This window comes from Chryseobacterium salipaludis (assembly GCF_022968825.1).
Lineage (GTDB): Bacteria > Bacteroidota > Bacteroidia > Flavobacteriales > Weeksellaceae > Kaistella > Kaistella salipaludis.
The window spans coordinates 1-57,671 of record NZ_JALHKS010000003.1 but is presented as its reverse complement, the minus strand read 5'-3'; the positions used below and the strand labels follow the sequence as shown (position 1 = coordinate 57,671).

Sequence of the window (57,671 nt, the reverse complement as noted above, 5' to 3'; positions counted from 1 at the left end):
GGTTGAGGGTGAAGACTCCAACCTGTACGACGTATTGCGCTCCGGCGAATCTCCGAGCCCGGACAAAGATCTGATGCTGGAATCTCTGCAAATTGAAATCGAAAGAGCATTGCAGACACTGACGCCGCGGGAAGCTGATCTGGTTCGCCTGTATTTTGGTCTGAACGGAAAACATCCGATGACACTGGAAGAAATCGGCGAAACTTTTGACCTGACGCGTGAACGTGTGCGCCAGATTAAGGAGAAAGCGATTAAGCGATTGAAGCATAATACCAGAAGTAAGATTCTGAAATCCTATTTAGGGAAATAAAGTAAAAGCAAGCCGATTGGCTTGCTTTTTTAATCTTAAGAGGGCACAAAGTTCTTGCGCGCCAGTTCTTTCCGAACCCTGCTCAGACTTTCTGGTGTGATTCCCAAATAGGAAGCTACCATCCAGAGCGGAACCCTTTGCAGCAGTTGCGGATACATTTTAATGAAATCCAGATAACGCTGTTCGGCCGTATCTGCCAGCAGGGAATTCACGCGGTTCTGCAAAGCGCGGATATGCTTCTGCAAAATCAGGTCATTATTGCCGGCAGCACTCGGGAAGTTCTGAACCATTCCGGTGAAAAAAGCTGTATCCAGCAAGAGAATTTCGGAATCTTCCACGGCATCAATATAATAATTCGACTTTTCATTAAAATATAAAGAACTGCGGTCGGAGATCAACCAGCGTTCCGGCGCAAACTGGATAATGTGCTCCCGTCCGTTTTTATCTACGGAATACATGCGCAGGAGTCCTTTTTCCACAAAAAATGTATCCTGACAAACATCGCCGGGCTGCAGCAGAATTTCGCTCCGCGTCACTTTGCGGTGCGGATATCTTTTCCCGCACGCTGCTACCATTTCCACCGGCATCTCCAGCATTTCTGCCAGATAAAAAGTTATATTTTCGTAATTTGTCATGGAATCAGGCTTACACTGATACTCTGGTGCGAGGCATCTGCCACGGGCTTCCCGTCTTTCAGTACGATGACCTGCGGGCTTTGATGCGTTACATTAAAATCCTCGGCAATTTTATTACTCAGCGCGCGGTGTTTAATCAGATCAAGATAATAAAACGCTGCATCGACCGGATTGTTTTCCACTTCTTTTTCAAAATTTTGCAACACGGTTTTACTGATAAAGCACCGCACGGAATGCTTAAAAATAACCGTTGGTTTTGCGAAGGAGGTTTCCATGGCTTTAACCAAATCATTTTCTGATTCCAGCGGCAGCCAGAATTTCTTACCGTCCTTTCCGGAATAGCTTTCGCCGAATAGTTTATCTAATATACTCATTGTTCTATTTTTTAAAATTAAAATTTACCACCCTTTTTCTTTTTTCAGATTTTCGATGTGCGCAAAATGATGCTCGCAGTGCCAGGCACAGTAGGACAGGCATTCGCGCAGGGAGACCGCTCTTTCACGCAGCGGATGGTAATAGGTGCTCTCAAACTCCTTATTGGTGAGGGAATTCAGTTCATACGCCCAGCGTTCATGCACACCCTTCAGAATCTGAAGTGCAGGCTCAATGCCAATGCTGAAACTGTCTTGCAGTTCCGCCCACATTTGCTGATCAAATGGATTAATGGTGGGATTATCTTCCGTGAGTGCGCGCTTAAAACGGAGATACGCCGCCATACTGATATCCGACAGATGGTTGATGACCTGCCGCACTTTCCAGCCGCTTTCGCGGTATTGCGTATCCAGCTGTTCATCATTCCAGTCTTCCACCAGGTGCGCCAGCTTGTCCGGGAAATCACGTATTGCCCGAATGAAGTGATCCAGATCCTGGTCTGTGATTTCCGCGGGCAGTTCGAACTGACCAAGCGGGTACTGTTTATTTATTGTATTGTCCATGTCTATTTTTAATGTGGTCGATTTGTCGCAATCCGGCTTTTGGCGGCAGTTTTGCGTAATAGTTTCGTAAATTTATTAAATATATCCGTGGTTTTCGCCACGACCTAAACTTTATCACGTATGAAAAAAGCGCTCATCATTGTAGACGTACAAAATGATTTTTGTGAAGGTGGAGCATTGGCTGTGCCAAACGCTCACGAAATCATTCCTTATATTAATTTATTAACACAGGAAAATGAATATGAAGAAATTATCCTGACTCAGGACTGGCATCCGGCCAACCATAAAAGCTTTGCGTCCAATAACGGAAAGCAGGTTGGCGAAACGATTATCCTGAACGAAGTTCCGCAGTTTATGTGGCCTGATCACTGCGTTCAGAACACCAGCGGTGCTGAATTTCATCCCGACCTTGACACATCTAAAGTCACTAAAATTATTCAGAAAGGAACCAATGTGGAAGTGGACAGCTACAGCGGATTTCAGGATAATAACCATTTTATGAAAACCGGCCTGGATGATTATTTAAAATCAAAAGGAATTCAAATGCTGGAAATTGTGGGCCTCGCGCTGGATTATTGCGTGAAGTACACCGCGCTTGATGCCGCAAATCTGGGTTATGTAACCTGCGTTCACTTTAACGGTACCCGCGCAGTGAATGTGAAACCGGACAATGGTAAAAACGCCTTCTACGAAATGCTGGAAAACAAAGTAACCCTACTAGGCTAGTTTTAGAAATATTCTTACTTTCAGGAGTTGAAACATAAAATCAGAAACTCTTGAAAAACTTTTACTGGCTGGCAGGACTTATACTTTTGACATCGTGCGTTAATGTACCAAAGTACAATGCACGGCTGGAAAAGCCGGTAGCAGCAGCCCAACTTCGTGCGGATGTAAACTTCACAGTCAAAAAACTGGAGCAGATTCATCCGCATTTGTATGATTATATTTCTAAGGATGAATTCCACCGAAAGGCAGACAGTCTGAAGAGCACTATTAATTCCGCGCTCACACCTTTTGAGTTTTACAAAAAGCTGGCTCCACTCGTGGCAGAAATCAGACAGGGACATTTGACTTTGCCGCCACCGCAAAAACGTTTTACCAAAGAAGAAAAAAAGTACTTTTCCGAAAGATCACCGTTATTTACGCAGTTCGAATACAGAGTTAAAGACCATCAGCTTTTTATCTCGGAGAATAAGGACAGTATTAAAAAGTTCCCGGCTGGCACAGAAATCATTGCAATCGATGATATTCCTGTTAGTATCATGCTGACGAAGTATGAAAAGTACTATGCCAGCGACGGTTATAACACCACCTTCATACCTTATATCAGTGCGAAGCGCTGGAGTGGCTATTTCACCGCGGAATATGGTTTGAAAGACAGTGCGCAAATGACCGTTCGAACGGATGAGAATACACAAACAGTCTGGCTGAAAAGAAAAATAATTGCGCAGGATGATAAAAAAGAAAACAGCCTCCGGATAAAAGAAATCAAAAAATCGGACAGCGGCCGTGTCGCTGATTATAACGCAAGTAGCAAAAGTTTTAACCGCGAACTTAGCTTTTTGACCACAGATTCCACTGTCGCTAAAATAACGGTCAAAACATTTTCACGAACGTATTCTTCGAAATTTTACAAGGAAACTTTCGAAAAATTAAAAAAGTCCCCTGCCCGATATTTAATTTTAGATATCAGGAATAACACAGGTGGCGCACTCTCCGAAGTTAATAATCTGTATTCCTATTTAGTCAATGAAGATTTTCAATTCATTAATGACATTGAAATTACCGATAGCGGATCCCTTCTCCGCGCAGATTACCTGAAAAACATGAACTGGAAACTGAAGAGTTGGGCCGTACTTACCTATCCTATCTATTTTGCCGGTTCTTTGCTCGCCACGAAAAAAGTGAATGGAAAGACATATATGCGCAACAATAATAAAATTGCGGCCATCCGGCATCCCAAAGACAATGCTTTTAAGGGTAAATTATATGTGTTAATCAACGGCAGTAGTTTTTCAGCCTCTTCGATCCTGTCTGCGAAACTGAAAGATGCACGCCGTGCCACTTTGGTTGGCGAAGAAACCGGCGGCGCCAATGATGGAACGGTTGCCGGCCGGTACGTAACGGTGCAATTACCTAATTCCAAACTGAGATTACCGATTGGAATGATGCTTATTCAACCGGCTATTGATTTCACTAAAACACAGAAAGGAGTGGAACCGCACATAGAGATTATCCCAACACTGGAACAGGAATTATCCGGGCAGGATGTACAACTCGATTATATTTTAAATGAAATAGCTGCTGAAAAAGACTCGGCAGCTATCAATTTATTTTAATTTAATAAACTGTCTTCCACCTCATTCGGGAGTGTAACCCGGAGTTGTGATTCTGCTTCCATCGCGCGTTTAATGGCAAATACGGCGCCTTCATTTCGTGCCCAGCTGCGGCGTGAAATACCGTTGTTCACATCCCAGAAAAGCATTGATTTCAGGCGTTTTTCTGCTTCGGCCGATCCGTCGAGCAGCATGCCGAAGCCACCGTTGATTACTTCTCCCCAACCGACACCGCCGCCATTGTGAATGGAAACCCATGTGGCCCCGCGGAAACTGTCACCTATGACATTCTGGATCGCCATGTCTGCAGTAAAACGTGAACCGTCATAAATATTGGATGTTTCGCGATACGGCGAATCCGTACCGGACACATCATGATGGTCACGACCAAGCACAACCGGCCCGATTTCTCCCGCAGCAATCGCCCGGTTAAAAGCATCTGCGATTTTAATTCTGCCCTCCGCATCCGCGTACAAAATACGCGCTTGTGAACCCACCACTAAATTGTTTTGCTGCGCACCACGGATCCAAGTAATATTATCCTGCATCTGCTGTCGGATTTCCTGCGGTGCGGTTTCCATTATTTTTTCTAAAACCTCACAGGCGATAGAATCTGTTTTTGCCAGATCTTCCGGTTTGCCGCTGGTACACACCCAACGGAAGGGACCGAAGCCATAATCAAAACACATCGGGCCCATGATATCCTGCACATAACTCGGATATTTAAATTCTCTTCCAAGGGAAGGGTTTTCCGAAAGAACATCGGCACCGGCCCGGCTTGCCTCCAGCAAAAAGGCATTGCCGTAGTCAAAGAAGTACGTGCCTTTTTCGGTATGGCGGTTGATGGCAGCCGCCTGCCGGCGCAGGCTTTCCTGTACTTTTTCTTTAAATTGTTCCGGATCGTCCGCCATCATTTTATTGGATTCTTCGAAAGACAATCCCGCCGGATAATACCCGCCGGCCCACGGGTTGTGCAGCGAAGTCTGATCCGAGCCAATATCAATATGCAAATGCTGCCGGTCAAATTCTTCCCACACGTCCACCACATTGCCGAGATATGCCAGGGAAACGGTTTCTTTGTGTTCCTGAGCTTTTTTTACACGACCGACCAACTGGCTGAGGTCTTCATAAATTTCATCAACCCATTTCTGATCATGACGGATCTTTGTAATCTTCGGATTCACTTCGGCGCAAACGGTAATGCATCCGGCAATATTTCCGGCCTTTGGCTGTGCACCGCTCATGCCGCCCAGACCTGAGGTGACAAACAAACCGCCCTTCGGATCTTTTTTAATTTTTCTGAATGCATTAAGAACCGTAATAGTTGTCCCATGCACAATTCCCTGCGGACCGATGTACATATAGCTGCCGGCGGTCATCTGCCCATACTGCGAAACACCGAGCGCATTAAACTTTTCCCAATCGTTGGGCGCAGAATAGTTCGGGATTACCATGCCGTTGGTGACCACTACTCTTGGCGCATTGGCGTGGCTGGGAAACAAACCCATCGGATGCCCGGAATACATGACCAGCGTTTGCTCATCATTCATCGTAGCCAGATATTGCATTGTGAGCAGATACTGCGCCCAGTTCTGAAAGACCGCTCCATTCCCGCCGTAAGTAATAAGTTCATGCGGGTGCTGCGCTACAGCGTAATCCAGGTTATTCTGAATCATCAGCATGATCGATTTTGCCTGCAGCGATTGACCGGGATAGTCCTCAATAGGTCTTGCTTTCATCTCATAAACCGGACGAAAACGATACATATAAATCCGGCCATACTGCTCCAGTTCCTGGCGAAACTCCGGCAAAAGTTCAGCGTGAAATTTTGGCTCGAAATAACGCAGCGCATTTCGCAGTGCCAGTTTCATTTCTTCTTCGCTTAAAATTTGTTTTCTTTTTGGCGCGTGATTTATCGCGGGATCATACGGTTTGGGCGTTGGTAAACTATCGGGAATGCCTTGCAGAATCTGCTGCTGAAAGTCGGTCATAGGATGATTGTCTTAACTAAATATTGATGCTTTAAAGATATTTAATTGAAGACTTAAATGCAAACGAAAGCCGGCTTACATTAAAGCATAAAAAAACCTCACGGTAAAATGAGGTTTATTTGGTTTAGTTAATCAGGTCGTCATTAACCTCTTCGTGATTGTCTTTATTGTCACTGAGGCTGTAGTAATTGTTTTCCTCGTCGGGGGAACCAATGATCGCCTGGTCATCATCCTGCTTGCTGCCGGGCACATCCAGCCCTTCACTGAGCCTTTCCTTTTCGGCTTGTTTTTCACTGACAGGATTTCCGTTTCCATCTACCGGGATGTGTTCTTCCTGGTTAAAAATATCTTCAGACGGCGCGTAATTCATTTCTTCCAATTCGCGGTCCTGTTCCTGTTTGCTGTTTCCTTCTGGCATATCTTTATATTTTATAGTTAAACTTTTATAATTGAATCTTTTTCAGGTTTTTGGTGGCCGGGCCGTTCAGTACTTCGCCTTGTATATTGTAGCGCGCGCCGTGGCACGGGCAGTCCCATGTGGCTTCGGCACTGTTCCAGCTGACGTTGCAACCCATGTGGGTGCAGGCACTTTCAACGCCATAAATTGTGCCAGAAGCATCGCGGTAAATTGACATGGTTTTACCGTCATAAAAAACGGTTTTGCCCTCACCCGGTTTAATTTCGTCCAGACTGTGAATTTTCTCCGGCGTAAATTTGTCCTTAATTAAATGAAAAACGGCATCTGCACTTTCTTTCACCGTATCCGCAAAACCGGCTTTCACATTCATTCGCGAAGGGTCAAAGAGATCTTTGTATTTGCTATCACCTGTTAAAATTAAATTTGAAATAATCAATCCGGCTGCTGTTCCAAAGGTCATCCCATTACCATCATACCCGGTCGCCCAATAAATATGATGATCGCCTGGACTCAGACCGATAAATGGCAGGGAGTCGGCAGGTGTGTAATATTGTGAAGACCAGTGATACGCTATCTCATCTACATCAAAATGTTTACGAGCATACTCTTCCAGGGCTGCGAACCTTGCGTCAGGAATGTCTTCCTGTCCTGTTTTATGGTCCTCTCCGCCTAGAATAACAAAGGTTTCGTCACCTTCTTTCTGAATGCGGAAATAATGATAATGCTCATAGAAATCTTCGCCTAAAGCGAGCGGATACTCACCTGTCTTTAAAGTAAAGGCAATGGCGTAACTGCGGTACGGTGCCGCCAGGAAATTCATTCGGTTGATATTGGGAACCACATGGGTAGCCCAGATAAAGTCCGTCGCTAAAAAAGTCCTGGAAGCTGTTTTCACTTCCACATCATCCACTTCTTTCACCTCCTGCACTTTGTACCCTTCCAGAATATTACCGCCTAACTCCATAAATTTCTGACTTAAAGCACGCAGGTATTTGGTCGGATGAAACTGCGCCTGACCGGAGATTTTAATAACTTTTTCTGCCGGTATCGGCCACGGATTATGTTCGGTAACTTCCACCGGCATTCCCACGGTCTTGCAACCGTCATAAAAATCTTCCAATTCTTTTTTCTGTTCCTCATCCACAGCAAAAACATAGGATTCCATATCGGTAAAGAAATCACAATCAATGCCCTCGACCATGATTGTTTCACTCATAAAAGCAATTACTTCCGGTCCGACCTGCGCCAGAAGTTTGGCCTTATCTTCCCCGAAATCTTTAATCACCGTATCATACTGCGCATCAAAAAATGTATTGACATGTGCAGTGGTACCGCTTGTTGTTCCAAAACCGATATTTTCAGCTTCGATAATCAGGCATTTTTTGCCGGCTTTCTGTAAAATGTAACCCAGAGTCAGGCCGGTGATGCCGGCACCTGCAATGATTACATCATATTTTTCTGAAGAATTTTCTACAAAAAAATCTGGCATATCTACAGTTTGCCATAAACTTCTGCTTTGTCCGTCTCGTTTCATCTGTATTTATTTTTAATGTTTTAATAGTAGCCTCAAAGATCAAGGCCTAAACAAAATCCGCGCCTTGTTTTCGTTATTCATAACAATAAAACACAATAGAAGAAGTATTTGCAAAGGAACACAATGGCAAAGTATTTTCTTTTGCATAAAAAACGACAACAACATGACACCTAAAAGTAATTTCTTCGAACGATGCTCCAATGCAGCATCATCGTTTACCGGAACTTCATGGGCATTTTCCGCCGCTCTTATTATTGTACTGATCTGGGCGGGCAGCGGCCCCTTTTTCAACTATTCGGAAACGTGGCAGCTCATCATCAATACCGGAACTACCATCATTACATTCCTGATGGTTTTCCTGATTCAAAAAGCGCAAAACAAAGATTCCAAGGCAATCCAGATAAAACTAAATGAACTGATCGCAGCCAGCCGCCGGGCCAGTAACCGCTTGGTGGACATTGAAGACCTGGATGAATGCGAACTCGATAAACTGAAAGAATATTACCAAAAACTGGCCGAGAAGGTGCAGCAACGAACAGAGATGCAGTCGTCACAGTCCATCGACGATGCGATGCCTCAGGTTATTAAGCCATAATACACGAGCAAGTCCGTCTTTAAAGTAAAATAAAAAAACCGTTTTTCTACCGTAATACGTGACCGCGAAACCGGCGCAATCCAAAAAATTTATTATTAAATTTGCGCACATTGATATTATGGAAAAAGGAAGCAAGAAGACCGGTTCGAAGGCGGTAGAAAACAACAGAATTTTATCGAAACCCCGGATATTTTTCGGGATACTTTTTATCCTGCTGGCGGTAGTCGGCACGCTGTCCTTTGTGTCCTACCTGATGAACTGGAAAGCGGATCAGAGCCAGGCCGGCACGATGCTGGACCGCAGTATTGTTTCCTCCAACATTTTTGGCAAAATTGGTGACTGGCTGGGAAACATTTTCATTTTCGAAAGTCTGGGAATTGCTGCGTTCATTCTGGCCTTTCTTTTTTTTGTGGCGGGACTGATTATATTAAAAAAGAATTATTTCAAACCGTGGAAAACCATCGGTCATTCCTTGTTTTTCATTTGCTGGCTGCCGATTTTCATGGGCGCTGTTACTTCCGGTGAAGGCGTGCTGAGCGGCGTGTATGGCTACCAGATTATGGATTTTCTGAATTCAGTTATCGGGATTGCCGGACTCTGGCTGGTTATTGTGGCGGGAATCGGTTTGTACTTTATATTAGAATTCAATTTAAGTCCTTCCAGTATTCGCCGTGGCGTGCATAACCTTAATGATAAAACGGTGGGACGCGTGAAAGAAATGCTGCCAAAATCGTCGGAGAATTTTGAGGCTGATGACGAGCTCGAAGAAGAGTTGATGGAAAGCACACCACAGGAAGCCGAGGAAGAAATTAAAAAAGTTGATAAAGAAGAGCCGGTCATCGCGCCGATTGTTACGCCCAACAAAACCTCCTTTGAAACAGAAGAAACTGCTGCTCCGATTTCACTGGATCTGACACCGGCAACAGCTGCGCCCGCCGCCGCAAAAATGCCTTCGGCTTCTGCAGGAACTATGACAATGACCGCGGAAGAAGATATCGCGCTGCAGGTTGAAGTGGCTCCGCAACCGGAAATCAGTACGGATGAGCCAGCGTCCCGTTCGGAACAACTGGTAGATAAGCACGGTTTATATGACCATAAGCTGGATTTGGCCAAATTCCAGATGCCGACCATCGATCTACTGAAAGATTACGGAAACGAAGAAATTCAGGTCAATAAAGAAGAATTAGAGGAGAACAAAAATAAAATCGTCGGTCTGCTTAAAAATTTTAATGTTGGAATTGCCGAAATTAAAGCAACCATCGGACCGACTGTCACACTGTATGAAATCGTGCCCGAAGCCGGAATTCGTGTTGCTTCCATTAAAAAACTACAGGACGATATCGCGCTCAACCTGTCCGCGCTCGGCATCCGCATTATTGCGCCAATGCCCGGCAAAGGGACCATCGGTATCGAAGTACCCCGGAAAAAGCCTTCCATGGTTTCCATGCGCAGCGTAATTGCTTCGCAGAAATTCCAGAATACGGATATGGATCTGCCGGTGGTTTTCGGTAAGACCATTTCGAATGAAATCTTCATGGGCGACCTGGCCAAGATGCCACACTTACTGATGGCGGGAGCTACCGGACAGGGTAAGTCAGTTGGTATCAATGCGATCCTGACTTCGCTGCTGTACAAAAAACACCCGAGCGAATTGAAGTTTGTGATGGTCGATCCCAAAAAAGTAGAACTTTCCCTGTACTCCAAAATTGAGCGCCATTATCTGGCCAAACTGCCGGACAGCGAGGATGCAATTATTACGGATACGCACAAAGTCATCAACACTTTGAATTCCCTGTGCAAGGAAATGGATAACCGCTATGACCTGCTGAAAAACGCCTTCTGCAAAAACCTGAAAGAATACAACCGCAAGTTTGCTGAAAGAAAACTAAACCCGGAGAACGGCCATCGTTATCTGCCCTACATTGTTTTGGTGGTAGACGAATTTGCGGACCTTATCATGACCGCCGGTAAAGAAGTGGAACTTCCGATTGCGCGTCTTGCACAGCTGGCCAGAGCGGTGGGAATTCACCTTATTGTGGCAACCCAGCGTCCGTCGGTGAATGTGATTACAGGTATGATCAAAGCCAACTTCCCGGCGCGTGCAGCATTCAGGGTAATTTCCAGTGTGGACTCACGAACGATTCTTGACTCACCGGGCGCTGATCAGCTCATCGGTAAAGGCGATATGCTTTATTTTAATGGTAATGAAATCCTGCGTTTACAGTGCGCTTTTGTGGATACACCGGAAGTTGAAAAAATTGCGGAATTCATCGGTGAACAGAAGGGATATGCAAGTGCCTTTATGTTGCCGGAAGTGGAAAATGAAGAAAGCACATCGGGAACTGCCGCTTTCGATCCCAACGAAAAAGATGCGCTGTTCGAAGACGCTGCGCGCATCATCGTTTCCACGCAGCAAGGTTCCACCTCCATGTTGCAACGCCAGCTGAAATTAGGCTACAACCGCGCCGGCCGTATCATGGATCAGCTGGAAGCAAGCGGTATTGTTGGCGGTTTTAATGGGGCGAAAGCGCGGGAAGTACAGATCTCTGATCTCAATTCCTTGGAACAGTTTTTGGAAGAATTGCGCAAATAATTTTGGATTTTAAACAGGAGTTTAACTTTATCCCTCCTCCCCTATCCAACCACTAAATTACAGAGATGAAAAACTTTATTTTGAAATGTTCGCTAGTTCTGGCATTTTTTGCGGCCATCAGTTTATCTGCACAGAAAGTAGATCCCAAGGCAAAAAGTATTTTAGACGGTGTCGCCAGTCAATATAAGAGCAAAGACAATGTGTACTTTAAGTTTTCGTACGGAACCGGGAACGGCAAAAACATTTCCAAAACGGAAACGGGAATTTTTTATGCCGCGGAGGATAAGTACCGTCTGAAAATTATGGGTACCGAGCAGGTGTACGACGGAAATAAAATTTACAATATATCTGCAGAAGATCAGGAAATCACCATCGCAAAACCAACCGGCTCGGAACAGATGTTTTCTCCATTAAATTACATCGACGAATACAAAAAAGGATATAATGTAAAATATGCCGGCAAGGTAAAAGTAAACGGAGTTTTAGCTGACTACATCCACCTTTCACCAACGACGAATAATGGAATTAAAGAAGTAAAGATTTTCGTGAACGGACCGAAGAAACAACTCGTAAAAATTGAACAGTATGCGAAGGACGGATCTCTGTCTGTTATTGCCATCAGCGATTATCGTGAAAATCAAAAACTGAACAGTTCCATGTTCAGCTTCGACAAAAGTAAATACGGTGATTACCTCATCACAGAAATTTAGAGTTTAAGTCATTTATAAACGGAAAGCCGCACCTTTAATAATGCGGCTTTTTTGGTACATTTGCGTATGATAAAAAAGCTGGATAAATACGTTATCAAGACTTTCTTCGGGCCGTTCGCTTTTATATTCAGCGTGCTCTTTTTCATCTTCGTGGTGAATATTGTCTGGATTCAGCTGTCTCAGTTTACGGGTAAGGGCTTAAGTTACTGGGAGATTCTGAAGCTGCTTTCCTATCTTTCAGTCACGGTGGTTCAGCTGGTATTGCCGCTTACCATTCTATTGTCGGCGATTATGACTTTTGGCGACTTCGGCGAGCGGTATGAACTTGCAGCGATGAAAGCTGCGGGCATTTCACTTACGCGTGTGATGCTTCCCTTGTTTTTAACCACCTTTTTATTATCAGTCTGGCTGTTCTTCTTTTCAAATAATATAGTGCCCGATTTCCAGCGCAAGGCGAAAAATATGCTGTATAATATTGCGGCAACCAAACCGGCGCTGAATTTTACACCTGGGCAGTTCATCCAGCAGATTCCGCAGTACAGTGTCAAATTTGACGAGATTTCCGGTGAATATGGTGAAAACCTGAAAGGTGTTTTTATCCATAAAATGGGTAATTATTTTGATGATCAGCAGACCATCATCGCAGAGCGCGGAAAATTCGTACAAGCAGAAAACCCGAACTTTCTGAAACTGATTTTATATAATGGCCACATCTACGAGGAATACCAGAGCGGGAAGGATTATTCGGCGCGCATTAAGCAACCTGATCAGGCCATTAAATTTGATACCCTCGTCAACCATTTCAACATCTCAGAAATCATTGATAAAGCCATAGAATCTGAAAAAATTACGGATAATTACGCTTTCCAAAACATCATTGAATTAAATACGACGATCAAAGAAACCCGCAAAAGCAATAATGATATCGTAGGAAACATTTCCTATGAACTTGCGAGCCAAACAAACACCTACGCCAATTTTGCTGACCAGACGAAAAAGCCCAAAACGGTTGAAAAACCAAAAGTCAGTATTGACGATTTAAAAAAAGACCAGAAGAACCGCGCGTATTACCAGGCGTACAATAAAGTGGAAAGTCTGCGCAATGCAGTAGAATCAAAAAACAGCCAGATAAAAGATTTGCATGCTTACTTCAGCCGTGTAGTAATGAGTCAGCAGCGCATCGTATCGTTTTCGGTAACCTGCGTTATCTTCTTCTTGATTGGCGGCAGCCTGGGCTCCATCATCCGAAAAGGCGGCCTCGGCCTGCCGGTGGTGATTGCCATCGTTATCTTTATTCTTTTTTACCTGCTTAACCTGACCGCTGAAAACATTGCCTGGGCCGGTGGCATGGATCCCTATCTCGCCGCCTGGTTGCCGAACCTGGTGCTCTTCCCTTTCAGTCTTTGGCTGACGTATAAAGCTTTGACTGATTCGCAACTCTTTGATATCGAAAAATACCGTGCGCTGATGAAGCCGCTGCTCAAGCGATTCAGCAAGCAGAAAGAACACAAACGGTATCAGTAATTAATATTGACCAAAAAAAAATAGTTTAACGTCGGTAGTTAAACTATTTTTTTTGGCTTAAAGTAAATTACTTTAAATATTTCGTGATAGATTCACTTGTGGGTTTGGTCGTGCTGATATAAGAATCAATCAGATGCCCGTTTTCGTCGATTAAAAATTTGGTAAAGTTCCACAGGATGGCCGTATTTTTCACACCATTCAGCTGCTTTTCTGTCAGAAACTGAAAGATGGGCGCAATGTCGTCTCCTTTCACTGAGACTTTTGCCGCCATCGGGAACGTTACGCCGTAATTCTTCTGGCAGAATTCTCCGATCTGCTCGTTGGAGCCAGGTTCCTGACCGCCGAAGTTATTGGCAGGAAAACCGACCACCACCAGCTTATCAGCATACTCCTTCGATAACTTTTCGAGGTCTGCATACTGTGGCGTAAAACCACATTCAGAGGCAGTGTTCACAATCAGGATTTTCTTTCCTTTAAAATCCGCAAAATTAATTTCGTCGCCTTCCAGGCCTTCTACGCGGTAATCGTAGATTGTTTTCATTTTCTGTTCCGTAATTTTCACAGGTGAACTTTCTTTGGTTGAATTTTTACAACTAACAAGCAGGGTCGCTGCTGCCAAAACAAGTATAAATCCTCTTTTCATGTGTTTAAAATTTAAAAGTATTCGCGGGGAAGACTTTATTGGTTTCAATTTTTGAAAAAATCATCACGTAATCGCTGTCCTTTTTCGGCGTGGAGGCTTCCAGGCGGAAAGGCATCAGCAAACTGCCGACCTTTCGGTAATCAGAATAAGAAATCGTTTCATCTTTTTTAACCTCGCGGACCAGCATGTAGGTTTTGCTGTCGAAATAGTACAGGGTTTTGTTTACATTTTTAACCAATTCTACCTTGTGGCAATACGTATCGCCAATTTTTTCTTTACCCAGATACTTGGCCGTAAAGCCTTTGCTTTCCCAGTCGATAAAATCATTATCAAAGTTTTCCGGCGTGTAGTTCGGGTATTCCTGGAGCTTATTAGCTGCGTAATTCATCGCGTAGCCTTTGTTCCCGTCATAGCCTTCAATCGCAGTTTCTTTTTTATCAATGGTGATTACGGTTTTGGTAAGATTCGGCCGCTGCTGGTAAATTTTAATTGGATACTCATCATTGATTCCTAGTGTTACTTTTCCCTGAAGCATGACAGAGTTTAAAAGTTTCCAATTGGTCAGTCCGCCGGACAATTCGATATTCTTGTCGATAATTTCCTTTGCCGTTTGCGCAAGGCAAAAACTTCCGAAGACAAAAGAAAGGAGTAAAAAAATCTTTTTCATTCTTAAAACTACAGTTCCGCAGCATTTGCATCTCTAAAAAAATCAGTGCAACCGCTCTGTGCGAAAAACAGTTTTCAAATATATCATTTTTACGGAAGAAAGCCTTCTATTTAAGATTTTATTAACGTACGCGCCTTCTCCAGATCAGCCGGCACATCGATGCCCACGCCTACAAAATCGGTCTCTACCATCTTAATTTTCATGCCGTATTCAAGGTAACGCAAGCACTCAATTTTCTCAGCCTGTTCCAATGGACGTTGTGGCATTTCAGCAAAAGCAAGCAGTGCTTTTTTCCGGAAAGCGTACACACCCACGTGTTTATAGTAATTAATAACAATTCCCTCTTCACGCGCAAACGGAATAACGGAGCGGCTGAAATACAAGGCAAAGTTGAACTGATCTGTGATTACCTTCACGTTATTCGGGCTTTCGATTTCTTCGCGATCGGACAGCTTAATTTTTAAAGAGGCTAAAGATATTTGCTCGTCCTTATCCTCCTGAAAAACTGAAATTAACTGGTGCAGCGGTTCTGTTTTCAAAAAAGGTTCGTCACCCTGCACATTGATTACAATATCACAATCCACGTCCTGCACGGCTTCTGCAATCCGGTCACTGCCGGTTTCATGCGCGCCCGTTCTGATGGCTTTTCCGCCGGCTGCAATGATTTCATTAAAAATAATATCCGAATCGGTAGCCACAAATACTTCAGCGAACAAGCCGGTTTCTACTACATTTTTATAGGTCGTACTAATCACGGTGCGGTCGCCCAGCATCTCCATGAGTTTGCCGGGAAAGCGACTGGCTTCATAACGGGCGGGTATAACGGCAATAATTTTCATTTAATACTATTAAGAAAGTTGAGTCAGGGCGTTGCGAAGGCGCGGAACCATCGCCTGCAATTCTTCAAGCGAAACGGCACCAACGGAAGCGCGGAACCACGGCGCCTCCGGCCCGGTGCCGAAAGCTGAGAATGGAACCAGGGCTACACCAGCCTTGTCAATAAGGTAACTTACCAGTGCAGTTGAGTTTTTAATGGTATCACCTTCCGCAGTAGTCTGGCCGATATAATCAAGTTTTATGGTCAGATATAAAGCACCCATCGGCTCAATGCTGTCTACTTTTAAACCTTCATTTTTCAGTTGCTGTACTGCTTGATGTAAATACCGTAAACTATTATTAAGACGGCTTTTATAATGATCAAGGTAAAGGTTTACTGCATCAGGATCATTTAACAAAACACCTACCGCATGCTGTTCCGGTTTTGGTGCCCAGGCGCCCACGTGACCGAGTAATTCTATCATTTTTGAGATGACATGTTTCGGGCCGAAACTCCAGCCGACCCGTACACCGGTCGCGGCAAAACATTTCGAAGTGCCATCAATCATAATGGTGTAATCACGCAGTTCCGGATACAACATTACCGGATTGAAATGCTCCGGCCCGAAAGTCAGTAATGCATAAATCTGATCATATAAAATATAAAGCGGCTTCTCATCGGGGCCACGACGTTTATTTTCGGCGATAACAAGTTCACAGATCTCACTCAGTTGTTCACGTGTAAATAAAGTACCGGTCGGATTTAAAGGTGAACACAATGCAAGTAAAACAGCATTTTCAACATGTGGCTGCAGTTCTTCAGCAGTAGGCAGGAAATTATGTTCGGCTGTCGTCGGAATCTCAATAGCATCGGCCGAAGACAAATACGCATAATGGTTATTATTCCAGCTTGGAACCGGATAAATCACTTTTTCGCCCGGATCCACAATTGCTTTATAGACACCATAAATTAAAGGGCGCGAGCCCGCCGAAACCAAAATCTCATCGACGGCGTATTCCTGATTCCATCTGTTCAGCAGATCGTCAGCGATGGCTGTTCTTAAAGACAACAATCCCGGAGCGGGCGGATAATTGGTTAAATTGTGATCATACGCTTTCTTAATCTCTTCCTTCAGCAGTTCCGGAATCGGGTAGATTTCTGAATTCAGGTCGCCAATGGTTAAGTTGGTTATTTCAGCACCGGCGGCTTTATGAGCATTTACCTGCCCGGCAATTTTAATAATTTCGGAGCCAATTAATTTTTCGGCGATGTGTGAGATTTTCATAAAGCTATGTTTTTAGCCGCGAAAAAAGCGGACTGCCTTTCAAAATTACAGATTAAAAAGAAAAGAGCTGAATTTCTCAGCTCTTTTTTCCAGTTTTAAAGATTCAGGTCTTGTTTTACCTGATCAATTCGCTGCATCAGCAGCGCTGTTTTTTCTTCGTATTCGCTCTTATCGCTGATGGAATCCTGCACCGAAACATAAAATTTAATCTTCGGTTCCGTACCGGAGGGGCGCACGCACACCTTGGTCCCGTCCTCGGTATAATAAATCAGTACGTTGGACTTTGCAATGCCGGTCATCGGTTTCTCTTCACCTGACATTATATTCTTTTCGGTTTGCAGCAGGTAATCCTGGACAGTTGCGACTTTTGATCCGGCGATCATCTGTGGTGGATTTTCGCGGAAGTTTTTCATCATCTGCACTATTTCTTCAGCACCGGTTCTTCCCTTTCGAACTACGTTCACCAAGCCTTCATAATACAATCCAAGATCCTTATAAATCTCAATCATATATTCAAAAATACTGCTGCCATTGGCTTTGCACCACGCGGCAATTTCACACGCCAGCAGAATCGAGCCGCAGGAATCCTTGTCGCGAACGAAGTCACCGGTCATAAATCCGAAGCTCTCTTCGCCACCGCAGATAAATTTTTCTTTGCCTTCAAAATCACGAATCATTTTACCGATCCACTTAAAGCCGGTCAGCCCTACTTTGCAGTCCACACCGAACTTTTTAGCAATATGATAGAAGATGTCTGAGGTCACAATTGTGGAACCGATAAATTCCTTACCTGTAATCCGACCTGCCGTTTGCCATTGTTGCAAAATATAATAGGTCAGGATGGTATTGGTCTGGTTTCCATTGAGCAATTGCATTTCTCCGTTCAGATTCCGGACCGCAATACCCAATCGGTCACCATCAGGGTCTGTTCCGATCACAATGTCACCATTGGTAATTCTTGCCAGGTCCAGGGCCATTTCCAGTGCTGCCGGTTCTTCCGGATTCGGGGATTCTACTGTTGGGAAATTCCCGCTCGGAATCATTTGCTCGCGCACAAAATCCACTTTTTTAAATCCTGCTTTTTCAAGTGCTTTAGGAATCGTGGTATAGGTGGTACCGTGGATGCTGGTAAAAACAATATTAAGATTGTCGCGGCCGGCGTCCTGGTACAGTGAGTGTTCCATGCAGGAATCAATATAACGGTCGTCCTGGTCCTCACCGATCCATTCGATCAGCGCGTCATTACCCTGAAACTTAATATCTTCAAAATTTACGGAATACACTTCTCTGATGATAGCCTCATCATGTGGCGTTACGATCTGCGCACCATCATTCCAGTATACTTTATAGCCGTTATATTCGGGTGGATTATGCGAAGCGGTTAATACAATTCCCGCATTGCACTTTTTATCACGGACGGTGAAAGACAGTTCCGGTGTTGGACGATGCTGTTTGAAAAGGAGTACTTTGATTCCGTTAGCCGTCAGAACATCAGCGCACATTTTGCCAAACTCTTTCGAGTTATTCCGCACATCATAAGCGATCGCAACTTTAATTTCCTCACCAGGAAATTGCTGATGAAGATAGTTGGCAAGGCCCTGTGTGGCACGTCCCAGCGTGTAACGATTCAGCCGGTTGGTTCCCACACCCATCACACCGCGCATGCCACCGGTCCCGAATTCCAGTTCGCGGTAGAAGGAATCTTCCAATTCATCAGATTCAGCGGCAATCCATTCACGAATTACGTCCTTAGTTTCGTCGTCGAAAGTATCTGTCAGCCAGAGATTGGCTTTTTCCAAAGTTGTCATATCGTTATGTTTTTATTTAAAATTAAGGAAGTTTCAGCTCCTCGATATTTTCATGCTGCACGGTTGAAGTACGTTCGATGCTTAATGCCTGCACCGGCTCTTCATAATAGACCACCTTTGCTGTATTTTGCACCTTCCCTTTCAAGCTATCCTGCACCTGAAGCTCCGCATAAGAACCGTTTTTTACCAATAAATTTGCGGTATTGATTTGCCAGTAGGGTGCAATAATGCTCACCGTGTCAGACAGTTTTATATCTGCTTTTTTAGAAACACCCAAAAAGTTGGCCCTCGCTTTTTTGTTCATGGTTACCGAAGACATCCGCGACCGCACGGAACCAATGAATTTAGCATTATCCGTAATGGTTAAATCAAACCGGTCTGCCTTAATTTCACTGGAAATATTGAGCTCGACGTTTTGTGCAAGGGTTACTGCAGTCGGTTCATTACGGGAGTAAATCGTGATATTATAAAAGTCAACGGCGGCAGGCACGCGTTTTTCGGTAATGTGTAAAATATTGTCTTTAGAACTTAGTTTAATATTACCAGCAAGGTTTTCATACGTTTCTATATTAACAAAGGAACTGTCTGCCTTCGCATAAAAAGCACGAAACTGGCCGCTGAGTTCAATCTTGGTAAAATCTTTAACCTTGATATCTTTGCTGACAATGTCCCCTTTTGGCTCCAGTTTGCCACAGGAAACAGCTAGCAGTCCAGCCAGGAGCGCGACTGCCGAAATTCTTTTCAGCGGTACTATGTTGCCGAAATATCCCATTAAATTTCTTCTTCAATATGATAGTTCTGATGCGGCCTCGTAGAACGGATAATCATTTCGCCCAGAAAACCAGCAATAAAAAACAAGGAACCCAGGATCATCATGGTCAGCGCAATGAAGAACCATGCGTTGTTGGTAATCAGGTGGCCGTATACACCGCGTGAAACGTCGATTAGTTTTGAAATCCCGAGACCAAGCGCAGCTAAGAAGCCAATAAGGAACATCACGGTTCCGCCGGCACCGAAAAAGTGCATCGGCCGCCCGCCAAAACGGCTGATAAACCATAAAGTAACCAGATCAAGAAAACCTCTTACAAAACGCTCTGTGCCAAATTTCGAAACACCATAAGGCCGCGCCTGATGCTGCACCGGCTTTTCAGTAATTTTGCGGAAGCCGGCATTGGCCGCCAATACCGGAATATAGCGGTGCATATCTCCGTACACATCCACTGTTTTGACGACCTGGCGACGATAGGCTTTCAGACCACAATTGAAATCATGTAATGAGACGCCTGAAACCTTTCGTGCAGCTGCATTGAACAGTTTCGAGGGCATATTTTTGGTCATTACATTGTCAAACCTTTTTTTCTTCCAGCCGGAAACAATATCGTAACCATCGTTCTTCACCATATCATACAGTTCCGGTATTTCCTCGGGAAAATCCTGAAGATCGGCATCCATGGTAATAATCACCTCCCCTTTCACGCGCGAAAAGGCCGCATGGAGTGCCTGCGATTTACCATAGTTACGGGAGAAACGGATAGCATGAATCTGCGGATACTGCACTTTCAGGTTTTCGATGATACTCCAAGATAAATCGGTGCTGCCATCATCCACAAACCAAATTTCATACGAAAGGTCGTGCGCGGCACAAACTCTATCTATCCGGGAAAAAAGTTCTTCCAGGGATTCTTCTTCGTTGAGTAAGGGGATGACAATAGATAAATTCATTCAACTGATTTTGCGTTGCACAAATGTAAGATTTTTAAGCGGGGCCTGGTCGTAAAGCGGTATTATATCATCGTTCGCGAACGGAAGAAACTTGCGAAAAATGTGGATAAGATTACATAAAAAATCATAATTGCTCCGAAATAATATGTGAACTGTCTAAAACTGAACATGTTTTTATCCTTCACCAGTTCCGGCGCAAAACTTTTTTTACGTGCTTCGTAGTTCTGGTCAAGTTCTTTAATTTCCGCAGGATCTTTCATAAACTCACGGGCTTTTTTGTATTCCGCATCGAGTTCACTTTTCTGACGCTCGATATACTGGTAGTTCAACAGGTCCTTGGCCGCGGGATCTGCATAATTCAGAAAGGCAAAAATAAAAAGGATGGACATGATGCCGCCAAGAAACATGGGTTTAAAGGCACGACCGAAAACTTCACGGAAACCCATCGGACCGGTAACTTTTTTGTAGGAATTAACGGAAATAAAGGCACCGACAAGATAGATCGCCGGCATAACGAAAGCGTTGACCAGTAATGAGTTACTAAAATACTCAGTATTCATTCCGAAGAAATACATCCCCAGAAACAGCACAAGCGTGGCGAGAAAAAGTCCGAAAGCGACGGTGTAAATACTAACCGCTCCAGCGCGGGAATTGTTGTTTTTCAAGTTTATGATTTTGAATTATAAATTAAAGTCTTATATTTGCAGCGGCAAGTCCTAAACAACCAGCTCCTGAGAATCCTCCAGGGTGGGAACGCAGCAAAGGTAATCGGTTGTAGCGGTGTGATTTAGGTAGCTTGCCATTTTTTGTGCCTTGTTCGCAAGCCTTTTATTTACCTTTACTTCATTCATTTTAAGTACTTTATCCGCTGATTTCACTTTTTACTTAAAGCTGAATGATCTGACCAACCGCCGGCAGAATGCATTCAATGTTTCGTTTGTTGAATGCCTCCAGCGCTTCGCCATGATCAATGCTGATCGGCGGGAACGTATCGAAATGACAACCCACCACCTTTTGAGTTTTAATTAGTTCTGCAGCCGCAAAGGCAGCCTGGGAAGCATCCATCGTGTAGTGCCCGCCGACCGGTAATACAGCCGCTGCAATATTTCCGAAAAGTTGCGGAAGCAAAGCCATATCCGACATAATGCCGGTGTCGCCCGCAAAATATATGTGATGATCTCCGGAAGACAGAACATAGCCCGCCGGCTCGCCACCATAACGCCCGTCCGGGAAAGAACTGGTGTGGCTGGCAGGTACCATTGCTATTTTCAAACCATGCACCACACAGGAACCGCCGAAATTCAGATCAACAAATTTTTTGTGACTGAAGTAAGCACAAACTTCCGGCTGACCGATCAGGATTGCTTCCGGATGATGTTCCAGAACCTCCTGTACATCGGCGGTGTGGTCAGCGTGCGCATGGGTAATCAGAATATAATCAATCTTTTGTTGTGTGATATCAAAAGATGATTTTTCCAACTGCATATTGTAGAAAGGATCAGTCAGAATGTTGATGTTTTTATATGTAATTAAAAAACAATTTTGTCCTAAAAACTGAAATTGCAAAGTATGTTCGTTTATGTTTTCCATGTTAATCATAAGTAAAATAGTTAAGTCCGAAGGCAACCAGAAAACTGAGTACTAAGGTAAGAATTCCGACCTGTTTCAGGAATGGATCCAGCAGCCGTGGTTCTTTGGTTTTGAGAATATTTCTTCTTAGAGAAGTAAAAGGAATCACCAGTATAAAAAATATGAAGGCGTAATAATGCCGCATAGTATGCAGCTCATTTTTTAGCATAAAGACCAGCACCAGCAACACCGGCAGCTGAAGCAAAATCACCTCATAAATCATCGCATTTTTAAATCCAAGCCGAAGCGCCAAAGTTCGTTTACCGCTAAGCGCATCGTTTTCAATATCGCGCATGTTGTTCAGGTTCAGGACCGCTGCACTGCACATTCCGATAGCCGTGGCCGGTAAAAAGATATCGGCAGGCAATGATTTGGTAAATAAGTAATAACTGCCGCAAACGGAGACCAGACCGAAAAACAAAAAAACCATGATATCACCTAAACCAAAATATCCATAAGGTTTTTTCCCGACCGTATAACCAACCGAAGCAAGAATGGATAAAAAACCAAGACCTACAAACAATAGAAAATCCTGCAGCAGTTCATCCTTTAAAAATGCGTAGTACAATAAGAGAACTGTAGCCAGAAGAGAAAGCAAGGCGAACAGGATGACACCGTTTCGCATCTGTACCGAGGTGATATGACCGGCTGCCACAGCACGCACTTCTGCCCCTTCGATCCGCAGTTTATCAGTGCCGCGAACGCCGTCACCGTAATCATTGGCAAAGTTTGAAAGCACCTGATATAAGAGCGTAACCAGCAAAGCCAGCGCAAAAATCCGCCAGTCCCAGTGCTGGCCGTTTTCCACCATTCGCCACCGAGCAATAAAAGAACCCATGATAATGCCGCTCACGGAAAGCGGTAAAGTACGCAGGCGCGCCGCCCTGATCCAGTGTATCATAAACAAAGACTTAAGAAAATGTTACGCTGCACACTTTATGAAATCCACTTATCGTCTCCGAAGTTTGGCTTTCTCTTTTCGAGGAATGCATCGCGGCCTTCCTTGGCTTCATCGGTCATATAAGCCAGTCGCGTAGCTTCACCTGCAAAAACCTGTTGGCCCACCATTCCGTCATCAGTCAGGTTCATAGCGAATTTCAGCATTCGGATGGACATTGGTGACTTCCGGAGGATTTCCTGCGCCCATTCGTAAGCCGTATCCTCCAGTTCTGCGTGTGGAATTACTGCGTTCACCATTCCCATATCAGCAGCTTCCTGCGCGGAATAATTGCGCCCCAGGAAAAATATTTCGCGGGCTTTTTTCTGGCCGACCATTTTTGCCAGGTAGGCAGAACCATATCCGCCGTCAAAACTGGTTACGTCGGCATCTGTTTGTTTAAAAATCGCATGTTCGTGGCTGGCAAGCGTTAAATCACAGACAACATGCAGCGAGTGTCCGCCGCCCACAGCCCAGCCGTTTACAACAGCAATCACTACTTTAGGCATGAAGCGAATCAAGCGCTGTACTTCCAGAATATTCAGGCGATGACGTCCGTCGTCACCCACATATCCCTGATGTCCGCGCGCTTTCTGATCGCCGCCACTGCAGAAGGCGTGACCGCCATCTTTCGGGCTTGGACCTTCACCGGTGAGCAAGACCACACCTACGGACGGATCTTCGGAAACATGATAAAAAGCATCATACAATTCAGAAGTTGTTTTTGGGCGGAACGCATTCCGCACCTCCGGACGGTTGATGGCAATGCGCGCTACTCCACCGCGTTTTCTATAAGTAATATCTTCGTATTCTTTGACAGTTTTCCAGTCGGACATGTATTTCTTAATTTTCGGTAAAGATAAACATTTTGAAGGCGCTTTACAATCGGACCGCTTTCGCGACAAATTAGATTAAAGAGAAAGGCACAAAAAAAGCTTTCGGGGAGAAAGCTTCATTAATATTCCTAAAAATCATTTTCGTCCAGATCTTCATGTTCTTCAAGAATGACTTGTGCCCGGTCAAAATCTTTTTCATTCACGATTAGAAAATAATTCTGAGACATGGGAAATACAGCCACGTTGTTAACATATTCATTTTTAATATAAGACGGAATTTCATGAGCGGCAAGTTTGGTGCGCGCCAGTTCAATTTCATATAAATAGGAGGACTGCAAAATGGTAACGAGATCAGACATACGTTTGTTTCTTACCACTGCATCAAATTAACCGCCAACCCAGGCTTGTTTTAAGAAAGATTGCTTTTATTTTTATACTGAATAAAGAAATAAATGGGCAGTCCAAGCAAAATTAGAAGAAAGCCCGGCCAGGTATATTGTGGTTTAAAAATAATCAGCAGCACACAAAAAGCTGTACCTAACAACAAATACAGTAAAGGTGTTACCGGATATAACCATGCCCGGTAAGAGCGCTCACGATCCGGCTCACGAAAGCGCATATAAATCACACCAAAAACGGTGATCATGTAAAAAAGCACGATGACAAACGAAATCATATCGAGCAGGTCACCATACTGGCCTGAAAGGGCAAGTACGCATGCCCAGCCACATTGCATCCACAGGGAGCGGCCGGGAACCTGAAATCTGTTGTCAGCTGAAGCGGCTTTAAAAAAGAGGCCATCTTTGGCCATCGTTTGGAAGACGCGCGCGCCGGCAAGTACCAAACCATTAATACAACCAAACGTGCTGACCATCACCAGCACCGCCATGATTAATGTTCCAATGTTGCCAAAGATGACTTCCGAAGCTGCAACGGCCGGACGGTTTTTATCTGCAAAAGCAATACTGTCGCGGTCAAGTGCATGAAGATAGACCAGGTTTACGAACAGGTATAAAATCATCACGGTGACGGTGCCGAAGACCATTGCGCGCACCACATTTCTTTTTGGATTTTCTATTTCGCCGGAAACAAAAGTTACATTTTCCCAGGCCACCGAACTGAATACAGAGCCCACCATCGCGGCGGCAATTCCGCCTAATAAAGCAGTTCCGCCAATAGCAGTCCAGTTGCCGGGAATCAGCGTATTGCCTTCCTGCAGACCCTGATTGGAAAAGGCATTCCAGCCTGCGGCCATATTACCGGACCACTGTGATTGCGAAACCAGCAAAGCACCAAAGATAATGATGCCCAGCAGCGCGAGAATTTTGGAAGATGTGAAAACATCCTGCAAAATTTTACCATTTTTAAGCCCGCGTGTATTGATGAAAGTAAGTAAAACAATAACGAAAATAGCCAGAATCTGAATCCAGGTAATCCGGAACGTACCTGACTGGAACAACGGTGCAGCATCATTAAGCGCCGGGATCAGATAGGCTGTAAATGTTCCGAAAGCCATAGCAACCGCAGCGATTGTGCCTGTCTGTATAACGGCGAATAATCCCCAGCCGTAGAGAAAACCGGTCATTTTCCCGAAAACTTCGGTAATATAGGTATATTGTCCGCCCGCCTTTGGAAACATGGCTGCCAGCTCGCCATAAGATAAAGCAGCTGCAATCGTCATAACCCCTGTGATGACCCACACGGCCAGCAACCAGTATCCTGAGCCGAGGTTACGCATCATATCGGAACTGACAATAAAAATCCCGCTGCCGATCATGGAGCCCATCACGAGCATGGTGGCATCCCACAGTTTTAATTTTTTCTTCATATACAACCGTTTCTTTATTTTTATTGTGTAAATAATTTCAACGGCTGTAAATATATAAGTTTTTCGCAGATGACCAGCCAATACTACTGCGATTACCATAAAATAAAAAAATCCGGCAGTCATGTGCTGCCGGACTATATCTTTACCGTTATAATTTATCTTATTTCTTCGTCCTGGTTCAAAACTACTTTTTCGCCGTTCATTGTTAAGGTAAGCTGGTCGCTTTGGCTGTGCGCTTCGATTCCTTCGCCTTTATAGTCACCGCCTTTGGCCCAGGCGTCAGGTTGTATTTTTTGCCTCTGTAGTCCACAGACATGGTATGAATGGTATCGCTGTTATTAAAGGTCACCTTCGCCTGCTGGCCCTTTTTATCTTTATAAATATAATGATACGACACGATTGAATCACCGGTGTCCTTAGTTTGCTGATTAATCGAGAGCGAATCTGCCATAGTGGTATCGGAAACTACTTCCGGAATTGTGTTGGAAGTTTCCACCGTTTCCGTTTTGGAACACGCGACTGCTAAAAATCCTGCCAACATGATGGCTGCAACTGTTCTGTTCATAAAATTTACTTTGGCAGCAGTGCAGCAAGAATGATGCAAGGATTTCAATCCGCCGTAAAAGTTTACTTTGTAGCGGTCTTATCCGAATCCTCCAGCAAATGCAGCAGTTCCGTCATTTCGGCTTCGGTAACATCGCGCCATTTCCCAACGGGTAAGTCCAGGTGGATGTTCATAATGCGGATGCGTTTCAGTTTTTTCACCTCGTAGCCCAGGTATTCACACATACGGCGAATCTGGCGGTTGAGTCCTTGTGTCAGGATAATGCGGAAGGTCAGCGTATCGATTTGCTCCACTTCACATTTGTTGGTCATCGTGCCCAGAATGGGAAGTCCGCCGCCCATTTTTTTCAGGAATTGTGCCGTAATCGGTTTATCCACGCGCACGATGTATTCTTTTTCATGATTGTTTTTTGCGCGCAGGATCTTATTGACAATATCCCCATCGGAGGTAAGCAGAATAAGTCCCTCGCTGGGTTTGTCCAACCGACCGATGGGAAATATACGCTTGGGGTGTTTCACGAAATCGACGATATTGTTCTTTTCCCTTTTCGTGTCTGTGGTGCAAACAATGCCTACCGGTTTGTTAAGAACGATGTAGACATGGTCGCTGTCCGTTTTTTTCACCGGCTTGCCGTCTACCAAAATCGCGTCTTTTTCGGTTACTTTAAAACCCATTTCAGGCTGCTGACCATTGACGGTGATGCGGCCCTGTTCCAGCAGTTTATCAGCTTCGCGGCGGGAGCAAAAGCCCAGTTCAGATAAGTATTTGTTGAGACGTACCGGTTCCAATTGAATTCGTTTTTAAATAACAAAGTTAAAAAAGTGTGCGCAGATCGATCGGATTTTAAGATTCCGGAGCAAACTGATAGTCATCCAGAAGAAGATCGGCGCTTGCATTTTCTATGCTGTACCCGCCAATTTTGGTGCGGCGCAATTGAGTGAGATACGCGCCTACTTTCAGCTCCTGGCCGATATCATGTGCCAGGCTGCGGATATACGTTCCTTTGGAACAGCCGACTGTAAAGGAGACCAGCGGCAAATCAACTACAATATCGGTAATATAGTGAATGGTGGTCTTGCGGCTTTTCATTTCCACTTCTGCTCCTTTTCTGGCTAAATCGTAGGCACGTTTGCCGTCAATCTTAATGGCAGAAAAAACGGGCGGTTTCTGATCGATTTCGCCGACAAACTTTTCGAGCGCGGACTGAATATCGCGCTCTGTGAGATGCGAAATATCACAAGGAAAAATTTCCGGTTTTTCCGTATCGTATGATTCGGTTTGAACGCCGAGTTTAATTTCCGCACGGTATTCTTTCGGTGCATCCTGGATCTCGGGAATTTTCTTAGTGAATTTGCCGGTGCAAATGATCAGCAAACCGGTAGCGCGCGGGTCCAGCGTGCCGGCGTGCCCAATCTTAAACTTCTTCGGCAGATCGAATGCGCGCCGGAGTTTATATTTAAGTTTATTCACGGCCTGAAAACTGGTCCAGTCCAATGGTTTATCGAGGAGAATAATCTGTCCTTCCAAAAAATCGGCAGCTGTCATGGTTTAAAATAAAGGGAAAAAGTGCGTACCTGCAGCCCGACCTGAGTGGAGCTCTTTTTTGCAAAACGAAGTGGCGCAAAAAAAGCGGGAACGGAGGGCGGAAATGTCTGCCCAAAAAAACAAATTTTTATCTGCCAAAGCCGGTGAAATAAATCAGCAATACCACACCGATGATGATCCGGTACCAGCCCCACGGCTTGAAACCGTACTTATTGAGCAGGCCGATAAATCCTTTGATGGCGATGAGCGCTACGATAAACGCGACCACATTCCCGATGACAAACGCGATGATATTATCCGACGAGGACAGAATCATTTCATACCCTTTAGCGGGATGACCGCTTTCTTTACCCCAGGTTTTCACGAAAATGGAATATACAGTTACCGCCAGCATGGTAGGAACGGCCAGGAAAAAAGAAAATTCGGCCGCCGCTTTACGGGTTAGTCCCTGCGTCATTCCCCCGATAATGGAGGCCGCACTTCGGCTGGTGCCCGGCATCATGGCAAGGCATTGCCAAAAGCCGATGATTACCGCTTTTTTCACGGGCAGGTCTTTTTCGTCAGCGATGGTTGGGTTTTTAAACCAGGAATCGGAGAATAGTAAAACCACCCCACCCGCAATCAGCACAGCCGAAATGGCAATCTGGTTTCCAAGCACCGCTTCGATGTGATCATCGAACAGATAGCCCAACACCAAAGCGGGAATCACAGCGTAGGCCAGCTTAAAATAAAACTTTAAATTATTGAAATCCAGAAACTTTTTCCAGTAGGCAAAAACAACAGCGAGGATGGCACCGAGCTGAATGGAAACCTGGAACATTTTCAGGAACTCTGTTTCTTCCATGCCCATAAGCGCGGCGGTGAAGCCCATGTGGGCGGTCGAGGAAACCGGTAAAAACTCGGTAAGCCCCTCGATAATGGCAATAATAATTGCTTTAACTATATCCATAAATGTCAAAAAAGAAGCTGCCTGAAGGTAATGCAGACAGCCGTAAATGTTTAAATAAAATGCTTATCTCGGAAAACGCTTCATGATGGCATACACCTCCACACAAAAACCGGTGAGCACCAGCAAAGGCGCTATACGAATCCGGCGGACGGAAAAAATATCCTCGTTCCAGGCGTTGGCATCAAATTTTCCGTTCACTGTGTTAGCGTCGGCACCCATCATCAGCAGGAACCCTACGACGATAAGAGCGAGCCCGATGAGCATCCATTTGTAATTCTCGCGGCCGAAGTAAAACAAGCTGTTATCCGTGGGAACAACCTTTTCCGTAGTCGCGTTTATATCCTGCTTTTTTTTCGTTTTCATGCTTAAGAATAATATAGGTCGTCCACATTTGAGCGAAGGAAACGCCAGGTGGCAAAAACAGTACTCATCACCGTGATTAAAATTCCGCCGAGGAAAATCCCCACAATCAGGAACATCAGCTGACGGTCATCCTGTGCGAACGGTGTACCGATTTCGGTAATGAAATAATACCAGGCGCCAAATAACACAGCTAGTCCGATCACCGCGCCGATCACACCCAGAATAATCGCTTCCTTGATGAACGGCTTCAAAATAAACCTGCGCTTGGCACCCACCAACTGCATGGTTTTGATAATAAACCTCTTGGAGAAAATCTTCAGTCGGATGGAGTTGTTAATGAGCACAACAGCCAGAACCAGGAACAACACGGTGAAAGCCAAAATCCATTTCAGGATATTGTTCAGGTTGTTATATACTTCCACCATCAGCGTACTGTTGTTTTTTACGTCAGTAATGCCGGGTGTGGCTTTAATTTCTTTAATCGCTTCATCAATCCGTGCCGGATCAACATATTCTGGCTTCAGGGCTACTTCAACCGATGAAGGAAAAATGTTCTCTTCGAATAAAGCATCGGTTTCAATTCCCATGCTCTTGCGGGCTTCTTCGGACGCCATTTCGCGGGAGATATAGGTTGCACGCTTTACAGGCTTCAGTGTTTTAATTTTTTCAAAAGCCACCTGTTCTTTTTTGGCAATTTTCACGGAATCTTTGGCATCATAATTTTCATCAAAATATGCGTTCACGACCAACTGCTCCTTGATATAATCGGAATATTTCTGGGCATTGATCAGAATCAGCCCCATCAGCCCGAGCAGAAACAGGACCAGTGCAATACTGATTACCACGGTAATATTGCTGGAGCGCAGCCTTCTTTTGTTAAAATCCTCAACCGTCTTAGCCATTCATGAAAAAATTTCTGCTAAAATAGAAAAAAACTTCCGTACTTTGCCGGTGGCAGCGGAAAAACGATGTTAAAAAAACCTTAAACGGCGGGCGTTGCGTTCGTTTTAAATATAACGGTTTAGCCGCAGAAGTAAGTGAAAGAATTATGAGCGTACGAGCGAAGAAACACCTGGGTCAGCATTTTCTGACGGATGAAAATATTGCCCGCAAAATTGTGGAAGGATTGCAGCATGAGTCTGTGGGTCAGATCCTGGAAGTTGGGCCGGGCATGGGTGTGCTCACCAAATATCTTTTGGAAAAACCACAAAAAATTTTCCTCGCTGAAATCGATACCGAATCGATCGATTATCTTAAGCAACATTACCTGCGGCTGAGTGATAAAAATTTTGTTGGTGATTTCCTGCGTATCGATATTCCGGCGCAGTTTACCGGCGAGCTGTCGGTGATTGGCAATTTCCCGTATAATATATCATCTCAGATTTTATTTAAAATCATCGATAACTTCGGGCAGATTCCGGAGATGGTGGGCATGTTTCAGAAAGAAGTGGCGGAGCGCACAGCGGCAAAACCACGAACCAAAGATTACGGAATTCTTTCGGTGCTCGTGCAGGCATTGTACGATGTGGAGTATTTGTTCACCGTTCATGAAAACGTGTTCAATCCGCCGCCCAAGGTAAAGTCCGGTGTCATCCGCCTGACCAGAAATCCGAAGGAAGGATTGGAAGGCCACGAAGTTTTATTTAAAAAAATTGTGAAAGCCGGCTTTAATCAGCGCCGAAAAAAGCTGAGCAATGCGCTGAAAGTGCTGGGCATTCCGGAAGATCTCAAGTCCCATCCCTTCCTGGATCAGCGTGCGGAAGAACTTTCGGTGGCAGATTTTATCAGTTTTACGAAAAACTGGCAAGACGCCCTGTAACTATTCTTCCTGTTGTAATTTTTCGATCAGTTGCTCGAGTTCGCTGATTTTATTTTTAAGCTGGGAAATCTGGGTTTTATTGGTGGCGACATGGCTTTTGAGCATCACGTTGCGGGCGCGCTCGCCGTGGTCCTCTTCGTCTTCCTCCTCCGCTATATCTTCGATGTCTTCCTGGATGTCATCAATATCATCGCTGATTTCTTCGATGTCTTCCTGAATATCCTCAATGTCTTCCTGGATTTCACCCACGTCTTCTTTCAGATCTTCAATATTTTCATTGCTGCGGTTCACGGACATCTGAATGAAAATAGCCAGATAAATCGCCTCGAGAGATAAAACGGTGGTCAGCACCAGCAGCATTTTATCAAAACTCAGCCATCCGAAAATCGGCAGCAGGAAGGCCAGAATAAAAACCAGCGAATGCGCAATCAGGGACGGAATAGATCCAATCCACCACATAATTCCGTCGGTCATGCGTACAAGCAGCGCCATCCGCCGGCGTACACGTTCTTCTCTACTTTTCATACTATTCAATTTTTAGGGCACCGCTGACGCCAAGACCGAACAAAGCAAAATCATATTTCGAAGGATCTTCGGCATCAAACTGCCGGATTACTGCATCCAGTTCCTCCACGGCTTTCCAGTCGTTCTGCTTCCGGCTGAGCAGTTGCAGTTGCCGTGAGATGTTACCGGTGTGCACATCCAGCGGAATAGAGAGTTTACCGGCAGGCAGTTTTTGCCAGAGTCCAAGATCCACGCCACGCTTATCCCGGCGAACCATCCACCGCAGAAACATCATCAGGCGCTTGGCAGCAGAATTTTTATACGGTGAACTCACGTGTTTTACTGCACGGTGCGCAGGTTCGTCTTCAAAAAAAGCCGCGCGGAATCTTTCGATGGCATGGTAGTAATTGTGTTCATTTTCCGCCGGCGAAAACAAACTTTCCATACTATCCAAGCGGCGATATAATTTTTGCAGGGCTTGCACGAAGAACTGCAGATCCTCGCGGTTAAAGGTCCGATGAACGCTGTTGTGTCTGAAATCCTGCATTTGGCTAACCTCAAAATTAATCACAAAATCGTGCGGCACGTTGCCCATCCAATCAAAAATTTTCTGAGCATCGGCCAGGATTGATTTTCGGTTGCCCCAGGAAATGGTGGCGGTAATAAAAGCCGCAATTTCAATGTCTGGTTTAGAACTAAAGCGGTGCGCCATCTGTACCGGATCATCTTTAATAAAGTCAACGGTATTATAACGGTCCGCCTGTTCGTCCAGAAAGTCACGGAACAAGTCTATATCTTGTATAGGCGGAATTTTTAAATCCATAAAATCTTAGTCGGCAGATAGCTGCAGGCGTTGCAGAGCGCGCGGTAACTCTGTATTTTCAAATATTGTTTTCGCTTCGTCCAGGAAAACGGAAAGATCATCATACCTGTTGGAAAAGTGCCCCAGGATTAACCTATTAGCATGAGCCATCTTTGCTATCCGGGCTGCTTCCAGCGCGGTGGTGTGACCGGTGTAGTCTGCCATTTTCTTGAGGTCATGCAGAAAGGTGGCTTCGTGATACAAAACGTCGACCCCTTTGATGATGGGAACAATTTTTTCTGAATAGCGGGTGTCACTGCAGAACGCGTACGATGTGGATGGCTTTGGTGTCGTGGTGAGCACTTCGTTTTTTAAGACATACCCGTCGGCCAGCGTAAAGTCTTTTCCGTTTTTTAAATTCTGGTAATCGCAAATTTCGATTTCAGGATACTTGCGGACTTCCTCCATGTTGAGATGACGCTCCCTGGGTTTTTCTTTAAAGAGATAACCATTGCAATAAATCCGATGATCCAGCGGAATGGTGTACACTTCTACCCTTTTATCTTCATAAATTTTCACAGAGGATTTGCCCTCCAGTTCGTGATAGACAACGTCGAAACCGCGGTGTGTTTCGGTCAGACGAAAGATGGTCTCCAGCATTTCCCGGATTCCTTTAGGACCGTACACATGCAAGGGAGTTTCGCGCCCGAGTAACCTGAACGAGGCAATGAGGCCCGGCAGTCCAAAACAATGGTCGCCGTGGAGATGCGAAATAAAAATGTTATTAATCTTGCTGAATCTCGCTTTTGCTTTCCGGAGCTGTACCTGCGTTCCCTCGCCGCAGTCGACCAGGAAACAGCGTTCTTCCATTTCCAGAAACTGCGCGGTGGGCGCTGAGTTAATGGTTGGGATTGCAGAATTGAAACCAAGAATGGTCAGAAATGTGCTCAAAATATAGGATCAGGTTCTATAGGTTTAACCCGCAGCACAAATTTAATTAATATAAAATAAAAGAAATACGTACCCGAAAAAAGAAACCCGGAAGCATCTGTTCCGGGTTTACTGTTTGTAAATATTATTTAGCTCTTAGTTTTTTAAATCTGACATAAGACACGGCAGATAAAGTAAACATAAAGGCGATACCAATATACACCCAAGCCGGCACCGGTACCGGATCTCCCGCCGCATACGAGTGTAGTCCGCTCAGGTAGTAATTTACGCCAAAGTACGTCATCACAATGGTACTGAAAGAGAACAGCGCTGCGGTGTGAAACGCCCACGCACCTCTTAGGCCAGGCACCAAGCGCATGTGAAGCACAAAGGCATACACCATGACCGAAATAAAAGCCCAGGTTTCTTTGGGGTCCCAGCTCCAGTAACGTCCCCAGGACTCGTTGGCCCAGATTCCGCCGAGAAAGGTACCCACTGTTAAAGCATATAAACCAATGGTTAAGGACATTTCCGAAACAATAGTCAGTTCCTTAATGGTTGTATCATTGTGCAGCTTAAAAATTTGCTTTTTAGAAAGGATGTAGAACATCAGCACGATAATGGCAATCACCATTGAAAGTCCGAAGAAACCGTAACTCGCCGTGATAATCGCTACGTGGATAATCAGCCAGTACGATTTGAGCACCGGAACCAGCGGCGTAATCTGCGGATCCAGTGCCGATCCTCCGTGTGCGAAGCCCATCATAATTACGGCCACCATAAAGCCAGCCGCCGGAATCAGGGCATTGGAATTTCGGTAAAGGATTAAGCCGGCCGTAATGCCAACCCAAGAAATAAAGATAATTGCTTCGTACCCATTGCTCCATGGTGCGTGCCCGGAAATATACCATCGTGCGATCAGTCCCAAAAACTGGAAGAAATAGCCAACGACGCCAACCAAAATTAAACCACGGATGACTTTATGCATAGCCCGGCTTGGCTTAAATAATTCAACAAATCCAAGAAGCAAAAGCAGCCCACCGATAACGGTGTAAAATTTAAGCAACTGAAAGTTGATGTTTACTTTATTCATAAACACTTCCAGATTAACCTTTGATTCATCCGGAACTACATTTTTGCCCCAAAGGTGCTGGTATTCGCTCAGTTTTTTAAGTTCCTCATCTGCTTTGCTCCAGTTTCCGCTTTTTTGTGCGGCCAACACTTCAGAGAAGTATGGTCCCATCACCTTTTGAGATTCCATGTCTGGTTCAAAGTTTTGGTCCAGCCAGGAATGCCACGTGCTGTTCGGGTCATTTTTTACCGGGACAATACGCATAAACTGGCCGCTGAAAAACTCGTTGAAAGCCTGAACTCGGTCGTTCACCGCAATTACTTCTTTATCATAATTGGTCTGTTCTGCAGGCTTTTTGCGGAAAGCTGCCTGATAGTCTTCCTCAAGCACGTAATGAAGCGTCCCGTTTTCATCCGCTGGGAAAAGCGACATCAGTGTGGTGTAACCTTCCTCATTGGCTTTGGTTTTCTTTTGCAAAAGATCACCGCCTTTCGTTCCCACTTTAATGATAGGAACCATCGTCCAGCTCGCCGTATCCGTATTGATTGACAGGAACCACTGATTCGCTGTCAAAAAATTGCCTTGCTCATCTTTAAAGTTATCGCGTTTATACAGTTTACGAAGTACATCTAGCGCCTGCGTATTAATCGGAACAATTCGTCCTTCATAGTTCTGAACCAGCAGGTAACCGAACTTATCCGCATGTTCGCGGTCTACTTTATTGCGCTTAATGATTTCTGTCGCCGTAATTGGTTTGGGTGAACGCAGTGCCAGCGAATTTTGCTGCTTTTGCTGCGGTGCCGGTTCGGCCATCAGCAGGTCAGCGGCATTGCCGTGATCATGACCATCGTCTGCTGAGTGTGTTTGTTGCGGCGAGCCGTCCGTGGTGCTGTGCGTTTCAATTTTCTGCGCTGAAAGTTGTAAGGCAAAGAACATCGCCAATAGCGGTAAAACTTTTCTTTTGCTCACATTTTTGAGCGTTTTGTTCAGTTTCCAGAAATGTGTACCTTTCCAAAAGAAGATCACAAACATCCCGGTGAAGAGGAAGAAATAACCAATGTAGGTAATTAAAGTCCCCCAGAAATCATGGTTTACCGAAAGCACGGTACCTTTTCGGTCCGGGTGGAAACTTGCCTGAAAAAAGCGGTAACCGCTGTGGTTCAGAACATTATTCATATAAATCTTATAAGGCGTTTGTTTTCCGCCGTCAATAATTTGCACGTGGCTTTCATAAGCGCTTGGCGCGGAGCTACCCGGATATGTTTCCATTACGAATTTCTCGAGCTTAAGGGCGAACGGTGTGGTGTACACTTTAGGACCGAAACCGAGCATGATGTTCAAGCCATCTAATGTTATTTGCTTAAACGCATTTGGATTTCCTGTTTCGACAGGAAGGTCAACGACTATTGTAGATTTCGGTCCGGTGACTTCCATTTTCAGGTTATCGGGAACGTCTTTATCTTTATTGCGGTCACCTTCGTAAGCAATTAATTTTCCTTTAACCAAGCCTTCCGGCACCACCAGCTGAAGATGATCGATGGTGTACAGACTGCGCAGGACCAGCGGCTCATATTCATCTTTTTTGGTGGCACCACGCGCCTGGGTGGCCATCGTCATAAACTCAGCTTCGACCGGAGTCTTGATTAATAAAGTACCGTTGGTATTATTAAACTCCACGGCACCGTCAATAGCGCGGTTAAAGGCGACAATGGTTCCGTTGATCAGTTTGCTCTCGCCCGGTTTGATGTAGATATTCTCGCGCCCGTTTTCTCCGGTGGATACCAGGTGCAGATATTCAGTCCCATTTTTATCCAGCACGATGCTATCTTTTTTTCGCTGAATATAATCCAATGTCTTCACTGTTACCTTTTTACCGTGGAAATCATAACTGGCATTCAGGTTTTTATGCAAAGGCGACATCAGATACGGGATGTCCTGGTAATTTAAGATATCTCCTTTTTCTTCAATCTGAATTTTAAGAAAATGCTTATCGGTAATAATTTCATTGGAAGTTTCTCCTTCTCGAATCTGCATAACTCCTTCAAAAGAAATGTAACGCGTGATCGCACCACCAAGGAATAATAAGATAAACGACAGGTGGAAAACGAGCACCGGCCATTTTTCGCGCTGCCATAAACGGTAACGCTTGATGTTGCCGATAAAGTTTAAAATAAGCAGCAGCATGACCAGCTCAAACCATTTGGCTTCATATACCAAAGCTTTGGCTGTAGGCGTACCGTAATCATTTTCGATAAAAGTGGCATAGCCCATCGCGGCGGCGTACACCAGCAGCAGGACTGCCATGGTACGGGTGGAGATCAGAATTTCCTGGATTTTTTTCATGTCAAGACGAAAATTGGCAGAACCTTCACGGTTCAGCTCGTCCGTCCGTGCACGGTCCTTATTTAGAATTTGTTTAAATGCACGCAAAAATACAACCTATAATCCACAATCACGAATGTAGGGCTATGTTTTTAAGGTGTCGGGAAATATTAAGAGAAAAATTAAAATCAGATTTTAAAAAGCTTACTCATCGGTATTGCTTAGCATCGGGACAAACTTATAAGCACCGAATTCTTCGCGCACAATTTCGCGTTCAGAGGTACGTGTGAAGCGTGTGAGGATTTGTTCTTCGGTTTTACCTAATGGAATCACCATCATCCCGCCCACTTTCAACTGATGAAGCAACTCAGAAGGCAGCGTTTCGGCCCCGCAGGTCACTAAAATTTTATCAAAAGGCGCAAACTGCGGCAAACCGGCAAAGCCGTCACCGAAACTCTGGAAATCGGGAGCCAGCCGAAGCTCTTTTAATTTTGCTAACGAAAAATCGTACAGCGCTTTTTGTCTTTCGACGGTGTACACCAAAGTCTTGATCGCCACCAGCACGGCCGTCTGATAGCCGCAACCGGTACCAATTTCGAGCACTTTTTCATTCTCTTTCAGCTCCAGAAGTTCGCTCTGCTCTGCTACGGTAGAAGGATGCGAAATGGTTTGCCCGGACAGGATGGGAAACGCGCGGTCTTCATATGCATAATCCTCGAAGATACTTTCCAGAAACAAGTGGCGCGGCACAGTTATCATCGCATCCAATACGCGCTGATCTCTGATACCTATTTTTTCACGAAGATATTCCACGAGAATTTTCCGCTTGCCCCGGTGTAAAAAAGAATCCTGCATGGCGCAAAAGTAAGGATAAGACAGCGGATAAACCAAGCCCTTTTAGTACACAGACTATTTAATAAAATAAATAGCAAAGCAGTACACGTTATTTGAAAGTCATCTGTTTTTTGGCCTTTCGCAAATTCTTTATCTTTACCGAAAATTTTTAGAATATGCTAAAAGCCGGATTGGTAGGTGCGGGCCACCTGGGTAAAATTCATCTTAAACTGTTGCAACAATCTGACCAATACGAGCTGATTGGATTTCACGATGCTGATGAGCAAAACGGCCGCAAGCTTGAGGCAGAATTTGGTTACCGGTATTTTTCTGATTTCGACGAGCTGCTATCGAAAGTAGATATGGTGGATATCGTTACGCCAACGCTGTATCATTATGATTATGCGCTGAAAGCCATCCATGCAAGGAAGCATTTTTTTATTGAAAAGCCGGTAACCCAGACCTTGGAACAAGCGCAGGAAATTATGCAATACTGCCGGGAATACGGAATCAAGGCACAGGTCGGACACGTGGAAAGATACAATCCGGCGTTCATCGGCACGCGGTCTTATATTCAAAATCCGATGTTCATTGAAATTCATCGTTTGGCGGAGTTTAATCCGCGCGGTACGGATGTATCGGTCGTTTTGGATTTAATGATCCACGATCTGGATATTCTGCTGTCTATGGTAAAATCGCCGGTCAGGCAAATTTCAGCGAGCGGCGTTTGTGTCGTTTCAAAGTCACCGGACATTTGCAACGCAAGAATAGAATTTGAAAACGGCTGCGTGGCCAATCTTACGACTTCGCGCATTTCGATGAAAGCCATGCGCAAATCCCGGTTCTTCCAGCAGGATGCTTATATCTCGGTAGATTTCCTGGATAAAAAAGCGGAAGTCATCCGGATGCAGCCGGCGCCGGCAGAGCCAAGTGATTTCGATATGATTATTGAAAATGCAGAAGGCGAAAAAAACCAGATTATTTTCCAGTATCCGGACATTCAGCCGAACAATGCCATTCTGGATGAACTGGAAAGTTTTGCGAAAGCCATCCAACAAAATGAAGCTGTGGAAGTTTCGCTGGAAGACGGCACCGAAGCGCTGAAAGTCGCACTCGAAATCATGCGGCTTATTGAAAAAAGATAAAATGAAGAAGATTTATCTGTTTTTTGCGGCTTTATTATTTTCAGCAGGTCTGTTTTCGCAGAAGAAAATTCAGCTGCCGGAAATTAAAGAAATTGCGGCCGGTAAAAAAGCAACCGTTGCAGTTTCGGTCCTGGATTTTCAGGATGGTACGTCCTACCATCTCAATGCAGGCAAAAGTATGCCGATGCTGAGTGTTTTTAAATTTCATATAGCACTGGCAGCTTTGGATCAGGTGGACAAAGGAACGGTACAACTGAAGCAGGGATTTCTGATCACGAAAGAAGATTTAAAGGAAAACACCTACAGTCCCGTCCGCAAACTGTATCCCGATGGTAATACGTACCTGACACTTGAGAAAATGCTGTATTATATGGTCGCGGAAAGTGACAATAACCTTACCGACTATTTGCTCAATCTTCTCGGCGGACCGGATTACGTCCACCAATATATAAAGAACAAAGGTGTTCGAGACACGGACATCCGCGCGGACGAAGATTTAATGCACCAGGGCTTTAAGTACATGTATCTGAACACCACGACTTCTAAAGCTGCAACAGATCTGCTTCAAAAATTTTATAAAGGAAATATTCTGAGTAAACCCAGCACTGACACTCTTTTGAACATCATGTTGGCCACCAGCACCGGAGCCAATAAATTAAAACTATTGTTACCCGCTGGCACTCAGATAGCGCATAAAACCGGTTCTTCCGGCAAAGATGAAACAGGCTTGACCGTTGCTGAAAATGATATCGGCATTATCGTGCTACCCAGCGGAAAGGTGTATGCGATTGCGGTATTTATAAAAGATTCCAAGGAATCAGAAGAAATTAATACTAAAATGATTGCCGCTATTTCCAGCGTTGTAAACCAATATTTCACAAAAAAATATAATTAATGAAACTGCGGCTTGTCACTTTCCTGATCTGCTGGTTTTCCTGTTCTGCTGCCCAACAGAAATGGGACATCCGCTTTTATCATGAAATGCGCGACCGTGAAATCAACATTCTTGCGGATAATCGTGAACCCATGGCTGTCTCCGCACAGTTTGATTTCACGTTAAAGAATCTGACCAGTACGCTCGGCAACAAAGATATTGTCGTGATACCGGCGGGTGCCAGCCGCTTTCTTATCTCGACGCTGAAGCCAATCGTGAATAATGCTGCGAATGAGTTTTCGTACAATAACAGGTATAACTTCGGAAATGTTTTGCTGCAAGATTACGATGAAGAGTACGTGTATGAACTGCCGTTCGAAAAAGGAAAAACACATTTGATTTATCAGGGATACAACGGTACCTTTTCGCATCAGGGAATTGCCGCGCTTGATTTTAATTTGAAAACGGGCGATAAAGTATTTGCCGCGCGCGATGGTTTGGTGGTGGAAGTCGTTCAGGACAACACCCGCAGTTGCCCGAATATTTCCTGTGCAAAATTTAACAACCGCATTGTCATTATGCATTCCGACGGTACTTTCGCGGATTATGCCCATTTGAAACTTCAGGGCTCTGTGGTTAAAAAAGGACAGCAGGTGAAGAAAGGCCAGCATATCGGTTACAGTGGAAGCTCCGGCTTTTCGAGTGGTCCACATCTGCATTTTGCTGTTTTTCTTAACAGAATTAATGGCAACAGGCAGTATTTAAAAACAAAATTTAAAACGGCGGAAGCAGCTGAAGCATACCTGGAACAGGGTAAAACTTATACTAAACAGTAAAAAATATAATACTTGAAAATGAAAAATATTGTAGTTATTGGTGCGGGCACCATGGGAAATGGGATTGCACATACGTTTGCACAAAATGGATTTAAGGTTTCTTTGGTTGATGTTTCCCAGGAAGCGTTAGACCGCGGAATCCAGACCATCACCAAAAATCTGGACCGTATTGTTTCTAAAGGAAACCTCACCGAAGAACAAAAAGGCGAAACGCTGCAGCGCATCACATCTTTTACTGATCTGAAAGAATGTGCCGCAACCGCTGACCTGATTGTGGAAGCCGCGACGGAAAATCTGGAGTTAAAACTGAAAATCTTCCGCCAGATGGATGAACTGGCGCCGGAGTCGTGTATCCTTGCGACCAACACTTCTTCCATTTCCATTACAAAAATCGCCTCGGTGACCGGTCGTCCCGAAAAAGTAATCGGAATGCATTTCATGAATCCGGTGCCGATTATGAAATTGGTAGAGATTATTAAAGGTTACTCCACTTCGCAGGAAACTTTTACTGCTATTTTCGACTTAAGTAAAAACTTAGGAAAAGTGCCGGTGGAAGCAAATGACTACCCGGGCTTCGTGGCAAACCGCATTCTGATGCCGATGATTAATGAAGCCATCGAAACTTTATATAACGAAGTGGCCGGCGTGGAAGAAATTGATACCGTGATGAAGCTGGGCATGGCGCATCCGATGGGACCGCTGCAGCTGGCAGACTTCATAGGGCTGGATGTGTGCCTGGCCATTCTGAATGTTATGTACGACGGTTTCAAAAATCCGAAATACGCTCCCAACCCGCTTTTGGTCAATATGGTGACTGCCGGAAAGCTGGGTGTGAAGTCAGGCGAAGGATTTTATGATTACAGTGAATCTAAAAAAGCGGAGAGAGTTTCATCGCGGTTTGTTAAGTAACTGATATGCTTAAAAAGCGTACAGTAAACCTGAAAGAAAAACACCTTCAGCTTTTAATAGTTCTTGCGACTTTCCTGATGGTGATTGCAAGAATACTGTTAAACGAGAAAGGCCGTACCAATCCGGATTCAATTCGGTTTATGCGTACGGCCCATCTCCTGCCTGTGGTGGATAACACCGTAACACCGATGGGCTACCCGGCTGCCATTAAGCTTTTCACCTTTACCGGACTGGACGAATTTTGGGCGAGCAAAGTAATCGGTTTACTGGCTTTCTTTTTTATGGTATATTTTTCTTGGAGAAAAAAATTTTTTCATCGTGAAACTGTAATGTTAGCCGGGTTATTTAGTTTTGTTTCGTTGTTCTCCTATACGATGAGCGAAGCTTTGATGCTGCCTACAGTGATATTGTTTCTGTTTTTCGCGACACAAATCATAAACGGTAAATATCAGCAAACGCATGGATTTCTGCTTTTAACGGTGCTCCTCATACTTTTATACAATATCCGGTATCCTGCATTGTTTATAATTGGTGCGAGTGGTTTGCATGGCTTTTTCCGTTATAGAACCTCGGGAAAACCATTCTTTTTCGCATCGATATGTGCTTTGCTTTTTGTTATTCTCTATAAATTTCTTTTTATTGATTATTTTGACGAAAACTACACAAAAGATTTTCTGGTAATTGGCATGCACCCCACCTCGAAATTACTTACTGAGCTCTGGCAGGGGCTGACCACCGTTTTTAATCCATTTATCCATATCGCGAATCCTGCCGGCGGAATTGTAAATTACGGAATCTATGGTATAGGAGCTTTAACAATTTTGCTGATGCTATTTTTATTTAAAAGAAATAAGCTGCAGGAAGCTGAAATTTTTTTTCTGATAGTAGCTGTCACGGGGTTTGTGTGTTCGTATTTCATCCAATACTTTTACTCAGTAAATCCAATCGATTATCGACTGATGGCTCCTTTTTCCCTACCGGTGTGGCTGTTGTTTTTTAAAAAGTTATATGCCAGAATTGGAAAATTAACATACAGCATTACAATTCTCAGCTTGCTTACAGGTCTAGTCTTCACGTGGCTTTCTCGTGGGAATTATCTCGAAAACCGCACGCATATTTCTAAATATCTGAAAGAGCAACGGTTAGCTGAAAAACCCATTAAATTTTATGTGACAGATCCTGAGCGATTAGATGAGATTAAAGTCGCAGAGCTAATCAGTACCGTTAATCCCCGTGTAAATATTACCTTAAAAGCATCCGACACACTTTTAAGTTCAACATTAACAAAACATAAAGTGCTGAGTAAAATCAGCATTAAAACCAATCGTTATCAATAAAATTTGTTACTTTTGAGTATTAAAATGATCCTTATGAAATTACCTAAGTTTTTACTGGCCGACAATTCAGATTTTCCTGAAGATTTATTCGTAGTTCACACCGAGTATCCGCGATTTGTACTGAATGTGGAGGAAGAAGAAGTGGAATGGTTTGATGACCTGGAAGGCGAAGATGAAGAAACCGTTGCCGATGAAGCAACCAAAGTAGTGGAAGCCGCCTTCAAATGGTGCGATGAAGAACTCGCAAAATATGATGAGGAAGAAGACGAAGAATAAAAAAACAAAAGGAACCTGCCAGCAGGTTCCTTTTTTGTTCTTGTTACTTTTTGGTAAATTTCAGTAACAGCAGATTATCTTTATACAGTTCCAGTGTATTTCCCGAAACCACGTATTTGTTAGCTGCAGAAAGGGTGCTGAAGTACGTTGACTCCTCACTCAGGTTAGGGCAGGCCATTTTCGTGGCACCGACGTTTTTGACTTCAAAGTTGCCAACAGTCGGGTCCAGCAGAAGCTCCCCAAAGTAATTATTGCATCCGCCATTCCCGGTTACTTTGCCCGGCTCAATAACCAAAGTAGGCTGTTTTCCTTTCAAAGTTTCCGCAAGCGTCCATTGTGTATTGCTGATGTTTGCCTGCGAGGAGCCCACTTTACTGCGGCTCACGCCCATGGTGGTACACGAAAATAATCCTGTTGCCAGCGCCAGCGCTGCCATACTGTGTCTTACCGGGGCGGATACGGATGTCCATGCTTTCATGATATTCTTTTTAAGTATTCAAATGTACTGATAAATAATTTTTACGTGAAAGACTTTTTTAGGAACGCAGCTCAGCACCAAATTTTTCCTTAAATGTTTTCACCAGCGAATTCATTACCTGGCTTATTTCCTGATCGGATAAGGTTTTCTCTTCATTCAGTAATTCGAAACTCATCGCGTAGGATTTTTTGCCCTCCGGCAGATTTTTGCCTTCATACACATCAAAGAGATTAATGGCTTTCAGATACGGAGACGGATTGGTGCGGGCCGCCGCGAATAAATCAGCGTACTGAACAGTAGTATCGACTAATAAAGCCAAGTCCTTTCTCGTCGTATTAAATTTAGGAATGTCTTTAAACTTCAGCTGTTTACCGGCGCGCAGTTGCTGACAGATTTCCAGTTCAATTTCCGCATAATAGCATGGCTGGTCAATGTCGGCGTCTTTTAATAAAGCAGCTGCCACTTTTCCTAACCTAGCGATGATTTTTCCGTTGGCTTTGATTGCGATTGCCTCAGAGAAGCGGCCGTCTTCCAAACCTTCTTCAACGGTAGTTACCGGCAGCACCTGCAGCAACATTTCCACCGCACCTTTCAGCCTGTAAAAATCGGTAGTTCCCTGCTGCGTTTGCCAACTTTCCCTTTCATTTCGACCAGTTGTTAACATGGCTAACTGCCGTCGCTCTGTGTAGGTTTCTTTTTTATGATAAATTTTACCAAGTTCAAAGAATTTCAGGTCGGCATTCTTTCTTTTAATATTATAATCCGCGTTTTCCAGCAATCCTTCCAGCAGTGAGGTACGCATATACTGCAGATCACTGCTCAGCGGATTCAGGAGTTTCACGGCGTTTTCCGGTTGCTTTAAACTGGTAAGTGAATTGTTCATTACCTCATAAAAGCTGTTGCTTTGCAGGCTTCGTGCCCACTTGTTTTCCAAAGCATCCTGATCATCCAGATCAATTTTCACAGGCGCAAAAGCCAGTTTCTCCGGGAAATCAATTTTGTTATATCCATAAATACGCAGGATTTCTTCGATCACATCAATTTCGCGGGTCACATCTGCGCGGTACGCCGGCACAGAGATTTCCAGTCCGTTCTGAATTTCATTCAGCACTTCGATATCGAGTGCTTTCAGGATTTCCTTGATTTTTTGGTGATGAATTTTCGCTCCGAGTATCTGGTCAATTTTAGAGAATCTCAGCACAATATAATGGTCCTTGATCTCACCGGGCTGCTTCCCGAAAATTGCTCCTTTTAAACTTCCTCCGGCTATTTCAGTAATCAGCTCCACTGCCATTTGCAGTGCAGGATACACCATCGCCGGATCTACGCCACGTTCAAAGCGGAAAGAGGCGTCGGTGTTCAAACCATGTTGTTTGGCACCGCGGCGAACGCGTACCGGATTAAAGTAGGCACTTTCCAGGAAAATGTTTTTGGTTTCAGTTTGCACGCCCGAGTGGGCACCACCGAACACACCGGCAATACACATAGCCGTGTTCTCACCATCTTTAATTATTAACTCTTCGCCGCCCAGTTTTCTTTCCGTACCATCCAAAGTGGTAAATACGGTACCTGCAGCGCAGTATCCTACTTTTATTTTTTTACCTTTAATTTTATCTGCGTCAAAAGCATGCAAAGGCTGCCCTACGCTATGCAGAATATAATTCGTAATATCTACAATATTATTAATCGGACTTAGGCCAATAGCTTTCAATCTGTCTTGGAGCCACGCCGGAGAAGGTGCTACCTGCACCCCTTCAATCACCGCGCCCAGGTATTTCGGACACTGTTCCGCGTCTTCAATCTCGATAGAAAAGCCGGCACCTTCCTCTTCAAGGGCAGGCTGCTTCACGGATATTTTTTTGAACTCCGCCGGCTGCATATGCGTGTGCAGATAAGCATTTAAGTCACGCGCTACACCGTAATGGGACATTGCGTCTGTGCGGTTCGGTGTCAGTCCGATTTCATATACAGAATCAGCAGAAATATCGAAATAATCTGCCAGCGGTGTTCCGACCTGAAATTTTTCTTCATCCAGAACCAATATACCGCTTTGATCTTCACCAATACCGAGTTCCGCCTGAGAGCAAATCATTCCCTGCGAAACCTCACCGCGAATCTTTGCCTTTTTAATTTCAAAACTGCCGCCGTCCTTCGCGTGCATTACTGCACCTACCGTCGCGACCGGCACGGTTTGTCCCGCTGCCACATTCGGCGCGCCGCAAACTATCTGCACCGCTTCCCCGGTTCCCAGTTCAACGGTTGTAATATTGAGTTTATCGGCATTCGGATGCTTCTCGCAGGTCAGCACTTTTCCTACAACGATTCCCTGCAGGCTTCCTTTGATATTTTCAAAGGTTTGAATTCCTTCTACTTCAAGGCCGATATCAGTCAGATACTCCCCTATTTTTTCAGTTTTAAGGTCGGTTGTAATATAATCGGAAAGCCAGTTGCGCGAAATTTTCATTACAGCAGTATTTAAATTAAAAGGTTTTAACAGCAAAATACTGTTAAGCCTGCAAATATCGTGATTACAGCGGGTAAAAAAAAATTGAGTTCCATAAAAATGAAACTCAATTCTATACTTTTAAAACAAATATTACATTCCGATCACCGGCATGGAAAGCATCAGCAGTTGTTCCTGATCTTCGAGGCCATCTACCGGCTCGATAATTCCCGGACGGTTGGGCTGTGACATTTTCATGGTAATGTCATCGGCAGATAGAACGGACAGCATCTCGGTCAGGAACTTGGAACTGAAGCCGATGTTAATGTCTTCTCCATTGTAGTCACAGGGAATCTGCATATCTGCCTTGTTGGCAAACTCAGTGTCCTCCGCGTGCAGGTGCAGAATATTCCCCGATAAGCGGAAACGAACCTGGTTTGTGGATTTGTTGGACATGATGGAAGCACGGCGAATAGAGCTTAAAAGCAACGCGCGGTTGATCGTCAGCATGTTCGGATTTTCTTTCGGGATAACCGCTGCGTAGTTCGGGTACTTACCATCAATCAGGCGGCAAATCCAGACGTTGTTTCCAAAAGTGAATTTCGCCATATTTTCATTGAACTCAATCGTTACATTTTCTTCTGACGACGAAAGGATATTCTTGAAAATTGATAGCGGCTTTTTCGGCATAATAAATTCTACCGGCTCCGGATTGGAAAGGTCGGTCCGTTTGTACACGACGAGCCTGTGCGAGTCTGTAGAAACGAAATTGGTTTCATCTTCTTTAAACTGGAAAAGTACACCCGTCATTACCGGACGCAGGGAGTCGTTGCTTGTTGCAAACAAGGTATTGCTCAGTGCTTCAGACAGTATTCCGGCAGGCAGCGTTACTTTTTGGGCCGCATCGAACTCCGGGATTTCAGGGTAGTCTTCAGCGTGATCCAGTGCCACGGCAAAATTGTCTTTTTCATCCAGAATTTCCAGCAGTTTTCCGTGTCCGTCTTCCGCATCTTTCACAGAAAGCGTGAGCGGCTGTTCACCGTACGTTTTCACGAAGTCCTGAAAGATTTTCGCAGGAACCGCGATTTTTCCTTCGGCATCAGAGCGCACTTCGAGCGACGTTACCAACGTGGTTTCCCCGTCAGAGGCAGTTACCTTCAGTACATCTTTTTCTATCTCGAAGAGGAAATTTTCCAAAATCGGCCGCGACTGTGAGTTGGAAATAACTCCGCTCACCGTTTGCAGGGCTTTTTGTAATTCGCTACTGGAAACAATAAATTTCATACAAACAAATTATTATTAATTTCACAAATATATAATTAAACACCGGAAAACACAACAGATTTACCGACAAATAAAGGTGTTCGCGGCTATTACCTGCTGTTTATTTTTTTTCCGCAGATTTGCTTTTGAGTTTAAGGGAAAGCGCTAGATAGAGAAAATGCAGATTCTCATTTCCACTCACGGAAAACTCTCTCTGCCATAAGTAGCCGCTGCTTAGCGAGATGGCTTTATCAATCTGATAACTTAGCCCGCCAAAGACACGGTTGCGCGCAAGCCCCGGATGTGCCTCTGCCACAAAAAATACTTCATTATATGCATTGGCGGAAATCGTCCCCGGTACTACTTTTTCGCGGTTTACTGGCACAGAAACATTTAAACGATACCGGAAGCGGACACGGTCGCTCTTCTCGCCGGATTGTGGTTCATAAAACCAGCTTTTTTCCGCGCGTACTCTATTTTCAAATTCAAATCTGCCGGCACTTAATTCATAAACATCCTGCAGCCAGACACGAAATTCTTCTTTTTCCAGCCGGTGGTTTTCGTAGCTGCCGTAGCGCCCGATCCCGATTAGCGGTTTGTGATTATCTGCCAGCTCATAACCCAGTCCGCCTTTGATTTCATAATAATCCGGATAAGAAAAATCCTCGTTGCTGCGTACCTGGCCTTCGGTGTACACAAACCATTTCGGCAGGAACTGATAATTTATATTAATCACATTATACCCCGAAAGATGTTCCTGCGCTGAAACAACCACCGCACAGCACAGCAGCATTATTACTGAACTTATTTTTTTCATACATCTGATGCTTAACCGTGCAAAATACTAAAAAATCAGTTTTCGTTCAGATTTATTTTATAAGTAAAACCGAGATGGAACCAGCGACCGGGCATGGGCACTGCGAAGGTTTCCGTATAGGCGGTGTTCGTAATGTTATTGGCCAGCGCATATACATTCAAACGCGCCAGATTCAAGTTTATTTTTGCGTCCAGCAAATGATAACTGCCTGTAGTCACCCTTTCATTGTATTTATACACCAGTTGTGAGGTCAGATTTCTGGTCCAGCGAGTTTCCAGGCGGCTGTTAAGCTGATGTTTCAGGTTTTCTAAAATATATCGAGAGTATCCAACCGGCGGCTGTTTCACCTTACTATCGAGGAAAGTATATCCTACTGTGAAGTTTTTAATAAAACCACTCCCACTCCATCCTGCTTCTGCTTCGGCACCGCGCGAGCGCAAATCGCCAATATTATCCGCACGCCAGATTTCCTCCTCTTTCTCTTTGAGCCAGTCAATGGCGTTTTCTGTATCGCGTGCAAATACGCTTGCTTTAAGCGTAAAGGCTGACAGCTGGAAACGATAGCCAAGTTCTGCAGATAAAGCGTTTTCCGGCTGTAAATCCGGGTTGCCTTTTTCGGTTTTGCTCACGTAATACAAATCGGTAAAAGTGGGAATCCGGTGTACTTTGGCGATGTTACCGTAAATTTTGTGATGATTTTTAAAGGTAAATCCGACATCCATTCCCGGATAAAAAAAACTTCCGGCCTCATCATAGTTTGCCCAGGAAATACCCGGCGACACCTGCAAGCGGTCGTTCAGAAAAGAGAAATGATGCTCCGCGAACAACTGTGTGAGGAAACGTTCGCGGTGACCGAGATTATTGCTCGCCAAAAACTCCTTTCGAAGTTCCGTCCCGAAACCAGTGGTTCCCAATTTCCACGGCAAAGAAATATTGGCTTCTGCCCCGATATTATTTCCAATGTGCATATTCCGGTAAATTTCCGGCTTGGCACGATTGAACAGGTACATATCCTGACCACGACGCCAGTTGACCTGTGCATTAAAATTTGCTTTACCAAATGGTTGCCGCCAGCCGACGTTTACGATCGAAGCCTGTGTTTCCTCATATTGTTCAGACGCTTTTGGCGAAGAATAGAAACCGTTGGCCCCAAATTTCTTCCCCTGCATTCCGGCCTGAAATGAAAGGGTACCGGTAGCGGTTCTTAATTGATTTTGATAGTAAATATTATGAATGGTGTAGTCGGTATTATAGCGATAGCCCTGCGAGGCACTGCCCGAAGCCTGGATCAGATGCGAAAAAGAATCCGTTCCCACTCTGGCCTGTCCTGCCAGCGACCAGGATTCAAAATCACCACCGGAACCGGAAATCTGTACTTCGTTTGAAGAAGATGGTTTGGTGATTACATTGATAACGCCGGCATACGCATTTTGACCAAAACGGCGGGCGGCCGGTCCTTTTATAATTTCCACTCTTTCTACTGCAGACAAATCAAAAGGCAGGCTCATGGAATTGTGGCCGGTCTGGGAATCATTCATCCGCACCCCGTTCATTAAAATCAGAACCTGTTCGAAACTGCTGCCGCGGAGCGTGATATCTGCCTGTACCCCGTTTCCGCCGCGGCGCTGAATATCAAAGCCCGTAAATTCAGAAAGTAGTTCTTCAATGCTTTGCGCAGGTGAACTCTGAATTTCTTCGCGGGTTACTACCGTGATGTTCTCATTCACCTGGCGTACCGGCAGATGCAGAAACTTTCCGGTAACCGTAACTTCTTCCACGTCCGATTCGCGGGTCTGACCGGAAACTGACAAAACAGTGCATAACAAAAAACAGGGTACAATTATCTTTTTCATAAATTTAACGAATCTCCGTTATCAATTACTTTTAAATATCACATAAGTTCATCGCAAACCCTTTATTGAAAAGGTTTACAGCCTTTTTGACGGTGCAAATATATTTAAGAATTGTACAGTAAGAGAAACAATTTACCTGAAAATACACAAAACCTAAAAACAAAAAGTGCAACACATTGGTGCTGCACTCTTTCCGCTGGTGCGGACTTATCTTAATTTCATCAAATGTGCAATCAGATCGTTCAAAATCTTCCTCATGATTGCGGTATTAAAGTGTATCACAAATATTGTTAAAATAACTGAAACCACCAAGTACTGCGGAAGCCTTTCTGCATTAAAATCCGTAAATTTGTAGGCTTTAAAAATAAGAATGATTTCACCTGAAAATATAGATATTAAAAAAGAGCTGTTCATTAAAAATGCACATCTTAACAACCTGAAACACATCGATGTACTGATTCCGAAAAACAAACTCGTGGTAATCACGGGGGTCTCGGGAAGCGGAAAGTCATCACTTGCATTTGATACCATTTATGCCGAAGGACAGCGCCGGTATGTGGAAAGCCTGAGTGCCTATGCCCGTCAGTTCCTGGGCAAACTTGAAAAACCAAAGGTGGATGACATCAAGGGGCTGGCTCCTTCCATTGCCATTCAGCAGAAAGTGATTTCGTCTAATCCGCGTTCAACGGTTGGTACATCTACCGAGGTATATGATTATCTGAAACTGCTTTTCGCACGTGTTGGCCGGACCTATTCACCGGTTTCCGGGGGTGAAGTGCGGAAAGATTCCGTGACGGATGTTATTAATTTCATCAAAGAACATCAGCAGCAGACCTTCCTGTTGCGCGCGCCGCTTCATTTTGAGGTGGACCGTTTTAAGGAACAACTCAATACTTTAAAATTAAGTGGTTTCACAAGATTGGAGGTGAATGGTAATGTGGCCGGGATTGAAGATCTGGAAGCATTTGGGTTTGTACCCGAAGCGGACATGGACATTCATTTGGTAATCGACCGGTTTAGTTACGAGGATGATGAACACTTCCTGCAGAGACTTGCAGATTCGATCCAAATGGCTTTCTACGAAGGTCGCGGCTACTGTTCGCTGAAGAATACTGAAACGGCAGAAATACATGAGTTTTCCAATAAATTCGAGCTGGATGGTATTGCCTTTATGGAACCGAACGTTCATTTCTTTAGCTTTAATAATCCGTACGGTGCCTGCCCTGAGTGCGAGGGTTACGGCAAAGTTATCGGTATCGACGAGGACCTTGTTATTCCCAATAAAAACCTGTCTGTTTACGAAGATGCGGTGGCGTGCTGGAAAGGCGAAAGCATGAGCGAGTGGAAGCGTAATTTCATTAAAAAAGCAAAAGACTTCCCTGTTCATAAACCCTATTTTGAATTAACGAAAGAGCAGAAAACCTATCTGTGGAAAGGGGACGGCAGCGGCAGTTTCCCGTGCATCAATAACTTTTTTAAGATGCTGGAGGAAAACCTGTATAAAATCCAGTATCGTGTGATGATTTCGCGCTATCGCGGAAAAACACTTTGCCCGACTTGCGAAGGTCTGCGTTTGCGTGAAGAAACACAATGGGTGAAAATTGACGGGCACAATATCCAGTCGATGATCGAACTGCCGCTGGATGAGTTTCTGCCTTTGATGCAATCGCTGAAACTCAACGAGCACGATGCGAAAATTGCAAAACGTCTGCTGTATGAAATCACCACGCGACTGACTTTTCTGGATAAAGTAGGTTTGGGATATTTGACGATCAACCGGACCTCCAATACCTTATCCGGCGGAGAAAGCCAGCGGATTAACCTGGCCACGTCGCTCGGAAGTTCGCTGGTTGGTTCCATTTACATTCTGGATGAACCTTCCATCGGATTGCATTCCCGTGATACAGAAAATCTGATTGAAGTACTGCAGAATCTGCGGGATCTTGGAAATACAGTTATTGTGGTGGAGCATGATGAAGATGTGATGAAAGCAGCGGATTATATCATTGATATCGGGCCGGAAGCCGGGTATCTGGGCGGTGACCTCGTTTTTTCGGGAAACTTTCAGGAACTGGAAGAAGCTGATACGCTGACCTCAAAATATCTTACCGGCCGATTGGAAATCGCAGTGCCATCCCAGCGGCGCCGTCCGAAAGAATGGATTAAAGTAAAAGGTGCGCGCCAGAATAATCTCAAAAATGTATCGGTGGATATTCCCCTGGAATGCCTGGCGGTGATTACCGGAGTTTCGGGTAGCGGTAAATCTACCTTAATGAAAGAGATTGTCAGTAATGATATCCAGATTCAGCTGGGCTTGGGCGGCAAAAAAGGAGACTACGATTCAGTAGAGTTCCCGAAAAAGCTGGTAAAAAACATTGAACTTATTGACCAGAATCCGATTGGTAAATCTTCACGCTCCAATCCGGTAACGTATCTTAAAGCATACGACGATATACGCGATTTGTTTAGCAAACAGAAAGTGGCGAAAATGAACGGTTTGCTGCCGAAACATTTTTCGTTCAACGTGGACGGCGGCCGCTGCGACGAATGCAAGGGTGAAGGCGTGATTACCGTTTCGATGCAGTTTATGGCTGACATTGAGCTGGAATGCGAAGTTTGCCACGGAACGCGTTTTAAAAAAGAAGTGCTGGAAATCCGCTATGATGAAAAGAACATCTCGGAAATTCTTCATATGACGGTAGATGAAGCCATCGCGTTTTTTACTGATAACGAACAGGACAAAATTGTAACAAAACTGAAACCGTTGCAGGACGTGGGGCTGGGCTATCTTCAATTGGGGCAAAGTTCCTCTACCCTTTCCGGCGGGGAAGCTCAGCGTGTGAAACTGGCCTCTTTCCTGGTGAAAGGCGTGACGACCGATAAAACATTATTTGTGTTTGATGAACCTTCAACAGGACTGCACTTCCATGATATTAATAAGCTACTATCTTCATTTCAGGCTTTGATTGAGTTGGGACATTCAGTCCTGGTGATTGAACACCAGCCGGATATTATTAAAACGGCTGATTATATTATCGATATCGGACCGGGTGCCGGGAAAAACGGTGGCGACGTTGTATTCGCCGGTACGCCGGAAGAACTGGCCAAAAGCAAAGAATCACAAACGGCCAAGTATGTGGCCGAAAAATTATAAATTACTGTAAGAGTCCGCATCGGAAGATGCGGATTTTTTTAGCATCAGGATTAGCAAGGTCATTTTGTATCCATCAGCAAACGCCGGAAAGCAGTGATCAGTTTTTAAAAAATCTTTTTCGCGAAACCTGTATCTTTGTTTGGCCAGCTTCATAGTTCAACGGATAGAACAAGAGTTTCCTAAACTTTAGATCCGGGTTCGATTCCCGGTGAAGCTACAAAAAACAAAAAAGAGAAAGCCCTCCAGCCTTCTCTTTTCTTTTATCCGTCAGAATTACTTTTTGTCAACTACAATTCTGTCCTTGCGGTTGGCCAGTTCCCAGGCCGTGGCAAAAATCAGCTGGGTTCTTTTTTGCAGGGATTGATAATCGATTTTGTCCGGCGTGTCACTCGGTTTGTGGTAATCTTCATGAATTCCATCAAAATAGAAAATCACCGGAATATTGTTTTTGGCAAAGTTATAATGGTCAGAACGGTAATACAGGCGGTCCTTGTCATTCGGATCATCGTATTTATAATTCAATTCCATGTTGGTGGTCGTCGTATTTGCGCGTTCGCTGATTTTCTTTAATTCCGAACTCAGCATTTCGGAGCCGATCACATACACGTAGTCTTTGCCACAGTTGGGCGCATCGCAGCGGCCAATCATATCGATATTGAGGTTAGCTACGGTATTTTTCAGCGGAAAAACAGGATGGTCGGTATAATATTTTGAACCAATAAGTCCGTGCTCTTCACCGGTTACGTGCAGAAACAGGACTGAACGCTTCGGCCCGTTGCCTTTATTTTTCGCCATCTGAAATGCTTCTGCGATTTCCAGCAAAGCAACGGTTCCACTGCCATCGTCATCAGCACCATTGTAGATTTGCCCCTTAGACATCCCGATATGGTCATAATGTGCAGAAATTACAATAAGCTCTTCCGGCTTTTCGGTTCCTTCGATATAAGCAAGAATATTTTCTGAATCCGGCAGTTTCGCGCGGCGGCTGTTCATAGCCTCACTGGGTACCGGCTGATAATATGATGACACCTGTTTCGGATGGGAAACTCCGATTTTTTTATACTGGTCAATCAGGTAACGTCCTGCCTTTTTCTGGCCTTCTGTACCGGTATCGCGCCCTTCCATTTCGTCAGACGCTACAATGTACAGATGCGTTTTCAGCTCATCTGCAGTAATGGAATTATAGGATTTTTTAAAGGCCGAGCCTTCATAAGAAAGATTGGCTGCGCAGCTTTGGAGCAGAGCAAACGCCAGGGGCAGAATCAGAAATTTTGATTGCTTCATACGGTTCTATTTTTTGGTGGTTTAAATATAGCAGAAATTTAATCTTCTGCCAGCTTTCCTGTATGTCGCGGCAAAGGTTAGAATGTTACTTCTTAGGCGTCATTCGTAAACGCGGCAGACCGATTTCGTGCTCCTGCGGGTAGGGTTTGCGCTGGGTCATGCTCACGTCTTCCACAATTTTGCGTTGGGTTTCAAAACGTTTGTCGTCATCGGCATATCTTGGATCCGGGATAAACGGCATTCTGGCCATTTTTAAAATTGTGATGGTCGGGAAATGAAAATCCACTTCCACTTGTCCCAGCAGCAGGTAACAGCCGCCGCCCTGAAAAGGATACTTCTGCAGGTTATCCGGGAAATGAGCAGTATCGAAATAATCGCCGTTCACATCAATCCAGGTTCCGAAAAACATGGTTCCTTTTTTAGTGGGCACATGCTTCCGCGAAATCAGGTAGGCCAGCATTTTAACTTCTTGTTTATGATACTGCGGAAGGTCGGCAGCCATCACTCGACCGCGAAAGCGCGTCTGCAATAAATCAAAAGGACTGCAGGACACCGGAAAGCCCAAAATTTCAATCTCATCAAAAGCATCCTCAAACCGATCACGCGCAAGTTTCGGCAATTGATACGCTTGCACAGGTGTTTCAAAGAAAGACGGTAAACGTTGTTCCGGTTTAAAGTGATTTAATGATACGCGCGCCTGAATCAGCAGTTCGTTTTTCTGCAGACCGGTAAAGCGCAACGCACCAATAAATATCAATGTCTGTAATGTTTCAATGCCTATCGAGATTCGTTTAAGAAAATCTTCCAGAGAGCGATAAGGCCCGTGCAAAATACGTTCTTCTACAATCTCTTTGGCTAATTTAGTTTCCAGTTTTTCGATATGCATTAAGCCCAGATAAACATCGTCGCGGTACACCGTAGTTTCATAAATACTATTATTAATACAAGGATTATGAATTTTGCCACCCGCCATCCGGCATTCGTGCACATATACTTCTGTCCGGTAAAAGCCGCCGCCATTGTTGATGGCTGCTACCATAAATTCAATGGGGAAATACACTTTCAGATGTAGGCTCTGATAACTTTCCACCGCGTAGGACGCAGAATGTGCTTTGCAGAAAGAATATCCCGCAAAAGACTCGATTTGGCGGTACACTTCGCGTGATAGTTCTTCGGGATGACCTTTTTCGGCACTGGACCGGAAAAAGTTATCGCGCACTTCCTGCAGCTTCTTCACCGAACGGGTTTTCCCACTCATGGCACGCCGGAGGACATCGCCATCTTCAGCAGATACACCACCATAGTGCAGGGCAATTTTAATAACATCTTCCTGATAGACCATAATCCCATACGTTTCGCCGAGCTGTTCCTCGAACACTGGATGAAAATATTCGAACTGATCGGGATTATTGTGCCGGAAAATATACTCGCGCATCATGCCGCTCTGGGCCACACCGGGCCGTATGATGGAAGAGGCGGCTACCAGCGTACGGTAATCTTCACATTTCAGGCGGCGCAGTAAGCCACGCATGGCAGGACTTTCAATATAAAAGCAGCCGATGGTTTTTCCTATGCTTAAGTATTGGTTACATTTTTTATCTGTTTTAAAATCAGCGGTACGGCTGATATCAATGTCGATTCCCCGGTTCCGCTTAATGAGTTTTACGGCATCATCAATAGTTCCCAGACCGCGCTGCGAGAGGATATCAAACTTTTCGAAACCAATATCTTCAGCGGTGTACATATCAAACTGCACAATCGGAAAACCTTTTGGCGGCATCTCCAGTGCGGTATAATTGGTAATCGGTTCTTCGGAAATCAAAATGCCACAGGAGTGCATGCTGCGCTGGTTGGGAAATTTTTCCAGCATCTTGCCGTATTTCTGCACGAGTTTCACAATGCGGTTGTCATCATGCAGATCAAGCGGGTTTTTCGCCAAGGCATCCAGTTCTGCTTTCGGCAAACCAAATGCTTTCCCCACTTCCCGGAAGATAGAGCGATATTTAAATTCCACGTTGGTCCCACAAAAGGCAACATGATCTTTCCCGTACCTGTCGAAGATGTACTGCAGGATTTCATCGCGCTGCTGCCAGCTCCAGTCCAGGTCAAAATCCGGCGGATTTTTACGGTTTAAATTCAGAAAGCGTTCGAAATATAAATCAAGTTCCAGCGGACAGATTTCTGTAATCCCTAAACAATAACTTACAATACTGTTGGCGCCACTTCCCCGGCCCACATGCATAAATCCACGCTTCTTGCTGTACTGGACGATGTCCCAAGTGATCAGAAAATAGCCGCAAAAATCCAGTTCACGAATAACCCGAAGTTCTTTTGCCGTTCTTTCTTCAGCTTCAGTATGATGCCCACCGTAGCGGTTTTTTAATCCTTCAAACGCAAGTTTCTGCAGCAATTGAAAATCTTCCTCCGCTGAACTGGTATAAAACTTTTTGTTTTTTGGGGTTGAAAAATCAAAAGTAAACTGACAAGATCTGACAAGCCGTTCTGTGTTTTCTATAATTTGCGGATAATTCTTAAAAGGTTTAAGTACATCCACCATCGGCCGCATAATTTCGCTGGCGCCGCAAACATGCTCTTTTTCTAATTTTGAAATTAAGGTATTGTGTTCAATTGCGCGCAGAATACGATGCAGATTATATTCCTGCTTAGTAGCAAAAGTAACCGGCTGCAACACCAGCATTTTATGGAGCAGGCTTTTCCATTTCTTTTGAATAAGCAAGTTAACTTCTTCGGGACAAACACCGATGTATTCGTAATCCCGCAGCATATCAGGCGCTTTCGAAAGCGGATAAATCAATGCCACACTCTCAAAATTCGGCTGCGCAGGAATGATGAACTCATTGCAATTGACATCAGTAATAAAACGGTTGATTTCTGCCAGGCCTGCAGTTGATTTAGCCAGAGCGATGAAGTGCTGTTCAGTGCCGGACCTGATATCGGCACCTGCGATCGGATGAATCTGATGTAATTTACAAAGTTTATAAAACTCATAAATACCGGTGATGGTATTAATATCAGTGAGTGCGAGTTCACGTACCTTAAGTGCAGCAGCCTGTTCCACAAGTTCCTCGATGGAAAGTGTACCGTAACGAAGGCTGTGAAAAGTATGGCAGTTCAAATACATTACCGGAGGATTTGCTCAAAGCGACGTAAACATTCTATCCCAGGAACTAAATTAATTCAACGCGAACAACGTACGGCACAAATCTACAGAAATGAACTTATAAAAAGCGAACCTCGATCATTTGATTTTCCGGGAAACAATTGTATGAAAAAGTTGAAAAAGAAGGAACCGACAGAAAATGTTCTAGTGAGCAATTGTATAAACGTTCATGATAGTTTAGCCTGTTTATATTGCTTAAGCTTTAAACCAAAAAAAGCTCATCAAAAAAGATTGATGAGCTTTTAAAAAGACTGGCGGCGACCTACTCTCCCGCTATTCGCAGTACCATCGGCGCTAGAGGGCTTAACTTCTGTGTTCGGAATGGGAACAGGTGAGCCCCTCTGCTAAAACCACCCTAAAGGT

52 protein-coding genes, 1 tRNA gene, 1 rRNA gene and 1 other RNA gene (1 of these 55 running past the window's edge) are annotated in these 57,671 nt (G+C 44.5%); 17 read left to right on the top strand and 38 right to left on the bottom strand.

Features of this window, described 5'->3' with window-relative positions; translation table 11 throughout:
- On the top strand, window positions 1-310 hold the final stretch of the coding sequence (locus tag MVI27_RS05770) for a sigma-70 family RNA polymerase sigma factor (protein ID WP_039344711.1). It extends 557 nt beyond the left edge of the window; only the last 310 of its 867 coding nucleotides appear in the window; the start codon falls outside the window, past its left edge; the stop codon is at window positions 308-310.
- 35 nt (window positions 311-345) lie between these two features.
- On the opposite strand, the gene MVI27_RS05765 is transcribed toward MVI27_RS05770, so the two are convergent.
- Genes MVI27_RS05765 through MVI27_RS05755 form a run of 3 tightly spaced genes read right to left on the bottom strand, consistent with a single transcriptional unit; the run spans window position 346 to window position 1,880 of the window.
- Window positions 346-945 carry a Crp/Fnr family transcriptional regulator gene (locus tag MVI27_RS05765; protein ID WP_246959859.1) on the bottom strand — a complete coding sequence of 200 codons (600 nt, stop codon included), beginning with the start codon at window positions 943-945 and terminating at the stop codon, window positions 346-348.
- Window positions 942-1,319 carry a bacillithiol system redox-active protein YtxJ gene (gene ytxJ, locus MVI27_RS05760; RefSeq protein ID WP_246959858.1) on the bottom strand — a complete coding sequence of 126 codons (378 nt, stop codon included), beginning with the start codon at window positions 1,317-1,319 and terminating at the stop codon, window positions 942-944. The genes MVI27_RS05765 and ytxJ overlap by 4 nt, the downstream gene beginning before the upstream one ends.
- Window positions 1,320-1,343: 24 nt before the next feature.
- Window positions 1,344-1,880, bottom strand: coding sequence for a YfiT family bacillithiol transferase (locus MVI27_RS05755; protein ID WP_246959857.1), 537 nt, complete (start codon window positions 1,878-1,880; stop codon window positions 1,344-1,346).
- A 120-nt stretch (window positions 1,881-2,000) separates the two neighbouring features.
- Here MVI27_RS05755 and pncA point away from each other — a divergent pair, with 120 nt between their 5' ends.
- Both pncA and MVI27_RS05745 read left to right on the top strand, forming a co-directional pair.
- Window positions 2,001-2,606, top strand: a complete 606-nt coding sequence (gene pncA / locus MVI27_RS05750) for a bifunctional nicotinamidase/pyrazinamidase (protein WP_246959856.1) — start codon at window positions 2,001-2,003, stop codon at window positions 2,604-2,606.
- 50 nt (window positions 2,607-2,656) lie between these two features.
- Complete coding sequence (locus tag MVI27_RS05745; RefSeq protein WP_246959855.1) at window positions 2,657-4,219, top strand: S41 family peptidase; 1,563 nt, start codon at window positions 2,657-2,659, stop codon at window positions 4,217-4,219.
- Here MVI27_RS05745 and MVI27_RS05740 read toward each other — a convergent pair.
- The 3 genes from MVI27_RS05740 to MVI27_RS05730 form a co-directional block, all read right to left on the bottom strand.
- Entirely contained in the window at window positions 4,216-6,207 is a 1,992-nt protein-coding gene (locus MVI27_RS05740) for a urocanate hydratase (RefSeq protein ID WP_246959854.1), read from the bottom strand. The two genes, MVI27_RS05745 and MVI27_RS05740, sit on opposite strands and share 4 nt — an antisense overlap.
- Window positions 6,208-6,331: 124 nt before the next feature.
- Window positions 6,332-6,625: a hypothetical protein gene (locus MVI27_RS05735; protein ID WP_246959853.1), complete on the bottom strand. Its 294-nt coding sequence runs from the start codon at window positions 6,623-6,625 to the stop codon at window positions 6,332-6,334.
- A gap of 25 nt (window positions 6,626-6,650) precedes the next feature.
- Window positions 6,651-8,114, bottom strand: coding sequence for an FAD-dependent oxidoreductase (locus tag MVI27_RS05730; protein ID WP_246959852.1), 1,464 nt, complete (start codon window positions 8,112-8,114; stop codon window positions 6,651-6,653).
- Between the two features lie 208 nt (window positions 8,115-8,322).
- On the opposite strand from MVI27_RS05730, the gene MVI27_RS05725 reads away from it, so the two are divergent.
- The 4 genes from MVI27_RS05725 (at window position 8,323) to MVI27_RS05710 (ending at window position 13,581) form a co-directional block, all read left to right on the top strand.
- Complete coding sequence (locus tag MVI27_RS05725) at window positions 8,323-8,754, top strand: low affinity iron permease family protein (protein ID WP_246959851.1); 432 nt, start codon at window positions 8,323-8,325, stop codon at window positions 8,752-8,754.
- Between the two features lie 118 nt (window positions 8,755-8,872).
- On the top strand, window positions 8,873-11,347 hold the full coding sequence (locus MVI27_RS05720; protein WP_246959850.1) for an FtsK/SpoIIIE family DNA translocase: 2,475 nt from the start codon (window positions 8,873-8,875) through the stop codon (window positions 11,345-11,347).
- Between the two features lie 65 nt (window positions 11,348-11,412).
- On the top strand, window positions 11,413-12,057 hold the full coding sequence (lolA1, locus tag MVI27_RS05715) for an outer membrane lipoprotein periplasmic chaperone LolA1 (RefSeq protein WP_246959849.1): 645 nt from the start codon (window positions 11,413-11,415) through the stop codon (window positions 12,055-12,057).
- A gap of 66 nt (window positions 12,058-12,123) precedes the next feature.
- Window positions 12,124-13,581: an LptF/LptG family permease gene (locus MVI27_RS05710; RefSeq protein ID WP_246959848.1), complete on the top strand. Its 1,458-nt coding sequence runs from the start codon at window positions 12,124-12,126 to the stop codon at window positions 13,579-13,581.
- A 67-nt stretch (window positions 13,582-13,648) separates the two neighbouring features.
- Here MVI27_RS05710 and MVI27_RS05705 read toward each other — a convergent pair whose 3' ends face one another.
- From MVI27_RS05705 to MVI27_RS05670, 8 genes are all read right to left on the bottom strand, one after another.
- Window positions 13,649-14,224: a glutathione peroxidase gene (locus MVI27_RS05705; protein WP_246959847.1), complete on the bottom strand. Its 576-nt coding sequence runs from the start codon at window positions 14,222-14,224 to the stop codon at window positions 13,649-13,651.
- Between the two features lie 4 nt (window positions 14,225-14,228).
- The gene (locus tag MVI27_RS05700) at window positions 14,229-14,891 is read right to left on the bottom strand and encodes a histidine kinase (protein WP_246959846.1); all 663 of its coding nucleotides are present in this window, start codon (window positions 14,889-14,891) and stop codon (window positions 14,229-14,231) included.
- Between the two features lie 110 nt (window positions 14,892-15,001).
- Window positions 15,002-15,730: a 3-deoxy-manno-octulosonate cytidylyltransferase gene (gene kdsB, locus MVI27_RS05695; RefSeq protein WP_246959845.1), complete on the bottom strand. Its 729-nt coding sequence runs from the start codon at window positions 15,728-15,730 to the stop codon at window positions 15,002-15,004.
- A gap of 9 nt (window positions 15,731-15,739) precedes the next feature.
- On the bottom strand, window positions 15,740-16,993 hold the full coding sequence (locus tag MVI27_RS05690) for a pyridoxal phosphate-dependent aminotransferase (protein WP_246959844.1): 1,254 nt from the start codon (window positions 16,991-16,993) through the stop codon (window positions 15,740-15,742).
- A 95-nt stretch (window positions 16,994-17,088) separates the two neighbouring features.
- Entirely contained in the window at window positions 17,089-18,801 is a 1,713-nt protein-coding gene (locus tag MVI27_RS05685; protein ID WP_246959843.1) for a phospho-sugar mutase, read from the bottom strand.
- 22 nt (window positions 18,802-18,823) lie between these two features.
- Window positions 18,824-19,573, bottom strand: a complete 750-nt coding sequence (locus tag MVI27_RS05680) for a GIN domain-containing protein (protein WP_246959842.1) — start codon at window positions 19,571-19,573, stop codon at window positions 18,824-18,826.
- Window positions 19,573-20,523, bottom strand: coding sequence for a glycosyltransferase family 2 protein (locus MVI27_RS05675; protein ID WP_246959841.1), 951 nt, complete (start codon window positions 20,521-20,523; stop codon window positions 19,573-19,575). The genes MVI27_RS05680 and MVI27_RS05675 overlap by 1 nt, the downstream gene beginning before the upstream one ends.
- A 62-nt stretch (window positions 20,524-20,585) precedes the next feature.
- Window positions 20,586-21,188 (bottom strand): DUF4199 domain-containing protein, encoded by a 603-nt coding sequence (locus tag MVI27_RS05670; RefSeq protein ID WP_246959840.1) that lies wholly within the window; start codon window positions 21,186-21,188, stop codon window positions 20,586-20,588.
- Window positions 21,189-21,230: 42 nt separating this feature from the next.
- Between MVI27_RS05670 and ffs the strand changes: the two genes are divergently transcribed.
- An RNA gene (gene ffs / locus MVI27_RS05665) (signal recognition particle sRNA small type) lies at window positions 21,231-21,328 on the top strand.
- Window positions 21,329-21,408: 80 nt separating this feature from the next.
- On the opposite strand, the gene MVI27_RS05660 is transcribed toward ffs, so the two are convergent.
- From MVI27_RS05660 to MVI27_RS05610, 11 genes are all read right to left on the bottom strand, one after another.
- On the bottom strand, window positions 21,409-22,089 hold the full coding sequence (locus MVI27_RS05660) for a metal-dependent hydrolase (RefSeq protein WP_246960371.1): 681 nt from the start codon (window positions 22,087-22,089) through the stop codon (window positions 21,409-21,411).
- Between the two features lie 25 nt (window positions 22,090-22,114).
- Window positions 22,115-23,053 (bottom strand): 1,4-dihydroxy-2-naphthoate octaprenyltransferase, encoded by a 939-nt coding sequence (gene menA / locus MVI27_RS05655; protein ID WP_246959839.1) that lies wholly within the window; start codon window positions 23,051-23,053, stop codon window positions 22,115-22,117.
- A gap of 35 nt (window positions 23,054-23,088) precedes the next feature.
- A complete protein-coding gene (locus MVI27_RS05650; protein ID WP_246959838.1) occupies window positions 23,089-23,925 on the bottom strand; it encodes a 1,4-dihydroxy-2-naphthoyl-CoA synthase in 837 nt (278 codons plus the stop codon).
- Window positions 23,926-24,053: 128 nt separating this feature from the next.
- Window positions 24,054-24,284, bottom strand: coding sequence for a putative signal transducing protein (locus MVI27_RS05645; protein WP_246959837.1), 231 nt, complete (start codon window positions 24,282-24,284; stop codon window positions 24,054-24,056).
- Between the two features lie 50 nt (window positions 24,285-24,334).
- On the bottom strand, window positions 24,335-25,753 hold the full coding sequence (locus tag MVI27_RS05640) for an APC family permease (protein WP_246959836.1): 1,419 nt from the start codon (window positions 25,751-25,753) through the stop codon (window positions 24,335-24,337).
- A gap of 205 nt (window positions 25,754-25,958) precedes the next feature.
- The gene (locus MVI27_RS05635) at window positions 25,959-26,318 is read right to left on the bottom strand and encodes a hypothetical protein (protein WP_246959835.1); all 360 of its coding nucleotides are present in this window, start codon (window positions 26,316-26,318) and stop codon (window positions 25,959-25,961) included.
- Between the two features lie 62 nt (window positions 26,319-26,380).
- Complete coding sequence (gene rluF, locus MVI27_RS05630) at window positions 26,381-27,106, bottom strand: 23S rRNA pseudouridine(2604) synthase RluF (protein WP_246959834.1); 726 nt, start codon at window positions 27,104-27,106, stop codon at window positions 26,381-26,383.
- Window positions 27,107-27,161: 55 nt separating this feature from the next.
- Window positions 27,162-27,863, bottom strand: a complete 702-nt coding sequence (gene truB, locus MVI27_RS05625; protein ID WP_246959833.1) for a tRNA pseudouridine(55) synthase TruB — start codon at window positions 27,861-27,863, stop codon at window positions 27,162-27,164.
- A gap of 127 nt (window positions 27,864-27,990) precedes the next feature.
- Window positions 27,991-28,812, bottom strand: coding sequence for an undecaprenyl-diphosphate phosphatase (locus MVI27_RS05620; RefSeq protein WP_246959832.1), 822 nt, complete (start codon window positions 28,810-28,812; stop codon window positions 27,991-27,993).
- Window positions 28,813-28,875: 63 nt separating this feature from the next.
- On the bottom strand, window positions 28,876-29,175 hold the full coding sequence (locus MVI27_RS05615; RefSeq protein WP_246959830.1) for a DUF3098 domain-containing protein: 300 nt from the start codon (window positions 29,173-29,175) through the stop codon (window positions 28,876-28,878).
- Between the two features lie 2 nt (window positions 29,176-29,177).
- Window positions 29,178-30,077 carry a cell division protein FtsX gene (locus MVI27_RS05610; protein ID WP_246959828.1) on the bottom strand — a complete coding sequence of 300 codons (900 nt, stop codon included), beginning with the start codon at window positions 30,075-30,077 and terminating at the stop codon, window positions 29,178-29,180.
- Window positions 30,078-30,223: 146 nt separating this feature from the next.
- Here MVI27_RS05610 and rsmA point away from each other — a divergent pair, with 146 nt between their 5' ends.
- Entirely contained in the window at window positions 30,224-30,994 is a 771-nt protein-coding gene (gene rsmA, locus MVI27_RS05605; RefSeq protein WP_246959826.1) for a 16S rRNA (adenine(1518)-N(6)/adenine(1519)-N(6))-dimethyltransferase RsmA, read from the top strand.
- Here rsmA and MVI27_RS05600 read toward each other — a convergent pair whose 3' ends face one another.
- The 5 genes from MVI27_RS05600 to MVI27_RS05580 all read right to left on the bottom strand — a co-directional run bounded on the left by MVI27_RS05600 (window position 30,995) and on the right by MVI27_RS05580 (window position 37,479).
- On the bottom strand, window positions 30,995-31,519 hold the full coding sequence (locus tag MVI27_RS05600) for a DUF1003 domain-containing protein (protein ID WP_246959824.1): 525 nt from the start codon (window positions 31,517-31,519) through the stop codon (window positions 30,995-30,997).
- A 1-nt stretch (window position 31,520) separates the two neighbouring features.
- Complete coding sequence (locus tag MVI27_RS05595; protein ID WP_246959823.1) at window positions 31,521-32,321, bottom strand: TIGR02757 family protein; 801 nt, start codon at window positions 32,319-32,321, stop codon at window positions 31,521-31,523.
- A gap of 6 nt (window positions 32,322-32,327) precedes the next feature.
- The gene (locus MVI27_RS05590; protein ID WP_246959822.1) at window positions 32,328-33,251 is read right to left on the bottom strand and encodes a ribonuclease Z; all 924 of its coding nucleotides are present in this window, start codon (window positions 33,249-33,251) and stop codon (window positions 32,328-32,330) included.
- A gap of 124 nt (window positions 33,252-33,375) precedes the next feature.
- Window positions 33,376-36,645, bottom strand: a complete 3,270-nt coding sequence (gene ccsB, locus MVI27_RS05585) for a c-type cytochrome biogenesis protein CcsB (RefSeq protein WP_246959821.1) — start codon at window positions 36,643-36,645, stop codon at window positions 33,376-33,378.
- Window positions 36,646-36,828: 183 nt separating this feature from the next.
- A complete protein-coding gene (locus tag MVI27_RS05580) occupies window positions 36,829-37,479 on the bottom strand; it encodes a protein-L-isoaspartate(D-aspartate) O-methyltransferase (protein ID WP_246959820.1) in 651 nt (216 codons plus the stop codon).
- Window positions 37,480-37,634: 155 nt separating this feature from the next.
- Here MVI27_RS05580 and MVI27_RS05575 point away from each other — a divergent pair, with 155 nt between their 5' ends.
- The 6 genes from MVI27_RS05575 (at window position 37,635) to MVI27_RS05550 (ending at window position 42,835) form a co-directional block, all read left to right on the top strand.
- A complete protein-coding gene (locus MVI27_RS05575) occupies window positions 37,635-38,603 on the top strand; it encodes a Gfo/Idh/MocA family protein (protein WP_246959819.1) in 969 nt (322 codons plus the stop codon).
- A gap of 1 nt (window position 38,604) precedes the next feature.
- Window positions 38,605-39,498 (top strand): class A beta-lactamase, subclass A2, encoded by an 894-nt coding sequence (gene bla, locus MVI27_RS05570; RefSeq protein ID WP_246959818.1) that lies wholly within the window; start codon window positions 38,605-38,607, stop codon window positions 39,496-39,498.
- Window positions 39,498-40,313, top strand: a complete 816-nt coding sequence (locus tag MVI27_RS05565; protein WP_281432077.1) for a M23 family metallopeptidase — start codon at window positions 39,498-39,500, stop codon at window positions 40,311-40,313. The genes bla and MVI27_RS05565 overlap by 1 nt, the downstream gene beginning before the upstream one ends.
- Window positions 40,314-40,331: 18 nt before the next feature.
- Window positions 40,332-41,222, top strand: a complete 891-nt coding sequence (locus MVI27_RS05560; RefSeq protein ID WP_246959817.1) for a 3-hydroxybutyryl-CoA dehydrogenase — start codon at window positions 40,332-40,334, stop codon at window positions 41,220-41,222.
- A gap of 281 nt (window positions 41,223-41,503) precedes the next feature.
- Complete coding sequence (locus MVI27_RS05555; protein ID WP_246959816.1) at window positions 41,504-42,559, top strand: hypothetical protein; 1,056 nt, start codon at window positions 41,504-41,506, stop codon at window positions 42,557-42,559.
- Between the two features lie 33 nt (window positions 42,560-42,592).
- Window positions 42,593-42,835, top strand: coding sequence for a hypothetical protein (locus MVI27_RS05550; RefSeq protein ID WP_246959815.1), 243 nt, complete (start codon window positions 42,593-42,595; stop codon window positions 42,833-42,835).
- Window positions 42,836-42,878: 43 nt separating this feature from the next.
- Here the strand turns inward: MVI27_RS05550 and MVI27_RS05545 are convergent, their stop codons facing one another.
- The 5 genes from MVI27_RS05545 to MVI27_RS05525 all read right to left on the bottom strand — a co-directional run bounded on the left by MVI27_RS05545 (window position 42,879) and on the right by MVI27_RS05525 (window position 49,689).
- Window positions 42,879-43,313, bottom strand: coding sequence for an META domain-containing protein (locus MVI27_RS05545; protein ID WP_246959814.1), 435 nt, complete (start codon window positions 43,311-43,313; stop codon window positions 42,879-42,881).
- Between the two features lie 58 nt (window positions 43,314-43,371).
- The gene (gene pheT, locus MVI27_RS05540; RefSeq protein WP_246959813.1) at window positions 43,372-45,777 is read right to left on the bottom strand and encodes a phenylalanine--tRNA ligase subunit beta; all 2,406 of its coding nucleotides are present in this window, start codon (window positions 45,775-45,777) and stop codon (window positions 43,372-43,374) included.
- 132 nt (window positions 45,778-45,909) lie between these two features.
- Complete coding sequence (gene dnaN / locus MVI27_RS05535) at window positions 45,910-47,040, bottom strand: DNA polymerase III subunit beta (RefSeq protein ID WP_246959812.1); 1,131 nt, start codon at window positions 47,038-47,040, stop codon at window positions 45,910-45,912.
- Window positions 47,041-47,140: 100 nt separating this feature from the next.
- On the bottom strand, window positions 47,141-47,836 hold the full coding sequence (locus MVI27_RS05530) for a DUF2490 domain-containing protein (protein ID WP_246959811.1): 696 nt from the start codon (window positions 47,834-47,836) through the stop codon (window positions 47,141-47,143).
- A 35-nt stretch (window positions 47,837-47,871) separates the two neighbouring features.
- Entirely contained in the window at window positions 47,872-49,689 is a 1,818-nt protein-coding gene (locus MVI27_RS05525) for a TonB-dependent receptor plug domain-containing protein (protein ID WP_246959810.1), read from the bottom strand.
- 370 nt (window positions 49,690-50,059) lie between these two features.
- Between MVI27_RS05525 and uvrA the strand changes: the two genes are divergently transcribed.
- Window positions 50,060-52,843 (top strand): excinuclease ABC subunit UvrA, encoded by a 2,784-nt coding sequence (uvrA, locus tag MVI27_RS05520; RefSeq protein WP_246959809.1) that lies wholly within the window; start codon window positions 50,060-50,062, stop codon window positions 52,841-52,843.
- A gap of 145 nt (window positions 52,844-52,988) precedes the next feature.
- A tRNA-Arg gene (locus tag MVI27_RS05515) sits at window positions 52,989-53,060 on the top strand.
- 56 nt (window positions 53,061-53,116) lie between these two features.
- On the opposite strand, the gene MVI27_RS05510 is transcribed toward MVI27_RS05515, so the two are convergent.
- From MVI27_RS05510 to rrf, 3 genes are all read right to left on the bottom strand, one after another.
- Window positions 53,117-54,127, bottom strand: a complete 1,011-nt coding sequence (locus MVI27_RS05510) for a M28 family metallopeptidase (RefSeq protein ID WP_246959808.1) — start codon at window positions 54,125-54,127, stop codon at window positions 53,117-53,119.
- Between the two features lie 85 nt (window positions 54,128-54,212).
- Entirely contained in the window at window positions 54,213-57,269 is a 3,057-nt protein-coding gene (locus tag MVI27_RS05505; protein ID WP_246959807.1) for a DNA polymerase III subunit alpha, read from the bottom strand.
- A 288-nt stretch (window positions 57,270-57,557) separates the two neighbouring features.
- Window positions 57,558-57,666: ribosomal RNA gene (rrf, locus tag MVI27_RS05500) — 5S ribosomal RNA — on the bottom strand.
- Window positions 57,667-57,671 lie beyond the last annotated feature (5 nt).

Bases quoted from the DNA above. Each gene is read 5' to 3' on its own strand.
- MVI27_RS05575 (WP_246959819.1), top strand. From the start codon at position 37,635: ATGCTAAAAGCCGGATTGGTAGGTGCGGGCCACCTGGGTAAAATTCAT.
- kdsB (WP_246959845.1), bottom strand. From the start codon at position 15,730: ATGAAAATTATTGCCGTTATACCCGCCCGTTATGAAGCCAGTCGCTTT.
- MVI27_RS05555 (WP_246959816.1), top strand. From the start codon at position 41,504: ATGGTATATTTTTCTTGGAGAAAAAAATTTTTTCATCGTGAAACTGTA.
- MVI27_RS05620 (WP_246959832.1), bottom strand. From the start codon at position 28,812: ATGGATATAGTTAAAGCAATTATTATTGCCATTATCGAGGGGCTTACC.
- bla (WP_246959818.1), top strand. From the start codon at position 38,605: ATGAAGAAGATTTATCTGTTTTTTGCGGCTTTATTATTTTCAGCAGGT.
- MVI27_RS05565 (WP_281432077.1), top strand. From the start codon at position 39,498: ATGAAACTGCGGCTTGTCACTTTCCTGATCTGCTGGTTTTCCTGTTCT.
- MVI27_RS05740 (WP_246959854.1), bottom strand. From the start codon at position 6,207: ATGACCGACTTTCAGCAGCAGATTCTGCAAGGCATTCCCGATAGTTTA.
- MVI27_RS05675 (WP_246959841.1), bottom strand. From the start codon at position 20,523: ATGAATTTATCTATTGTCATCCCCTTACTCAACGAAGAAGAATCCCTG.
- uvrA (WP_246959809.1), top strand. From the start codon at position 50,060: ATGATTTCACCTGAAAATATAGATATTAAAAAAGAGCTGTTCATTAAA.
- MVI27_RS05600 (WP_246959824.1), bottom strand. From the start codon at position 31,519: ATGAAAAGTAGAGAAGAACGTGTACGCCGGCGGATGGCGCTGCTTGTA.
- MVI27_RS05650 (WP_246959838.1), bottom strand. From the start codon at position 23,925: ATGTCCGACTGGAAAACTGTCAAAGAATACGAAGATATTACTTATAGA.
- MVI27_RS05705 (WP_246959847.1), bottom strand. From the start codon at position 14,224: ATGAAAAGAGGATTTATACTTGTTTTGGCAGCAGCGACCCTGCTTGTT.
- MVI27_RS05730 (WP_246959852.1), bottom strand. From the start codon at position 8,114: ATGCCAGATTTTTTTGTAGAAAATTCTTCAGAAAAATATGATGTAATC.
- MVI27_RS05645 (WP_246959837.1), bottom strand. From the start codon at position 24,284: ATGTCTGATCTCGTTACCATTTTGCAGTCCTCCTATTTATATGAAATT.
- MVI27_RS05765 (WP_246959859.1), bottom strand. From the start codon at position 945: ATGACAAATTACGAAAATATAACTTTTTATCTGGCAGAAATGCTGGAG.
- MVI27_RS05545 (WP_246959814.1), bottom strand. From the start codon at position 43,313: ATGAAAGCATGGACATCCGTATCCGCCCCGGTAAGACACAGTATGGCA.
- rsmA (WP_246959826.1), top strand. From the start codon at position 30,224: ATGAGCGTACGAGCGAAGAAACACCTGGGTCAGCATTTTCTGACGGAT.
- MVI27_RS05610 (WP_246959828.1), bottom strand. From the start codon at position 30,077: ATGGCTAAGACGGTTGAGGATTTTAACAAAAGAAGGCTGCGCTCCAGC.
- MVI27_RS05550 (WP_246959815.1), top strand. From the start codon at position 42,593: ATGAAATTACCTAAGTTTTTACTGGCCGACAATTCAGATTTTCCTGAA.
- truB (WP_246959833.1), bottom strand. From the start codon at position 27,863: ATGACAGCTGCCGATTTTTTGGAAGGACAGATTATTCTCCTCGATAAA.
- MVI27_RS05505 (WP_246959807.1), bottom strand. From the start codon at position 57,269: ATGTATTTGAACTGCCATACTTTTCACAGCCTTCGTTACGGTACACTT.
- MVI27_RS05690 (WP_246959844.1), bottom strand. From the start codon at position 16,993: ATGAAAATCTCACACATCGCCGAAAAATTAATTGGCTCCGAAATTATT.
- MVI27_RS05755 (WP_246959857.1), bottom strand. From the start codon at position 1,880: ATGGACAATACAATAAATAAACAGTACCCGCTTGGTCAGTTCGAACTG.
- dnaN (WP_246959812.1), bottom strand. From the start codon at position 47,040: ATGAAATTTATTGTTTCCAGTAGCGAATTACAAAAAGCCCTGCAAACG.
- MVI27_RS05595 (WP_246959823.1), bottom strand. From the start codon at position 32,321: ATGGATTTAAAAATTCCGCCTATACAAGATATAGACTTGTTCCGTGAC.
- MVI27_RS05640 (WP_246959836.1), bottom strand. From the start codon at position 25,753: ATGAAGAAAAAATTAAAACTGTGGGATGCCACCATGCTCGTGATGGGC.
- MVI27_RS05510 (WP_246959808.1), bottom strand. From the start codon at position 54,127: ATGAAGCAATCAAAATTTCTGATTCTGCCCCTGGCGTTTGCTCTGCTC.
- MVI27_RS05635 (WP_246959835.1), bottom strand. From the start codon at position 26,318: ATGAACAGAACAGTTGCAGCCATCATGTTGGCAGGATTTTTAGCAGTC.
- MVI27_RS05720 (WP_246959850.1), top strand. From the start codon at position 8,873: ATGGAAAAAGGAAGCAAGAAGACCGGTTCGAAGGCGGTAGAAAACAAC.
- MVI27_RS05580 (WP_246959820.1), bottom strand. From the start codon at position 37,479: ATGCAGGATTCTTTTTTACACCGGGGCAAGCGGAAAATTCTCGTGGAA.
- ccsB (WP_246959821.1), bottom strand. From the start codon at position 36,645: ATGAAAAAAATCCAGGAAATTCTGATCTCCACCCGTACCATGGCAGTC.
- menA (WP_246959839.1), bottom strand. From the start codon at position 23,053: ATGATACACTGGATCAGGGCGGCGCGCCTGCGTACTTTACCGCTTTCC.
- pncA (WP_246959856.1), top strand. From the start codon at position 2,001: ATGAAAAAAGCGCTCATCATTGTAGACGTACAAAATGATTTTTGTGAA.
- MVI27_RS05525 (WP_246959810.1), bottom strand. From the start codon at position 49,689: ATGAAAAAGATAATTGTACCCTGTTTTTTGTTATGCACTGTTTTGTCA.
- MVI27_RS05700 (WP_246959846.1), bottom strand. From the start codon at position 14,891: ATGAAAAAGATTTTTTTACTCCTTTCTTTTGTCTTCGGAAGTTTTTGC.
- MVI27_RS05725 (WP_246959851.1), top strand. From the start codon at position 8,323: ATGACACCTAAAAGTAATTTCTTCGAACGATGCTCCAATGCAGCATCA.
- MVI27_RS05530 (WP_246959811.1), bottom strand. From the start codon at position 47,836: ATGAAAAAAATAAGTTCAGTAATAATGCTGCTGTGCTGTGCGGTGGTT.
- pheT (WP_246959813.1), bottom strand. From the start codon at position 45,777: ATGAAAATTTCGCGCAACTGGCTTTCCGATTATATTACAACCGACCTT.
- MVI27_RS05735 (WP_246959853.1), bottom strand. From the start codon at position 6,625: ATGCCAGAAGGAAACAGCAAACAGGAACAGGACCGCGAATTGGAAGAA.
- MVI27_RS05680 (WP_246959842.1), bottom strand. From the start codon at position 19,573: ATGGGATATTTCGGCAACATAGTACCGCTGAAAAGAATTTCGGCAGTC.
- lolA1 (WP_246959849.1), top strand. From the start codon at position 11,413: ATGAAAAACTTTATTTTGAAATGTTCGCTAGTTCTGGCATTTTTTGCG.
- MVI27_RS05560 (WP_246959817.1), top strand. From the start codon at position 40,332: ATGAAAAATATTGTAGTTATTGGTGCGGGCACCATGGGAAATGGGATT.
- ytxJ (WP_246959858.1), bottom strand. From the start codon at position 1,319: ATGAGTATATTAGATAAACTATTCGGCGAAAGCTATTCCGGAAAGGAC.
- MVI27_RS05685 (WP_246959843.1), bottom strand. From the start codon at position 18,801: ATGACAACTTTGGAAAAAGCCAATCTCTGGCTGACAGATACTTTCGAC.
- MVI27_RS05710 (WP_246959848.1), top strand. From the start codon at position 12,124: ATGATAAAAAAGCTGGATAAATACGTTATCAAGACTTTCTTCGGGCCG.
- MVI27_RS05615 (WP_246959830.1), bottom strand. From the start codon at position 29,175: ATGAAAACGAAAAAAAAGCAGGATATAAACGCGACTACGGAAAAGGTT.